53 protein-coding genes and 1 tRNA gene (2 of these 54 only partly in view) are annotated in these 57671 nt (G+C 52.5%); 9 read left to right on the top strand and 45 right to left on the bottom strand.

All coding sequences use genetic code 11. The features are described 5' to 3' along the window. From fliM to fliS, 17 genes are all read right to left on the bottom strand, one after another. A protein-coding gene (gene fliM, locus AACY82_RS03240) for a flagellar motor switch protein FliM (protein ID WP_339615322.1) crosses the window boundary here: on the bottom strand, positions 1-692 show its 5' portion. Its footprint begins 316 nt before the window's first position; 692 of the gene's 1008 nt are visible here — the first part of the coding sequence; its start codon is at positions 690-692; its stop codon lies off the left edge, out of view. Positions 693-704: 12 nt separating this feature from the next. Then, positions 705-1241, bottom strand: coding sequence for a flagellar basal body-associated FliL family protein (locus AACY82_RS03245; protein ID WP_339615323.1), 537 nt, complete (start codon positions 1239-1241; stop codon positions 705-707). A 222-nt stretch (positions 1242-1463) separates the two neighbouring features. Beyond that, positions 1464-2984 (bottom strand): flagellar hook-length control protein FliK, encoded by a 1521-nt coding sequence (locus AACY82_RS03250; protein ID WP_339615324.1) that lies wholly within the window; start codon positions 2982-2984, stop codon positions 1464-1466. 218 nt (positions 2985-3202) lie between these two features. Further along, positions 3203-3544 (bottom strand): Hpt domain-containing protein, encoded by a 342-nt coding sequence (locus AACY82_RS03255; protein ID WP_339615325.1) that lies wholly within the window; start codon positions 3542-3544, stop codon positions 3203-3205. Between the two features lie 88 nt (positions 3545-3632). Further along, complete coding sequence (locus tag AACY82_RS03260; RefSeq protein ID WP_339615326.1) at positions 3633-5342, bottom strand: fused response regulator/phosphatase; 1710 nt, start codon at positions 5340-5342, stop codon at positions 3633-3635. Positions 5343-5354: 12 nt separating this feature from the next. Continuing rightward, positions 5355-5660, bottom strand: a complete 306-nt coding sequence (locus tag AACY82_RS03265) for an STAS domain-containing protein (protein ID WP_339615327.1) — start codon at positions 5658-5660, stop codon at positions 5355-5357. A gap of 126 nt (positions 5661-5786) precedes the next feature. Then, positions 5787-6233 (bottom strand): flagellar export protein FliJ, encoded by a 447-nt coding sequence (gene fliJ, locus AACY82_RS03270; protein ID WP_339615328.1) that lies wholly within the window; start codon positions 6231-6233, stop codon positions 5787-5789. Further along, entirely contained in the window at positions 6226-7596 is a 1371-nt protein-coding gene (gene fliI, locus AACY82_RS03275) for a flagellar protein export ATPase FliI (protein WP_339615596.1), read from the bottom strand. Before fliI ends, fliJ begins: the two co-directional genes overlap by 8 nt. Positions 7597-7618: 22 nt before the next feature. Next, the gene (locus AACY82_RS03280; protein WP_339615330.1) at positions 7619-8563 is read right to left on the bottom strand and encodes a flagellar assembly protein FliH; all 945 of its coding nucleotides are present in this window, start codon (positions 8561-8563) and stop codon (positions 7619-7621) included. A 14-nt stretch (positions 8564-8577) separates the two neighbouring features. Then, entirely contained in the window at positions 8578-9597 is a 1020-nt protein-coding gene (gene fliG / locus AACY82_RS03285) for a flagellar motor switch protein FliG (protein WP_339615331.1), read from the bottom strand. A gap of 6 nt (positions 9598-9603) precedes the next feature. Further along, positions 9604-11295 (bottom strand): flagellar basal-body MS-ring/collar protein FliF, encoded by a 1692-nt coding sequence (fliF, locus tag AACY82_RS03290; RefSeq protein ID WP_339615332.1) that lies wholly within the window; start codon positions 11293-11295, stop codon positions 9604-9606. A gap of 24 nt (positions 11296-11319) precedes the next feature. Beyond that, a complete protein-coding gene (gene fliE / locus AACY82_RS03295; protein WP_339615333.1) occupies positions 11320-11685 on the bottom strand; it encodes a flagellar hook-basal body complex protein FliE in 366 nt (121 codons plus the stop codon). Between the two features lie 199 nt (positions 11686-11884). After that, entirely contained in the window at positions 11885-13351 is a 1467-nt protein-coding gene (locus tag AACY82_RS03300; RefSeq protein WP_339615334.1) for a sigma-54 dependent transcriptional regulator, read from the bottom strand. 19 nt (positions 13352-13370) lie between these two features. After that, entirely contained in the window at positions 13371-14597 is a 1227-nt protein-coding gene (locus tag AACY82_RS03305) for an ATP-binding protein (RefSeq protein WP_339615335.1), read from the bottom strand. Between the two features lie 265 nt (positions 14598-14862). Continuing rightward, on the bottom strand, positions 14863-16299 hold the full coding sequence (locus AACY82_RS03310) for a sigma-54 dependent transcriptional regulator (RefSeq protein ID WP_339615336.1): 1437 nt from the start codon (positions 16297-16299) through the stop codon (positions 14863-14865). 256 nt (positions 16300-16555) lie between these two features. Then, a complete protein-coding gene (locus AACY82_RS03315) occupies positions 16556-16828 on the bottom strand; it encodes a hypothetical protein (protein ID WP_339615337.1) in 273 nt (90 codons plus the stop codon). Beyond that, positions 16825-17238 carry a flagellar export chaperone FliS gene (gene fliS, locus AACY82_RS03320; RefSeq protein ID WP_339615338.1) on the bottom strand — a complete coding sequence of 138 codons (414 nt, stop codon included), beginning with the start codon at positions 17236-17238 and terminating at the stop codon, positions 16825-16827. The genes AACY82_RS03315 and fliS overlap by 4 nt, the downstream gene beginning before the upstream one ends. Before the next feature lie 214 nt (positions 17239-17452). Here fliS and AACY82_RS03325 point away from each other — a divergent pair, with 214 nt between their 5' ends. Beyond that, a complete protein-coding gene (locus tag AACY82_RS03325) occupies positions 17453-19522 on the top strand; it encodes a 6-hydroxymethylpterin diphosphokinase MptE-like protein (RefSeq protein WP_339615339.1) in 2070 nt (689 codons plus the stop codon). Between the two features lie 19 nt (positions 19523-19541). Here AACY82_RS03325 and AACY82_RS03330 read toward each other — a convergent pair whose 3' ends face one another. From AACY82_RS03330 to AACY82_RS03430, 21 genes are all read right to left on the bottom strand, one after another. Then, positions 19542-20690, bottom strand: a complete 1149-nt coding sequence (locus AACY82_RS03330; RefSeq protein ID WP_339615340.1) for a polysaccharide pyruvyl transferase family protein — start codon at positions 20688-20690, stop codon at positions 19542-19544. Continuing rightward, on the bottom strand, positions 20691-21821 hold the full coding sequence (gene neuC, locus AACY82_RS03335; RefSeq protein WP_339615341.1) for a UDP-N-acetylglucosamine 2-epimerase: 1131 nt from the start codon (positions 21819-21821) through the stop codon (positions 20691-20693). It lies immediately after the preceding gene. Then, a complete protein-coding gene (locus AACY82_RS03340; RefSeq protein ID WP_339615342.1) occupies positions 21818-22873 on the bottom strand; it encodes an N-acetylneuraminate synthase family protein in 1056 nt (351 codons plus the stop codon). Before AACY82_RS03340 ends, neuC begins: the two co-directional genes overlap by 4 nt. Next, positions 22873-23574 carry an acylneuraminate cytidylyltransferase family protein gene (locus AACY82_RS03345; RefSeq protein WP_339615343.1) on the bottom strand — a complete coding sequence of 234 codons (702 nt, stop codon included), beginning with the start codon at positions 23572-23574 and terminating at the stop codon, positions 22873-22875. The genes AACY82_RS03340 and AACY82_RS03345 overlap by 1 nt, the downstream gene beginning before the upstream one ends. Before the next feature lie 59 nt (positions 23575-23633). Beyond that, complete coding sequence (fliD, locus tag AACY82_RS03350; protein WP_339615344.1) at positions 23634-25664, bottom strand: flagellar filament capping protein FliD; 2031 nt, start codon at positions 25662-25664, stop codon at positions 23634-23636. Between the two features lie 134 nt (positions 25665-25798). Then, positions 25799-26206, bottom strand: a complete 408-nt coding sequence (locus AACY82_RS03355; protein ID WP_339615345.1) for a flagellar protein FlaG — start codon at positions 26204-26206, stop codon at positions 25799-25801. A gap of 57 nt (positions 26207-26263) precedes the next feature. Then, on the bottom strand, positions 26264-28009 hold the full coding sequence (locus tag AACY82_RS03360) for a flagellin (RefSeq protein ID WP_339615346.1): 1746 nt from the start codon (positions 28007-28009) through the stop codon (positions 26264-26266). 355 nt (positions 28010-28364) lie between these two features. Continuing rightward, the gene (fliT, locus tag AACY82_RS03365; protein ID WP_339615347.1) at positions 28365-28721 is read right to left on the bottom strand and encodes a flagellar protein FliT; all 357 of its coding nucleotides are present in this window, start codon (positions 28719-28721) and stop codon (positions 28365-28367) included. A gap of 51 nt (positions 28722-28772) precedes the next feature. Further along, positions 28773-29996 (bottom strand): flagellar hook-associated protein FlgL, encoded by a 1224-nt coding sequence (gene flgL, locus AACY82_RS03370; RefSeq protein WP_339615348.1) that lies wholly within the window; start codon positions 29994-29996, stop codon positions 28773-28775. Between the two features lie 35 nt (positions 29997-30031). After that, positions 30032-31987, bottom strand: coding sequence for a flagellar hook-associated protein FlgK (gene flgK, locus AACY82_RS03375; protein ID WP_339615349.1), 1956 nt, complete (start codon positions 31985-31987; stop codon positions 30032-30034). Continuing rightward, positions 31987-32985, bottom strand: a complete 999-nt coding sequence (flgJ, locus tag AACY82_RS03380; RefSeq protein ID WP_339615350.1) for a flagellar assembly peptidoglycan hydrolase FlgJ — start codon at positions 32983-32985, stop codon at positions 31987-31989. The genes flgK and flgJ overlap by 1 nt, the downstream gene beginning before the upstream one ends. After that, a complete protein-coding gene (locus AACY82_RS03385) occupies positions 32985-34097 on the bottom strand; it encodes a flagellar basal body P-ring protein FlgI (RefSeq protein WP_339615351.1) in 1113 nt (370 codons plus the stop codon). Before AACY82_RS03385 ends, flgJ begins: the two co-directional genes overlap by 1 nt. Before the next feature lie 9 nt (positions 34098-34106). Continuing rightward, positions 34107-34790: a flagellar basal body L-ring protein FlgH gene (flgH, locus tag AACY82_RS03390; RefSeq protein ID WP_339615352.1), complete on the bottom strand. Its 684-nt coding sequence runs from the start codon at positions 34788-34790 to the stop codon at positions 34107-34109. Positions 34791-34814: 24 nt separating this feature from the next. After that, positions 34815-35600, bottom strand: a complete 786-nt coding sequence (flgG, locus tag AACY82_RS03395) for a flagellar basal-body rod protein FlgG (protein ID WP_339615353.1) — start codon at positions 35598-35600, stop codon at positions 34815-34817. A gap of 30 nt (positions 35601-35630) precedes the next feature. Continuing rightward, a complete protein-coding gene (flgF, locus tag AACY82_RS03400) occupies positions 35631-36374 on the bottom strand; it encodes a flagellar basal-body rod protein FlgF (protein ID WP_339615354.1) in 744 nt (247 codons plus the stop codon). 202 nt (positions 36375-36576) lie between these two features. Next, entirely contained in the window at positions 36577-37827 is a 1251-nt protein-coding gene (gene flgE / locus AACY82_RS03405) for a flagellar hook protein FlgE (RefSeq protein WP_339615355.1), read from the bottom strand. 51 nt (positions 37828-37878) lie between these two features. Continuing rightward, on the bottom strand, positions 37879-38592 hold the full coding sequence (locus tag AACY82_RS03410; RefSeq protein ID WP_339615356.1) for a flagellar hook assembly protein FlgD: 714 nt from the start codon (positions 38590-38592) through the stop codon (positions 37879-37881). Positions 38593-38602: 10 nt separating this feature from the next. Then, positions 38603-39046, bottom strand: coding sequence for a flagellar basal body rod protein FlgC (gene flgC / locus AACY82_RS03415; protein ID WP_339615357.1), 444 nt, complete (start codon positions 39044-39046; stop codon positions 38603-38605). Positions 39047-39095: 49 nt separating this feature from the next. Next, a complete protein-coding gene (gene flgB / locus AACY82_RS03420; RefSeq protein ID WP_339615358.1) occupies positions 39096-39506 on the bottom strand; it encodes a flagellar basal body rod protein FlgB in 411 nt (136 codons plus the stop codon). 323 nt (positions 39507-39829) lie between these two features. After that, entirely contained in the window at positions 39830-40690 is an 861-nt protein-coding gene (locus AACY82_RS03425) for a protein-glutamate O-methyltransferase CheR (RefSeq protein WP_339615359.1), read from the bottom strand. 111 nt (positions 40691-40801) lie between these two features. Then, positions 40802-41755: a chemotaxis protein CheV gene (locus AACY82_RS03430; protein WP_339615360.1), complete on the bottom strand. Its 954-nt coding sequence runs from the start codon at positions 41753-41755 to the stop codon at positions 40802-40804. A 267-nt stretch (positions 41756-42022) separates the two neighbouring features. On the opposite strand from AACY82_RS03430, the gene flgA reads away from it, so the two are divergent. From flgA to AACY82_RS03455, 5 genes are all read left to right on the top strand, one after another. After that, complete coding sequence (gene flgA / locus AACY82_RS03435; RefSeq protein WP_339615361.1) at positions 42023-42745, top strand: flagellar basal body P-ring formation chaperone FlgA; 723 nt, start codon at positions 42023-42025, stop codon at positions 42743-42745. 178 nt (positions 42746-42923) lie between these two features. Continuing rightward, positions 42924-43238 carry a flagellar biosynthesis anti-sigma factor FlgM gene (gene flgM, locus AACY82_RS03440; RefSeq protein WP_339615362.1) on the top strand — a complete coding sequence of 105 codons (315 nt, stop codon included), beginning with the start codon at positions 42924-42926 and terminating at the stop codon, positions 43236-43238. Positions 43239-43367: 129 nt separating this feature from the next. Then, complete coding sequence (locus tag AACY82_RS03445; RefSeq protein WP_339615363.1) at positions 43368-43844, top strand: flagellar protein FlgN; 477 nt, start codon at positions 43368-43370, stop codon at positions 43842-43844. Positions 43845-43919: 75 nt separating this feature from the next. After that, positions 43920-43996: transfer RNA gene (locus tag AACY82_RS03450), tRNA-Arg, on the top strand. 17 nt (positions 43997-44013) lie between these two features. Next, positions 44014-44727, top strand: a complete 714-nt coding sequence (locus AACY82_RS03455; RefSeq protein ID WP_339615364.1) for a 16S rRNA (uracil(1498)-N(3))-methyltransferase — start codon at positions 44014-44016, stop codon at positions 44725-44727. Between the two features lie 13 nt (positions 44728-44740). On the opposite strand, the gene AACY82_RS03460 is transcribed toward AACY82_RS03455, so the two are convergent. The 3 genes from AACY82_RS03460 to ttcA all read right to left on the bottom strand — a co-directional run bounded on the left by AACY82_RS03460 (position 44741) and on the right by ttcA (position 49404). Next, complete coding sequence (locus tag AACY82_RS03460; RefSeq protein WP_339615365.1) at positions 44741-47086, bottom strand: EAL domain-containing protein; 2346 nt, start codon at positions 47084-47086, stop codon at positions 44741-44743. A 184-nt stretch (positions 47087-47270) separates the two neighbouring features. Then, positions 47271-48374 carry an alanine dehydrogenase gene (gene ald, locus AACY82_RS03465; protein ID WP_339615366.1) on the bottom strand — a complete coding sequence of 368 codons (1104 nt, stop codon included), beginning with the start codon at positions 48372-48374 and terminating at the stop codon, positions 47271-47273. 115 nt (positions 48375-48489) lie between these two features. Further along, complete coding sequence (gene ttcA, locus AACY82_RS03470) at positions 48490-49404, bottom strand: tRNA 2-thiocytidine(32) synthetase TtcA (RefSeq protein ID WP_339615367.1); 915 nt, start codon at positions 49402-49404, stop codon at positions 48490-48492. A 310-nt stretch (positions 49405-49714) separates the two neighbouring features. Here ttcA and AACY82_RS03475 point away from each other — a divergent pair, with 310 nt between their 5' ends. The 3 genes from AACY82_RS03475 (at position 49715) to bioA (ending at position 53482) form a co-directional block, all read left to right on the top strand. Beyond that, positions 49715-50506: a PilZ domain-containing protein gene (locus AACY82_RS03475; RefSeq protein ID WP_339615368.1), complete on the top strand. Its 792-nt coding sequence runs from the start codon at positions 49715-49717 to the stop codon at positions 50504-50506. 51 nt (positions 50507-50557) lie between these two features. After that, entirely contained in the window at positions 50558-52126 is a 1569-nt protein-coding gene (locus AACY82_RS03480; RefSeq protein WP_339615369.1) for a PAS domain-containing methyl-accepting chemotaxis protein, read from the top strand. 69 nt (positions 52127-52195) lie between these two features. Then, positions 52196-53482 carry an adenosylmethionine--8-amino-7-oxononanoate transaminase gene (gene bioA, locus AACY82_RS03485; RefSeq protein ID WP_339615370.1) on the top strand — a complete coding sequence of 429 codons (1287 nt, stop codon included), beginning with the start codon at positions 52196-52198 and terminating at the stop codon, positions 53480-53482. A 59-nt stretch (positions 53483-53541) separates the two neighbouring features. On the opposite strand, the gene AACY82_RS03490 is transcribed toward bioA, so the two are convergent. The 4 genes from AACY82_RS03490 to tsaB form a co-directional block, all read right to left on the bottom strand. Beyond that, complete coding sequence (locus AACY82_RS03490) at positions 53542-54549, bottom strand: tryptophan--tRNA ligase (protein WP_339615371.1); 1008 nt, start codon at positions 54547-54549, stop codon at positions 53542-53544. A 63-nt stretch (positions 54550-54612) separates the two neighbouring features. Then, positions 54613-55734 carry a DUF3524 domain-containing protein gene (locus AACY82_RS03495; protein WP_339615372.1) on the bottom strand — a complete coding sequence of 374 codons (1122 nt, stop codon included), beginning with the start codon at positions 55732-55734 and terminating at the stop codon, positions 54613-54615. After that, positions 55731-57053 (bottom strand): M18 family aminopeptidase, encoded by a 1323-nt coding sequence (locus AACY82_RS03500; protein ID WP_339615373.1) that lies wholly within the window; start codon positions 57051-57053, stop codon positions 55731-55733. The genes AACY82_RS03495 and AACY82_RS03500 overlap by 4 nt, the downstream gene beginning before the upstream one ends. 75 nt (positions 57054-57128) lie before the next feature. After that, positions 57129-57671: the 3' portion of a tRNA (adenosine(37)-N6)-threonylcarbamoyltransferase complex dimerization subunit type 1 TsaB gene (gene tsaB / locus AACY82_RS03505; protein ID WP_339615374.1), read on the bottom strand. Its footprint extends 156 nt past the window's final position; the window shows 543 of its 699 coding nt (coding positions 157-699); the start codon falls outside the window, past its right edge — the gene reads right to left on this strand; its stop codon occupies positions 57129-57131.

The raw sequence follows: 57671 nt of genomic DNA on the forward strand, positions 1-57671 counted from the left end.
AAGCCGGCATCGAGCACTTCGCGAATAGGCTCAATCATTGAGTAGGGAATCGTCAGATGTAAATCACCACCGCCGCCATCCAACTCGATATGAAATGTGCTAACGACGACAACCTCGCTCGGGCTCACGATATTTGCCAGCGATGGGTTAACCTCTGAATTAATATATTCAAACTCAATCGGCATTACCGCCTTCCAAGCCTCGCCTAGATCGACAAACACTTGGTTGAGTACCATTTGTACCACTCGCAGCTCGGTCGGAGTAAACTCTCGCCCTTCAATTTTGGCGTGACGGCCGTCGCCGCCAAAAAAATTATCGACCAGCTTAAACACCAACCGGGCATCCAATATGACCAAAGCGGTGCCCCGCAACGGTCGAAACTTGACCATATTGAGGCTGGTGGGAACGTACAGCGTGTGTACGTACTCGCCAAATTTTTGTATTTGGATGCCCCCGACCGAAACATCCGCGGTGCGCCGCAACATATTGAACATGCTGATACGGGTGTAACGGGCAAAGCGCTCGTTGATCATCTCAAGGGTTGGCATGCGCCCGCGAACTATACGATCCTGACTGGTTAAATCGTATGAGCGGACCGCACCGGGCTCTAAGTCCCCATCAGTCTCTATGTCGCCTTCATCGACGCCATGGAGTAAGGCATCAATTTCGTCTTGTGTCAGTAAGTCTTGCACTTGGGGTCGCCTCTATTGCAACACTAAATTGGTAAACAACACCTGTTCAATCACGGGTTTTCCGGTTTCTTCTTCCAGCACGTCACGCACAGTGTTTAATGCTTGCTGACGCAGTAATTCTTTGCCCTCTGGCGTCTGTAACTCGGGATATACCTGTCCGCGCAGTAAAATAACTAAAGCATTGCGAATCGCGGGCATATGTAACTCTATATCGCTGACCGCGCTGTTATCGCGAAACATTAAGTTCATTTCGACCTGCATATAACGCTGCCGGCCGCGCACCTCAAAGCTGGTAATAAATTCTGGTTTTAATGGAAAGTAAATCGCGGCCTCACGAGCGGGCTCTTCGGCGACCGGCTCAGCATCGGATTCACCTTCGGGCAGTTCGTCTGAATCTGATAGCACCCATAACGTGGCCGCCACTGAAATCGCCACTAACACCAGTAGCGCCAGTGCCAAAATAATCCACTTTTTCTTATTTTTTGCGGGGGGGCTTTGTTCACCCTGCTCCGCGTCTTCCCCCGAGTTTTCGGGCTCGTCTTCTGCCATGTCAAATATCCGTCATCCACATTGTTCTGTAAGGCTACGAGCAATAGCCGTGCCATGCAAGATAGCATAGCAAGCGCCACAAAGGATTGGCACAAGACAAAAACACTAGCGCGCAAAAGGAGATAAACGAAAGGAGTAGTTTATACAGAGGGATACTGGTGTGCAGTAATAAAAGCGGCACGGTGGGCAGCGAACCCGCCGCCCACCGCCGCTGATCGCTTATCAAGCGTAATGATCGATCAGCGATACCGTGCCAAGTTGGGTGAGATTAGCGGCCGCGCCTAGCTCATCTTCAGCGTCGCCTTCACTGCCACCTGCCGACCATCCGCTGGAGTGACGCGCTCCCTCGTCGCCACCGGCGCGAGGATCAGATTCGGCAAACGAGCGTTGATCCGATACATCAACATCCACACTGGTCATTCCCTGCTCGGTTAACATCTCGCGCAGACGCGCCGAATGTTGATCAAGCGCCTCCCGCACCACTGGCTGGGCGCTGGTAAAGCTCACATGAGCCTGATCATTTTGAATCGACACCCGCACGTGAATGGTGCCTAAATCGGGCGGGTCAAGGCGCATATCGGCACTGGTAATATTTTGCTTGGCCATCCAGAGCACTTTTTGCCCCACGGCATCGCCCCAACCACTTTGGTTAAAACCAGGCAGTACTTGCGCAGCCATTTTAGGAGCGGCTGGCGTGGCGACAGTGCGGTTGGCAAGACCCAAAGATTCCGTTAATGCGGTAATACTGCCTGCGGTGGGGCGATCAACAGACTCCCCGCGCCCCGCCAGCAAATTGTGCAGCTTAGCGGTCTCGAGCAAGGCCCCCTGCTCACGCTGACCATCCAAGCTTGTGAGCATCTCTTTGGCAAAAACAGGTTGCCCATTGGCCGCCTGCTGTGTCGTCGACTGCTCCATTAGTCCCAGCGCTGCGCTGCCCTCTTTAGCGATACTGGCGCCCGGTGCAGCCGGTGCGGTACTCACACTCGCCAACGCCTGCTTCAAACTCGTTTGCATGGCATCTAGACGAGCGGACACAGACTCAACCCCCTGACCGGCGGTTTTTGCTCCGGCTTTGAGCTGATCGCTGAGCCAGGCGGCAAGCTCAGGGGGAATCTGCCCCGCCTCGCTGGCCTGCTCAACTTGCGTCAACAGCGTCTCCGTCTGCGCGCCGGCGGCCGCTTGATCGGTTAACGATTGCATCAACGCCAGCAGCTGCTCGCGCAACTGCGGGTCAAGCCCGTTAAGAATAGCGCTCAAGGAGTCATCACTCAGCCCGTTTTCAGCGCTATCGGCCAACTCATCCAGCACCTGCGCCTGCTTTGCCGGCGGCAGTGCCTCGACCGCCTCGCGCTGCTCGGGCTCTAACCGATCCAGCGCTTCTCGCTGGCGTGCACTTAAGCGATCTTGCGATTCAGCGCTGGAACTGCGTGACTGTGCTAAATCAGCGGCGCGCTCCCGGGCTTGGGCTCGCTCATCAAGATGCGCGGTTTGCCGATCATTGTTACCGGCCAGCCGCTGACTGCGCTGGTCGTCTCGAAACTGCGAATCTGATTGTGCCGCTGACCGATTACTAGAGCGTTCGCTCACATCCGATCGGCTGGTGCGCTGGTCCCGGTAGGCGGTATCAAGCGACTCGCTAAACAGCTGCGCATCGCGGCTGGCATCAGCCCGAGATTGGCTGCTCTGCACCGCGCCCTGCGGCCGCAACAACATGCTAAGAAGAGTCGGTTCATTCGTTGCCATGAGTGCTCCTGTAGGCCATGGGCGGCAAGCATTTGCCGCTTGCAAACAATTTTTTGGGATACAGGATGGTAATAGCAAGCAAAGTGCCAAACCGAACAATAAGGTTAAATCAGAGGTTCAGGTAGGTAAGCTGGGAAGGAAACGTGGGCCTAGGTTCATGATGACTCAACACCTTGTGCCTCGCGTATATGCGAGCCAGACAAGGCGCCACCGAGCGTTTATTGATACACCACGAGCTGATGACGCACCTGGCTAAACTCGCCCTGTAGCGATACCAGCGCCGTTTCAAGGCCCGTTAACCGATTGTTGGCCGCAGCTGACTCAATATGCTGGCACTGCGCCACCAAAGTAGCCGCACCGATATTGCTGCAGCTACCTTTAAAACTGTGAGCGGCGCGGCGCAAGGCTTCGCCATCCCCACTGGCCAGTGCTTTTTGCATAGCACTCAGGCGATCTTCAGAGTCATTAAGGTAGGTCTCGATAAGTCGAGCAAAATCGTCTTCCATAACCTCCTGCAATGTCGATAAGGTATCGTGATCGATTAATTGCCTGTCGCTCATAGTCTCTCCCTAATCGGGCTTATTTTGAGTATCACTTGTAAACCTTTTACCTCGGGGCATCAAGTGATGCGGATCTCACTGCGAGGCGTTAATCGTCGGTATGCCAACAATAAGTCGCCGCGACGACGTTGCCCGCGCCGCGAACCTCTAATGCGTCGCATAGCGATTCGACCAGTTTTAGACCGCGCCCGCTGTATTCGTTCCCGGTTTGTTCGGTGCGCTCATTGGGCACAAACCCTCGTCCGCTATCGGCAACGGTAATGGCGAGCGAGCCGCCCTCGGTATGAGTTTTGTGCGCCAATGTAATTTTAACGTAGCCCTCTTTGATCGCCTGAGTGCGCTCGCGGCGCAACTGATAATAGCGCTCGAACCCCTCCGGATCGTCCTTGATGGACGAATCCAAGCCCAGCACGCCATGCTCTAATGCATTGGTGTATAACTCGGAGATAATCGTGTACAAAGTACCGCTGTGGTTGCGCAACCCGGGAACCTCAAGCAACACGCTAAGCAGCAACGGCAATGGGTCAAATATGGCAAAACTTGAAGGTTTTACCTCAAACACCAAACTCCACTCTGCCAACTGGGATTGAGACGTCGCCTGCTCGGCACCGGGGGTAACATAGGCCGAACTAAGCGGCGCCATTAACAGCTCGATTAACGATAAATCGTCGCTCTTTTGGCCGTGCCCGACAAACGTTTTTACATTTTGAAGCAGTTCATCAAACAAAGCCGGCGGCTTTTGGTTTTTCGCAAAGGCCGCCAGCAGACGCTCCTCGCCGAACATTTCGCCCTCTGCATCGCGCGCCTCGTGAATACCATCAGACCACAGATACAAGCGCTCACCGTGCGCCATGGTGATTAGTGCGGGGTCCGCCTTAAACTTTTTATTATTTAAAACGCCAAGGGGCAAGTGGGTCGATTTAATTTGCTCAACCCTACCATCTTTGCGATACACGTAGGCGGCGGGTAAACCGCCGTTCCATATGCGCACCGTGTTTTTACGAAAGTTCATTTCAACCATCGCCGCACAACAGAAAAGTCCGACGGGCAAGATGCTTTTTAATTTGCCGTTAATTTCCGCGAGAATATCGGACATGGCGAAGCCTTTGTCCACCATGCCGTAAAACGTTGTGGCAAGGGGCATAGCGCCAATAGCCGCGGGTAGCCCGTGGCCGGTAAAATCGCCCAGTAAAACCATTAAGTTGCCCGCCGGCGTAGTCGATGCCACCATGACATCGCCATTAAACACCGCCAGCGGTGACAGGTAGTAACGCAAATGTTCGGCGTCAACATGGCCACCGCTGGTAATATTATCAAACACCTGCTTGGCGACGGTTTGCTCTTGCAAAAAATGTTCGTTGTGTTGAGCAATTTGGTCGCGCTGCTCCAGCATCGTGCGCTGCATCGTGCGCATGCGAAAAAACGACCGTATTTTGGCCTGCAGAATAACCGGGTTATAAGGTTTGGATAAAAAATCATCGCCGCCCGCCTCAAGGCACTGGACCAGCGAGTCGGTATCGGTCAGGGAAGTGAGAAATAAAATCGGTACCAGCTCTTCACCGGCAATTGACTTGATTTGACGCGCCGCATCAAAGCCATCTAGCTTTGGCATTAAGGCGTCTAGCAGGACAATATCGGGCCGCTCCGTGCGAAAGCACTCTACCGCTTGCTCACCATCTTGGGCGCTTAACACACGGTGGCCTTGCTTGCGCAAAATCGCCTCGAGAATGACCCGGTCAGTTGCCGTATCGTCAGCAACTAAAACGGTAATCAGCCGTTCATCTTTGCTCGGATGCATACTTTAGCAACGCTATTCGATGCTAAACAGCTGTTCAAAATTAGATATTGTCAGTATTCGTTTAACATCGCTGCTGGCATTTTTTATAGTGATCTGAGCCGCATCACCACCGGCGTAATCGCGCAACAGCAGTAACATCCCCAGTGCCGAGCTGTCTAAGTAGGCGGTATCGGCCATATCGATAACAAAGCGGTCCGGCTTGGCAGAAAGCGTCTCGTAGCTGCCGCGAAAATCCTGATGGGCGCTAAAATCAAACCGGCCTTTAATCACAATGGTCAGTTCGCTGCCGTCACTGTTAACCGTCGACGTGACTGTCATAACTCGCCTCACTTATTTACCTGTTGTTCACGCCTCAATAACGCGCGGATATTCCCTGGTGGTTCGCCTATGGGCATAACCGCCCAATGCCCCAAGAATAGACTATTTTGCCCGCTAACAATAGATCTAATAAGGTGGGTTTTGACGGTTAAGGCTGGCGAGTTCATCCAGCTCTTTTTGCAGCTTGCGATCAAGCTCCGCACTCTCACTGGCCTTTAAACGCTCAATCAGCGACTCTAGCGACTTGCGTTTATGGCGTCGTACTTGCCAATATTGTTGGACTTTTTCACACTGTTCGCGGGCACTCTCTACCTTGCGAACCTGCTCGTCCATTGCCCCCACTAAACGCTGGATAAAATCACTGTAACGCGTCATATCGGCCGCCGTATGAACCGCTGTGATATCACCGTATTCCCGCAAATAACTGGTGCGGTACTCATCCAGCTGACTTAGCTGTAGCCGCTCAGCGCTTAGCTGCTGCTGATACTGAGCCAAGTACCCCGCAGCTTCACGTTCGTGGTGCTCCGCTACTTTAAGCACAACTTTAAGCCGCTCTGAGCGTTGCCTAGCCATTTACGGGTCCATTGGCCCGGCCATGTTCGGCCGCCAGCGGGCTTTTACGAGCGGGCTGCGCGTTGGGTTGCAGCAAATCGGCTAGGCCTTTGTGAGCCTCGGTTAAACTCACCGCCTCGGTGAGTGACTGCTGGATAAACTGGCGCAAGCGCGGAAACTTGTCGATGGCTTCGTCGGTTTGCGGATCGGAGCCCGCCGTGTAGGCACCGATTGCCACTAAGTCGCGGTTTTGCTCGTAGCGCGCCAGCAGTTGCTTAAACTTTTGCATACGCGTTAGGTGACTCGCCGAAACAATCTGGGGCATGGCGCGACTAATGGAGGCTTCAACATCGATGGCGGGATAAACGCCCTCTTCCGCCAGCTGGCGCGAGAGCACAATATGGCCATCCAAAATAGCGCGAGCAGCGTCGGCGATGGGATCTTGTAAATCGTCCCCCTCGGTTAACACGGTATAAAACGCGGTGATTGAACCCTCACCTTCAGCGGCGTTGCCCGCGCGCTCCACCAACTCGGGGATGCGAGCAAACACCGATGGCGGATAGCCTTTAGTAGCCGGAGGCTCACCGATAGCCAGCGATATTTCACGCTGGGCTTGCGCGAATCGGGTGAGTGAATCCATGAGCAGTAATACGTTTAAACCCTGATCCCGGTAGTATTCGGCAATACGGCTACACAGCTGCGCGGCGCGCAGCCGCATCAAGGGAGCGTCATCAGCCGGCGATGCGACGACCACGGCGCGGGCCATGCCATCGGGCCCCAGAATATGGTCGATAAACTCTTTTACCTCGCGACCGCGCTCGCCCACTAGGCCCACCACCACGACATCGGCCGTAGTGTATTTGGTCATCATCCCCATCAGCACGCTTTTGCCCACACCACTACCGGCAAACAAGCCCATTCGCTGGCCCCGCCCCACGGTAATCAAGCCGTTAATGGCCCGAATACCCACATCGAGTGGCTCGTGGATGGGATGACGTTTTAGTGGGTTGATGTCACTGGGGGAAAAGTCGAGAAAGTCGCCCCCTTGCAGAGCACCATTGCCGTCGAGCGGTTGGCCTAAACCATTGATGACACGCCCGAGGGTTTGTAGGCCAATCCGCATCGCCTGACTGTGGGCCAACGGAATCACGCGGGCACCGGGCTCTAGCCCCTCGACACGTTTTACCGGCATTAAAAAAACGCTCTGGCCAGAAAAACCCACCACTTCGGCTTCGACCCGGCGGCCGTCGCGCGATAACAAGACACACTGCCGTCCCACCGATAAGTTCAGCCCTACCGCCTCCAACGTCAGCCCCACAGAGCGCACCAAGCGCCCTTCGGCTTCAGGCACGACAGGGACAGGATCTGGCAGATAGGGACGCAGGCGATACCAGAGGTCGCGACGCTCAGACACTCTGATCATCCTCGGTATGGTCACTTTCCTCAAAATAACGCGCGTCGGGACTATCGTTTTGCTCGCGATCAGACATTAGCTCATCAGACTTTGATGCGCTCGGCGAAAAATCATTGGAGGGTTCGGGCGCGGACTGGGGCGCCGGATGCTCGCGCTCCAGCAACTGCTCATCGCTGGTGGTTTCGTCTAGATCTTGACGAAGCATAAAACGCTCAATCGTTTCATCTAAGCGCCGCTCTACCGTGTCATCGACCACGCTGTCTTTGGTACTAACGCGCACCCCGCCGGCGCTAATCTCGGGCGAAACTTGTAAATTCCAGTCGTGGCCGTGCTGCTCGGCGTAACGCTTAACGCACTCGTGGTCGGCAAGGTTAAAATGTAGGGTTACATTGTTGCCCGGGGTGGGCAGCGCCGCAATAGACTGACGAATGAGCGGTATTATATCGGCCGGCTGAGTGGCCAAGTCCCGTGCAACCACGGCGCGACTGATACGCTCAACGATGGTGAGCAACAAGGTCTCGAGTTTTTCATCTTGCTGATCGACGGGCTCTTTAAGTGCCTTTACTAGGCTGGCAAAAGTTTGTTGCTCGATACTAAGCAATTGCCGGACATCCTCGGCGCCGCGCTCTTGGCCCTGCCGGTAGCCCTCTTCATAGCCCTGCTGTTGCGCTTGATCAAACCCCTGAGCAAACCCTTCTTGCTCGGCGGCTTGCACTATCTCAGACATCTGCTCGGCGGTCAGGCCGGTACTCGACAAACCTTCGACTTCGACATCTTCGATGGTTTCACCCGCGTTAGCGCTGGCACTTGCGCCAGGCTTACTGGTGCCCTCGACAACGCTGCCACTATTGCCAACACTGGGGAGCGACCAAGATTGCCAGGCACCGCTTTGATCGGCGGGAATACGATTGGGGTTGGCTTTGGGTTTATCGGCCATGGATTAGCTCGGGGCTAGAGCAGTTGCTCGCCACCGCCTCCAAGAACAATCTCGCCCGCATCCGCCATACGCCGAGCAATGGTAAGGATTTCTTTCTGCGCCGACTCGACCTCCGAGATTCGCACCGGACCTTTTACCTCCAGGTCATCGCGCAATAGCTCGGCGGCACGTTTGGACATATTTTTGAATATTTTGTCTTGCAGCGTGGCATCGGCACCTTTCAACGCGACAATTAACACCTCAGAGGACACCTCACGCAAGAGCATCTGGATACCGCGATCATCCACATCTTTGAGGTTTTCAAACACAAACATCAGATCCTGGATCTGATTACCCATATCCTCATCGACTTCTTTAATCGAGTCCATCAACTCGGCTTCGACGGTGCCATCTAAGTGGTTCATGATCTCGGCCGCGACTTTATAACCACCCATCGCTTTCGTTTGTGAGCCTGTTTTGCCAGAGAACTGTTTTTCCAAAATATCGTTAAGCTCTTGCAGTGCGCTCGGCTGCACCATATCCAGTGACGCCACGCGCATCATAATGTCGATTCGGACCTTCTCGGTAAAATAACCTAAGATTTCAGCGGCCTGATCGGCATCGAGGTAGGCGATCACAATCGCCTGAATTTGCGGGTGCTCATTGCGGATAATATCCGCCACCGAACGCGGGTCCATCCACTTGAGCGTATCAAGACCTGTCGTGTTGCCACCCAACAATATCCGGTCAACCAACGAGCCGGCCTTGTCTTCACCCAGAGCGGTAACCAGCATATTGCGAATATAGCTGTCCGCGCCCATACCCAGCCCGGTTAGGGTGCGCGCTTCCTCCAGAAAATTCTGCATCACCGTTTGTACATCGCTTTGCTGTACATTGGTTAGGGTTGCCATGGCCGCCCCTATGCGCTGTACCTCTTTCGGCCCCATGTGCTTTAACACCTCGGCCGCGTCTTGCTCGCCCAGTGACATTAGCAACACCGCCGCCTGGTCGACCGGGCTCATTTGGGTAGTAGGTACAGTTTTTTGCTCGGCCACGTCAGATTACTCGTCTTTGTTGATCCAGGATTTAACCACTTGCGCTACCCGGCCTGGGTCTTCTGCCACCAGACCTTTAATCGCGCTCAGTTGTTGTTCGTACCCTTCCTCGGGCCCAGGTAAGGCCACCGCGCCGCCGGTAAGGGTTACCGAATCGGCCGAGTCGCCGCCTAGGCCTGCCGCCTCAAGCGCTGCCAGCTGGCGCGCCTCCTCTTCCTCGGCCGAGCGCGAGCCCGAACGAGCGATGGTTTTTAATACCGGGCGCAGCAAGCCAAAGATAAGGGCTAAGACCAGTAAAAAACCCACCAGCGGTTTAATATAGGGGGTTAACCAAGGTTGTTCCCACCAAGGCACATCCAGCGTATCAAATTCAGTGGGTTCGCGCTCGACAAACGCCGAGTTAATAACATTGACGCTGTCGCCTCGCGCCGCCGAAAAGCCCACCGCATCGCGGACCAGTGTGCTAAAGCGCTCAAGCTCGGCGTCACTCCACGCCTCGCTAACAGATTCGCCCTCGGCGTTAACCGTGCGTTTATTGTCCAGCACAACAGCCACGCTTAAACGCTCGATATTGCCCTGCTGCCGACGGGTGTAGCTAATCGTGCGGTCAACCTCGTAGTTGCGGGTAATATTCTCGCGGCTGTGCTGCGGCGTCGGCGTTTCGTCGCCGGCAAAATTGGGGTCGACTTGCTGGGGCACTTGACCGTCAACCGGTGGTTGGTTGCTAAGCGCTCCCGGAATGCCGCCGATTGCGACATCTCCTATTTGTTTTTCAGTTTGCGTCTGCTCACTGCGCAAAACCGGCTCGGTATCATCAAACGCCTCTTCTGCCTGCTCAATGGCGGTAAAGTCGACATCGGCGCTTACCTCGGCATGAAAGTTATCGGCGCCCACTACCGGAGCCAAAATACTGCTTACCCGGCTGGCGAGTTTCTCCTCAAGATTTAGGGTGTACTGGCGCTGCTTGTCGGCCAAGATTAACTCGGGCGACTCCTCACCCGTCGAGAGCAAGTTGCCGTATTGATCAATGACTGTAACGTCTTCGTTTTGCAACTCGCTAATACTGGAGGCCACCATATTAACAATGGCTTTAACTTGCTTAGGGTCCAAGTCGCGGCCGGCAAACAGCTCGACAAACACCGAGGCGGTAGGTTTTCTCGCGTCGCGTACAAACACCGAGCGCTTGGGCGTGGCTAAGTGAACCCGCGCCGAGCGCACGGCGTGAATACTGGTAATGGTACGCGCCAGCTCGCCTTCTAAGCTCCGCTGATACCGGGCGTTTTCAATAAACTGGCTGGTGCCTAGCGCTTGCTCTTTTTCGAGCAATTCAAAACCGACGGACTGGTTTTGCCCAATGCCTACCTCGGCCAACTTAAGGCGAGCGGTGTGAATATTTTCAGTGGTGACCAATAAAGCGCCGGTCGAGGGCTCAATTTTATAGGGGATTTGGTTTTGCTCTAAAATCGATACAACCTCGGCCGAGTCGAGCCGATCAAGGCTGCCGTAAAGCGGACGATACTCTTCACCCTGGCTCCACAGCACAATATAAAAACCAATGGCAACGGAGGCCGCCAACCCTAACATCAGGCCAATTTGGCGCAGTAGAGTTAAACCACCAAAGCCTTCAATCAGGTCGCTGCCCTTGGTGGATTTTCCCGAGGGTTCAGCATCCATTGTCGCGGTATCTGTCTGTGCCATAAGCTTGTTACCCAGTCCTTATTGTTAAATGGGCATGTTCATAACGTCGCGGTAGGCTTCTACCAATTTATTGCGCACCTGCACGGCTGCCTCAAACGAGACACTGGCTTTTTGCGAGGCGATCATCACATCGGTAATGTCCACGTTGGCGTCTCCGCGCTGGTAAGACTCCGCCATGGTGCCGGCCTCACTTTGCAGGTTGTTTACTTTGTTCACCGCGTCGCTCATTACCTCAGAAAAGCCCGGTACTTTTTGCGTCGACTGAACCTCACCCGGCTTGGCCGGACGATTGATATCGTTAAGCGCCTCTGGCTTCTGAAAGGCGTTGGTTTGCGCTTTAAGCGCTCGCATCTCGGTCAGCAGATTACTGATATCGACCCGGTTACTCATGGTCATACTCGCTATTTAAGTGGGCGAACAGGCGACAGGATTTTGGCGTTTTGCGTTTTTTTGCCGCGTTTATATCGATTAGTGCACAAAGTGGGCCAAAAAAACACCCGTCATAAACAAGCTGTAAACCTAAGTGCCCAAAATAAAAAATGGCCGCGCGGGTCACCCCGGCGGCCAACGGTCAAGGTAGCACTCGCCATTAAATATCGAGCGCAAAACCCTCATCTTTAAAGCGGGCAAGCTTATACCGCAGCGTGCGCGCGCTAATACCCAATCGTTCGGCGGTGTTTTTACGGCTGCCGCGCTCAGCTCGAAGCGCATCGGCGATAATCTCAAACTCATGGCGACGTAAATCACTGCCGAGCTCGGCCGGCGCTTGGCTCAAGCCTGCGGCATCATTTATCTTTTGCGGCTCGGCAAAATCCATTGCGCTAGGTGCCCGAGCCTCAGGTTGCGCTGTAGGCACGCTAGGGTTATCGAGCAAGCTAGGCTTGTCACTATAATGGGCGGTGGTGTGCAACCCTAAATCAGTGGCATTGATGCTAGTGCCGGCCTGTAAAATAAGGGCGCGCTGCATAATATTGTCCAGCTCACGCACGTTGCCCGGCCAGCGGTAAGCCAGCAAGGCTTGTTTTGCAGAAGCATCCAGCACCACCCGGCCACGCTTTTGTTTGCGCGCGTGGCGCTCTAACAGTTTAACCGCCAGCGGTACGATATCTTCCACCCGATCGCGCAGCGGCGCCCACTCTAAAGGCAAGACACTTAAACGAAAGTACAAATCCTCACGGAAGCGGCCCGCCACTACCTCGGCGCGCATATCGCGGTTTGAGGTGGCAATCACCCGCACATCCAGCGAAATGGTTTTGCGCCCGCCGACGCGCTCGACCTCGCGCTCTTGTAACACTCGCAGCAGTTTCGCCTGTAACCCAACATCCATTTCTGAGAGTTCATCCAACAGTAACGTCCCGCCGTTAGCTTGTTCAAACTTACCCGGTGCACTGGTATGCGCGCCGGTATAGGCGCCTTTTTCGTGGCCGAACAATGTGGCCTCTAGCATATTCTCTGGGATGGCTGCGCAATTGATGGCGACAAAAGGCTTATCGGCGCGGGGTGAATGGTCGTGTACATAGCGCGCCAACACCTCTTTACCAGTGCCAGACTCGCCAATAATTAATACGGTGGACTCTGACTGAGCAACGCGCTGTGCCAACTGCAATAGCTGCTTGCTGCCCGGCGCCTCAGCCACCGGCTGATCTTTAACACTGACCACACCGCCGACATGGCGGGCGACAGACTCCAGCAAAGCATCCGGCTCAAAGGGTTTAACCAAATAATCCACCGCCCCTTCTTTGATCGCCGAGACTGAATCGGCAATGCTGGCGTAGGCAGTGATTAATAATACCGGGATATGTGGATGGTCGGACTTCACTTGCTTTAACAGATCATAACCGCTCATTACCCCCATATTCACATCCGAGACAATCATGCCGACCTCGGCTCCGGCCTTTAAGTGGGCAATGGCGGACTCGGCACTATCGGCCTCGACAACCGGATAATCGGCCAACACCAATGTGTCGACGAGCGCTTCACGCAGGTTGGGGTCGTCCTCCACCACCATGACAGCGGGAGCGGTGGCCTGAGTGAGGTGCGTAGCTGTGTTTGACATAGTAAGTCTCCGGCAGACTTTAAACAGAAGTGGGGGAACCCGGCGCCATCGCCGGCAACAGTACCAGCGCCTGAGCGCCCTCGCCTTTATTGGAGCGCAAATTAAACCGGCCTCCGTGGGCCCGCGCGACCGCCTGCACCACCGCCAAACCGAGCCCAGTCCCCTGCGCCTTAGTGGTAACAAATAGCTCGCCCAAACTGGGCAGCAAATCTGCATCAATGCCGGGGCCATCGTCGCAAATCTCAATGGCCAGCCAATGCTCGCCCGCCAATTGTTGCGGGCTTATGGTGATACTGATACGAGCCTCGCGGCCGGCTGCTTGAATACCGTTATTGACCAAGTTAAGCAGCGCACTCACCAGCGCATCGCGATTGCACGACAGCGAATAATCGTCGCCTGTTACGCTCCAGTTAACGGTGCTATTTGAGGTTAATACCGGCACCTCCATCGCCTCGGCCAGATCGCTTTGCAAACTTGCCACGCTTAAGCAATCGCTGATGGGCAGCTCGCCCTTAACAAACAGCAGCATGTCTTGCACCTGCCGCTCCATATGATTGAGTCGATTGGAGACTTTCTCGGCAAATTGACGGCGCTGCTCAAGCGGCAACTGCTCTTTACGTAAGTGTCCGCAGTACAGCATAGCGGCCGACAGTGGCGTACGGATCTGATGCGCTAACGCAGAGACCATTTGCCCCAGTGCCGATAAGCGCTCGTGCTTGCTTAGCTCACTCTGCAAGCGACGGGTTTCAGTCTGATCGGTCAGTAAGATTATTTGCCCATCACTGCCCTGATTGCGCGTCGCGATACTGATACGCCGGCCGTCGCGCAATGAGATTTCGTGCCCGTCGTCTTGCCGTGGCGCAAACGAACGAGCAATGATATCGCGCCACAACTCGCCCTCAAGGGGTTCGCCCAACAGCTCGGTGGCGGCCGGATTACAATCGCGTACCCGGCCTTTACTATCCAGTACAACAACGCCGCCAGGCAGGACATTGAGTAAGCTTTCAAGCCGATTGGCAATACGCTCTTTTTCGGCCAGCTCATCAAGCCGCTGCTGGGTGACTTCGATTAGCTCATCGTTTAAGTCGGCCACGCGCTGCTCAAGCGCGCGATATGAGGTGGTGAGTTGATCGGACATCTGCGAGAACAGCTCAAACGCATCCGCCAGAGCCGCCGCTTTGTCCGGTGTGGTGGCGATATTTTTATCGATCCGTTCAATGTTCAAGACGTCAGCTTTGACCGTCATAGCAGTACCTTTTGGCTCGGCTCGCAATCATCGTGCAAGCAATCGGCGCAATGCAAACCCATCGCTATTGCTGTGTTACAGGGGGTAACTGCAAGCACAGTGCCAACAGAAATTGTCTATAAATATCAACAACTTAAAATATCACAAAAAAATGGGAGTCAATTCTTTGGCAGAGAAAGAGATAGTATGACGAGCGGACGTATTAGGTAGGAAGGTGACAACAAGACGCGTTGCAGTGGCCGGCATCCGCCGGCCACCACCGGGGCTAACGCTGTAAATCGTATTTGCGCATCTTTTCGACCAGCGTCGTGCGCCGAATAGACAGTTTATCAGCGGCGCGCGCGACAACGCCGCCGCAATCGTTCAGTGCCTGCTGAATCAGGTCACGCTCTAAGTTAGTCAAATACTCTCGCAAGTCAATGCCCTGCTCTGGCAGCAGGGCCGTGTCGTGTAAGCTCACAACGGCGGCACCGGGGGCAGATTCTTCCTCGAGGGTAAAGGATTCGTCCTCAACATCTACATGACGGTACTTGGGAGGTAGATCTTGAACCCCAACCACGCCATAAGGGTGCATAATCGCCATGCGCTCGACTAGGTTAGCGAGCTCGCGAATATTGCCCGACCAGGTGTGATTGCACAGCGATAAAATAGCCGCTGAGTTAAACCGTATCGAGCCGCGCTTTTCGCTCTCCATGCGCGAGACCAATTCGTTAATCAACAGAGGGATATCCTCGGAGCGATCTTTTAGCGATGGCAGCTCAATGGGAAAGACATTGAGCCGGTAATACAAGTCCTCGCGAAAGCTTCCCTCGTCAATCATGGACTCTAGGTTGCGGTGAGTCGCCGCAATAATACGAACATTGGTCGGCACAGTGCGGTTACTGCCCACGCGCTCATAGCACTTCTCTTGCAATACCCGCAGGATTTTTACCTGCATGTTAAGCGGCATATCACCGATTTCATCTAAAAACAGGGTGCCGCCTTCAGCCAACTCAAAGCGCCCAGCGCGGGCCGAGATTGCTCCGGTAAAGGCGCCTTTTTCATGGCCAAACAGCTCACTTTCTAGCAACTCGGCGGGAATCGCGCCGCAATTGACCGGTACGAAGGGCTTTTCTCGACGCGCCGAGTGGTAGTGCAGGTTGCGCGCGACCACCTCTTTACCCGTACCCGACTCACCGGTAATGAGTACCGACACTTCTTTATCGGCCACCTGAGTCATCATATCGCGAACGGATTGTACCTCGCGGCTGGTGCCTACTAAGGAGCGAAACAGATGCACCGGGCGGCGCTGGGCGCGCTGCTTATTAGAGTGTTGCGCGTCGCCAAACAAACGAGCGCGATGCAGAATATTGATTAGTGGCGTATAACTGACGGGGGTAGAAATCGCGCCTACGACTTTAATCCGAAGCTTGGCAGCATAGTTATCCAGCGCTTGTAACCGCGACTGCCCCACCAGGGCCACCGCTGTTTCGTCGTTCCACTGCTCTAGGCGATCCAGCAGCTGCTCCCCCCACAGGCGGCACTGCTCGCCAACCACGACCAACATAAAAGATTTGGCCTGATCCCCGTCCGCTAGGGTCGCCTCTAGCTCATCCGAGGTGGTAATACAGGTGTCTTCTTCGAGAAAACCAAAAATCGTCGCCAATTCTTGGCGACTTGAGTCGTTATCATCGACAATTAAAATTTTATTGTTTCGGCACATACTCGACCTTAAAACGGTCGTTCTGACGGTCACTCGGGAATAGGCCCAAGCCCTCAGAACGAAAAGCGGTATTTATATAGATAGCGGGTTTACTGGGATTAGTCAAACAATTGACGCGGCTATTTACAATAGCATATAAAACAAGACCTTACAGCTGCAATTTTGCGCTATAGAGATGGCAATCAAAAAAGCCTATAAGCCAACATTTGGTCGGCTTATAGGCTTTAAAATAATACTGCGTGTGGACGTTTCGCCGTCAACAAACCCGTGCTGGGCGCGTTTGACACTCGGTTAATAAATCGGCGTACATCTGTTTCAAATCGAGCATGGCCTGAAGCAGCGCACCGGGCTGCTGGCGGTTGATCTCAATAAGCCTATCGAGCACCAGGGTACAGGTATCATCCAGCTGCCGCACGCGGCGATAATCGCCGGCACCTAAAGCCGCACGCATATCCGCCTGTAGCTGCTGCAACTGAGCAACGCCGCCCTCTCCTGCCAGGCTTGGCGCGCTGGTGGCGACCAACCTCAAGAGTAGGCTCCGGCGGGCTGTGCACTTGAGTGATCAGAGATTTGGTCCCAGCTGGACTTAATATCACCCAACAACTGCGCGCATTCATCCAGCTTGCCGACATCGTTACCCCGGTTCGCTTGAATCAAGGTGCGAATCACATAATCGTACAGCTCATCAAGATTGGCGGTTAATTCACCACCTTCGGTATCGCTCAAGCTGCCCTGCAACCCCTGTACGATATTGACCGCTTTAGTGATCCGCTCAGACTTTTGCACAAAACTGCCACGCGCCAGCGCACCCTTGGCCTGGGCAATACGCTCCAGCGCGCCTTCAAATAACATTTGGATCAACCGGTGCGACGAGGCGTCCATCACACTCGATTGCACATTAACTTGCTGGTATTGCTTGGCGGCGCTGTAGGCATTCATAAAGTCACTCTCAATTAGCGGCGAAGTACAATTTTAAAGTTTACAGAGACATCTCACCCAATAACCGTAACGGCCGATATTCCAATAACTTTAAGCTTTTAACAGATTTTTTTGTGGCACACTTCGTGCTATTTTGAGGGCTAATAAAGCATAGTGTTCAATAGCGGCAGGCAATTGCCGCCCAAAATCTGGCAGCAACAAGGAACTTGGGTCCATGAGTGACATTTCTGAGACATTGCGGCAAGCGCAAGCACAACAAAACGCCTTAAAGGCCAACATCCAGTTCGAAAAAAACCTGGCGTTTTTCCAGCAAGTGCTGCCGGATATCTACGATCAATACCGTCACTACCAACCAGCAATCGTCAGGCCTATGGTTGATGATGACGGTCACTTCAATTTAGTTGACATCAAAACCAATCAAGCCCTATACCCTTACAACCCCGAACAATATTTGCGTGAAGCCGTCGATTACTACCTAAATGCTCCTAAGCATTATGTACTTGATTTTAGCGCCAAACACGGGGCCAACACCGATCAGGATATTCACTTCAAGAATCATAATGCCGCCATTGAAGAATTAAAAGAAGTGAGTCCGAAAGAACGAAAAGCCGGCACCGATGAGCCCATTCAATTTATGAAAATATTGGGGATCGGCAGTGGTTATCATATACCCGAGCTTATCGAACGCTTAAACATTCAAAACTTGTGCATCGTTGAACCTTCCACCGACTGCTTTTACTCATCGCTGTATTGTATCGACTGGCAAACGATTGCCGAGCAATTCGACCAAGACAACAAAACCATCAATCTAATTCTGGGGAAGTCGACTACCGAATACCTTACTTTGGTAAACCATTATATTCGCCAAATAGGCGACCACAATGCCATCAAAGGCTATGTCTTCGAACACTTAATCAGTAATGAAATGAAGGCTTCCCTGAAGACATTCAAACAGCAACTACCAGCCACTTTGAGCATGACAGGTTATTTTGATGACGAGCAAGTCAGTATAGCTCACACCATTGCTAACCTTAAAAAAAGGATGCCAATTTTAACCAAGAAAAACAAAGCGACAGAAATTACCGCCAAAACCCCCGTATTTATTATCGCAAACGGCCCATCACTGGATAAGGCCCAAGGCCTGTTAACCGCTCAACAGAACAACGCGTTGATCGTCTCCTGTGGTACCGCGCTTGGCTCTCTCCAAAAAATGGGCATCAAACCTGACATACACATTGAAATGGAACGTACACGGCCCGTTTACGAGTGGATAACCGCCTCCACGTCACAAGAGTTCCGCAATGACATCGCTTTAATCGCTCTAAACACGGTGCACCCCGATGTATTTGACCTTTTCCCCAAAAGGTCAATGGCGATGAAGTCAAACGATTTAGGGACGCACTACGTCAGCCGGTTCGCTGGCCAGAAGAAACCTTTTATCAGCCTACGCTCTTGCAACCCGACTGTTGCCAATGCGGCGATCGCGCTAATGGCTAACATGGGGTTCAAAAAACTTTACTTTTTTGGGCTAGACTTGGGCTTTTCGGCCTCGGGGCAACACCACTCCTCTCACAGTAAACACTATGACATCAAAAAAGAGCACGTTGCCAGCTTAAACCTATATCAGCGTGACGCTAAAAACACGACAACTTTACCAGGCAACCGCGGCGACGAAATTATCAGTAACAACATATACGCTGCAGCCAGAGAGATGGTGAGTGATGTTATCCGGCATACACCCGGGCTCGAGTGTCACAATGCCAGTGATGGCGTACTGATTGACGGGGCTAAGCCCATTGAAATCGATGATATTGCTATCGCATCTAGTCCAATCGCGAACAAAATGTCGATGGTGGACGCACTGATTCGGCCTCATTTTGACCCAAATGTTTTTAAAAGAGCGCCATCTCAACAAGCGGTAACGAGTGATTTTAAAGCGGCGACTGAGACCATCAGCCAGATAATAAAGCTTTTTTCAGAACAACCTGAGAGCATTGCGGACTGTCATCAACTTCTGACGAGACAACACACCATGCTTGGGGATCTTAAAGGAGCCGATAAAAATGCTCACACTTACTGGCTACTGCGTGGGAGCTCCGCACAGTTCTCCCACCTATTAGCCAAATCACTCTATTGCGGCGAAAACCCTGACGAGGCCGTCTCTAACTTCAAACAAACAAAGGCGCACTACCTAAATTACCTCAACGAAGCTCGTGAGCGTATAGGGTATCAACTATTGAGAAAAGACTCCCGCTCTCGTAACATCAGCGACAAGGTCAAATAGCGTGAGTGTTCTTAAGCGTCTATTCAGGTAAAGAGAACTGTTGCCGCAAAAAGCGCTCAAAAGGCTCAACCATAGAGCGCGCGGCCTTTAAAACTTGCGTGTAATCAGTCAAGACTTGCTCTGGTGAGTGTTTAATGAGATCAATCTCGCACTGAAGCTTTGTCATAAAGTCGCTCGCTTGCGCGGACACTGGTTGTCGCTTCAGGCCCATCTCACGATATAAAGCCGCTATTTTAGGGTAACTTGCCAACCCAATAGTCGGCACACCCATTACCATCGGCGTAATATTGGCGTGAAAGCGCATACTAATAGAGAGCTGACACTGTTTGTAAAGTCCAAACGTAACCTTACAACCATCCCAGCCCTGCCACATAGGCGCGACAATCACGCGAGATCTAACAAGAAAATCATCCATAACCTGCAAAAGACTATTAATAGCCTCTAAATCACTGGGTATATGCGGTATAAGCACGATCTTTACTTGTGGATTAGCACCTAAATTGGACTCAAGGACACACGCTAGATTCTGTAAAAATCTCAGCCACTCACCATTGGAATCCCCTGAAAAACGCAGTGGCTTCATGTCCCCTGCAATATTGACGGCCCAATAGATGCTCCCGTCAGGCAGCCAAGTACTCGCCTCACACTGGAAAAAAGATGCACCATCGGGAACGATATGCGGCTGAACCGAATGATTAGGAAATGCCGCGTGATAATTATCTTTTGAGCCATCATTGCGAAACGACAAAAACACATTGGGCATACCGCCACAAGCGTGTACAAAGCGATCAAAGCGTCCCAGCGTGTTATCGCTAAAACCTTTATGGGTATCAAACCCAACACCGTAAAAGGCAACCGGCACTGTAATTTTTGTTAATTGCTCGAGTGGTAGGTCGATTGTTGTCCCAGTAGCCGAGGCTTCTATCCAAGGTTCAAAAAAGTTACCACCACCAATTACAACCAAATCAGCTTCATTGGCACAACGAACAAACTCGTCATCAAAGCGCCACTGATCAGGCGCGTTATAGTTTTGATAGCAGCGACGAATCTCCCAGTTATGGTAGTTCACGCCAGAGTCAAGGGTGCGCTCTATGACCCGCCGAAGCCCCTGATGATTGGCGTTATCGCCAATATTACCAATAAAGCTACCCACATGAAGAACCTGCATTTACAAATCCATATCAATAAAGGTTTTTTGTTTTTCCGTACGCCAAAAATCAGCTTGCTGCAAGATACCTAAAAACTTTTTATCACTACCGCCTTCACCAAAATGCTGTTCGGGTTCAACCTTTAACTGCCGCACACGCTCCACACCGGTCAGAATATCTCGTTTATCGTTACCCACGTTAATCACACTGCGAAGCGATGCCCGACTGGCTTGTCGAGTCCCCACATTGACCGCCGGCACACCAAAATATGGCGCTTCCATCAAGGCCGAGCTAGAGTTTCCCAGCATGTAATCGGCGCCTCGGAGCAATGACAAAAAATAATCGAACCTCATCGAGGGGTAAACACGAAACCGCTCGGAGTGCGCTTCAAGCTCACGATAACGCTCGATAATTTTGCCACTTCCGGCATCGTTATTGGGGTAGATCACAACAAAGTTATCGCCGCACTTTTGGGCCGCCTGCAAGAGCTGATCGATCTGGCGTTCTACCTGATCCGCTTCGGTTGTCACTGGGTGATAAAGCAAAATAGCATAGCGTTTAAACGGAATATTATAGCGCTCAGCTACCGCTTCTTGTGTAGGTAATTTATCGCTAAAAATCGCATCTACATCCGGCGATCCAATAACATAGATACTGTTTTTATTTTCTCCAAGTTGCATCAAACGATTTTGAGCGCGCTCATTACATACAAAGTGAAGATGTGATAGCTTGCTTACGGAATGACGCAAAATCTCATCAACTGTGCCGGAAACCTCTCCGCCCTCGACATGGGCGACTAAGATGTTATTTAAACAACCAACCGAGGCCCCCGCTAGAGTCTCGACCCGATCTCCGTGCACCACCAGCATGTCCGGCTGAATTTCTTTAACATAGTCAGACAGGCCAATAATTGTTTTCCCCAACACCGCATCCATGGTGTCGGTGTAGTTTTGATTGATAAACTTATAAATATTTCGGTAGCCGCGATGCTCTATTTCCCGTGAAGTAAGCCCATACCGGCTGAGCATATGCATGCCTGTTACAAACAAGTGAACGTCAAACTGCCCGCTCTCACACAGTGCATCAACCAACGAGCGCATTTTGCCAAAATCAGCCCGAGTACCGGTTAAAAAGAGTATTTTACGTTTCACGCACTTTCCTCTAGAACATCGGAGAATTGTAAGAGTGCTCCGTCCGCAATATCCCGAGTAGCGCGCTTTCCTAACAAGCTATCATAATGCTCAGCAAGTATGCCGCCAACACCGGGGCGTTTAACCCAAAGGTTATCTTCGGTCAGAAGCTCTCCTTTTTTAACCGCTTTAATTGTCACCACAGAGGCATACGCAAAATCGATGGTTGCCTGCTCCTCTTGCAATGGCGTTTTGGTGCCGCCACGCATTTGTTTCATCAAAGCAGCGCCTTCTTTTAGCTCTTTGAGAGCCGGACCGTCCATCGAACATATAATGTCGGGACCGTCACGCCCCATAGAATCCGTAAAATGGCGTTCGAGCAGTTCAGCACCTAATGCGACAGCCCCTAGACACGCAAGGTTGGATGTAGTGTGGTCGGACAAGCCAACAATCGCTTCCGGAAACGCTTTCATCAGCTCGCTCATGGCGCCAAAACGCACGAGCTGCGCAGGAGTAGGATAAATATTAGTGCAGTGCATTAAAGCATAGGGAACATTATGTGCGCGCAGTATAGCGACAGCTTTTGTAATACCCTGAATATCATTCATGCCAGTGCTGAGAATGACAGGCTTGCCCTGCTGGGCAATATACTTAACTAAAGGGTAGTTATTGCATTCTCCCGAGCCAATTTTATAAGCGGGAACATTTAACATCTCAAGCCGATCAACCGCTGCACGGGAAAAAGGCGTACTGATAAAAACCGCACCTTTTTGCTCAGTATAATGTTTCAACTCTCGCTCGTCTTCAAACGACAGTGCGCACGAATCCATGATATCAAAAATATTGATATCGGCATTACCTGGTTTAATTAACTTTGCCGCGGGCGCCATTTCGTCTTCGACGACATGGGTTTGGTGTTTAACAACCTCAGCGCCATGAGCAACCGCACAATCTACCATGGCCTTAGCAATGTCTAGCGATCCGCTGTGATTAATGCCGATTTCCGCGATCACCAAAGGGGGTTCGTCTCCACCTACGCGCCGTCCCGCAACAATAAACTCTGGCTTGGTCATCACATCCTCGCTTTTATTAGCCGCTCCGCTTCTCGCAGATCTTCGATGGTATCAATATCAATACTATCGTGTTCAGCCATTATATAGGGTTTTAATCCACTTCTGGGGATACAGCCTTCTGCCCGATAGGCCGCCACCGAGAACAAATATAGGGCACCGTTGGGTAAATAAACATCAGGCAGGGCCTGCTCGCAACTATATGAGGCATCTTTATGGTAGATCGGTGTCAGCTCTTGGTCTAGCAGGCAATATGCTTTTAGGTATTTTTTACTGCCTTTAACTAGGCTAATCACACCATTATCTGATGAGGGGAGCGACTGATAATAATGGTAAGCTTGCACAATGTGGTGAGCTTGTCGCAGTGGTGAAGTCGGCTGCAACAAAACAATCAGTTGCTTATCAGAGAGATTCACGCGCGTAATAACATCGGCAATGACAGCGTCGGTGGTTGAGTCATCTTGCCCTAACGCACTGGGCCTTTCCAGTGGCTGACAATCCAGCTTTAGGGCTATGTCAGCCACCACCGGGTCATCTGTCGACACTAAAATTTGCGCAAAAAGATCGCTCTCTTTTGCGGCTTCTAGGGTATATTGGATCAGCGGTTTACCCAGCAACGGGTGGTAATTTTTACCCGGTAACCGTTTAGAGCCCGCTCTGGCCGGTACGATCGCGACGGGCTTATTAAGCGGCTCACATGTCATATATCAACTCTAACGCTAGAGGTAACCATTCGCTTTGTATCAGTAGCGATGTCGGCTATCTACCTATTTGGCGAGGTAAAGGGCAGCCGATCATTGAGCCCCTCAAGAAAGCTGCCGGTGCTGTTAAGGTCATTAACGATTAACTCCATCGCCAAAAACTGACTGCTTAGCCGGCTGCGGTAGGCCTCTGTGCGGCGCTCTAGATCCGAGCGGTCATCTTCTATGTCAACCAAGCTTTCATTGATATTATCTTCACGCCGGTCAATCAATCCATTATTGACCATAAAGCCATTAATGAGACTGCTTAAGCCCCCCGAAAACCCCCGTGAAAAGCCTACCGTAGCACTGGTAGCGCCCGGTTTTATCAGTAGCGATAAGCCGTCAGCACTACTGCCAATTTTAGGCAGCAAGACGTTACCATAGCCAAACGCTGGCTCGCCATCAACGGTGCCGGCAACATTCTGCCCCGCCGTACCAGCGGCCACGGCTAAACCAAGCTCGGCAGTATCGCCGCCTATCGCGGTGATCTCTAGGGTACTGCTGCTGCCGTAATTATCGGAGATAAAGTTAAACGCACCACTGCCGCTATCGTAGCTAACACTGACAGAGCTGCGATTACCAGAAACGGCCTCACTGACGTTAATTAACGATTCGATCTCAGTCGCCAGCTCTTCCGGGGTGTTATAAATAACGCCGTCAGGCAAGCTCACCGATGCCTGATTACCGTCTACCGCAATATCAAAGCTGTAATCTTTACCCGTGGTGTCCAACGGAAACCCCGCAACCACACTGCCCGCCTGTAAGCTGCCTTTGGTCGCCTGCTGGGTAATCTGTACATCGTAGCTGCCCGGGTTGGTTTGCTTGCTAAAGCCTGTCACCTCAATGCTGCCACTGTCTGAGCGTGTTTGCGGTGTAAACAATGACTTAACCAAGCCGTAATTATTTTCCATCACGGCATTGAAGTTGGTGTTAATACGGTCTGGGTCTTCGTTGATTTGCAAGGTGCCGTCGCTAATTTTGGTTTGGATGCCCAAATTAGCCAAACTGCCAAAGCCCCCCTCTAATCCGGGAACAGCCGCACCTATAAAGCCTTTTACTCGGTCCACCAAGTTATCGGCTAACGAATCGCTGGCTAAGCTGCCATTTTTACCCGTCTCTTGGTTAACACCCGTTAGCTGTTTTGCCTGCTCCATAAAAACGTTGTAGGCGTCGACAAAGTCACGAATTGCCGTCTCGGCGGTGTTGCGATCTTCGTTGATCGTAATATTGACGGTTTCATCCACGGAGGCGTTGTATAAATCAATAGTGAGCCCGTCAATCACGTCATCGAAAGAGTTAGACGCGCGCGACACTTGCAAGCCATTCACGCGTACCAGCGCATCTTGACCCTCTTGATTTTGCGTGAGGGCCTGATTAGTGGCGTTAAAGTTAAAGTTGGCCAGTCCCGGCGCACCGGCATCCTCGCTGGCGGTAATTTCGACCTCATTAGTGGCGCCCGACGGACCCGTGATCAACAGCCGGTAGGAGTTACCATCAGCCACAATACTGGCCTGCGCACCGATGTCGGCCTTGTTAATGGCATCGCGCAACCCCTCGAGACTATTATTAGATTCATCAATCTCGATTGTGGCGCCGACCGCCTCGCTGTTGACAGTAAAATCATCGAGTGCACTATTCCAATCACCCAGACGCAGCGTCAGTGTGCCGGTGCCGACTTCGGCGCTTTTTGAGGCATAGGTTTGACTGCTAAGTGATTGTGCACGGGCGATCTGGTCGACCTGAACTTGATAACTGCCCGCTTGGGCGCTGGAGTCGAGCTCACTTAGGGCGAATAGAGAGGTATCGGGCACCGAGACGGATTTAGCATCAAAGATATCCGGGCTTGCCAAGTTGGCCACCACCGACTCTAAGTCAGCCAAGGCACTGCGTAAAATTCCATAATCGGATAATTGTGTTTGCAGCTTCTCTTCACGGGAGTCTAAGCGATTAGCTTGCGGAGCATGACTGATCTCGACCAGATCCGTTACCAGCTTTTGGGTATCGATCCCGGAACCGCCCCCCAGCTGACTGATAATGTTGTTGTCGACCATAACCTTACTCCACGCGTGTGTGCCTAATATCTGTATCGGCTGTTACTGAGTAAACTTTAGCCTGCTTTAGCACCCAAAACAAAAAAAGGGCACCCTAAGGCGCCCCAATCGTTAATCTGCTTACTTGTCGACGATTAAGCCTGCGCTTGTAGCAATGGCACTGGCTCATCAGCATTCAATTTTTGCGCCAAGCTGACAAAAACCTCGTCGGGTATCTGCCTAATCACTTCCTGTGTCTTGCTATCAAGCACTTTAACAATGGTCTCGCCCAGCTCTTCATTGTAGCTAAACTGCAGATCGCGCTGCGTGGACTGAACATACTCGTTCATCTTAGCAACGGCCTGGCGAACATTGTCGCGAAACTCAGGTTTAGTGGCAGTGCGTTCAGCGGTGTTTTCTACCGAAACACTATTGGGTTGTTCATCCGCTAGCGGTGGCAACTTATTGCCGCTCACCTGCCCCCCCTGACGGTTTACCGATGAAGCAGCCCCAGACTTGGCAGACGTATAGACCTCTGATCCTGTAGCGTTTACTTCATTCATGGTACTGTCCTCACTCAAAAACCCCGCCGATTAACTCGGCGGGGTAAGCCCTGACGATTACTGCAGCAGTGACAGAACTTGCTGAGGACGGGCATTTGCCTGTGCCAGCATGGCCTGAGCCGCCTGTTGCAATACCTGAGATTGGCTCAGCTTGGCAGTTTCAGCCGCAAAGTCTGCATCTTCAATCCGCGAACGTGCCGCCGAGGTTTTCTCGCTGACGTTGCTCAGGTTGGCAACGGTAAAGTCCAAACGGTTGTTGATCGCACCCAGGTCCGCTCGGGTGGCACTCATTTGGCCAATCGCCTCATCCAGGATACCGATGGCTTTTTGCGCGCCGGCGGCGGTCGAAATGTCGATGCTCGCTACCGAACCGGCACCTTCCGACGCGTTACGCTCTTGCAAGCCAGTCACAGCTAGTACATCGGCTGCGGTGGATGAGTCGCCATACTCAACGGAGACCTCATCGCCACTGGCAGACGCTAGCGCGATCTCATCGCCGCCCGAGCCAATAAAGGCTACCACACCGGTTTCGGCCGACTTCTCGTTAATCACACTAATGGCTTCAGCCAAGGTTGCGGCCGCATCTGAGCCACCGGCGATCACGCCGATCTCAACGCCGTTAATGATTAAATCACCCTCAGAAAGATCAGTACCCGTAGTCGCAGTAACAGAAGCACCTTCGATATTGCCATTGTCGTCCTGCAAGTCGATACCCAGATTGGCACTGTTCGCTGCAGCTAACGAGGCCGCGCCTTCAGCTTGGATCTTTACGCCAGCGTTATCAGAGCTAGTATCATTAAATACCAGTGAGAAGTTAGCTGTGTTAGTGGTCGAGAAGCCAGAAGCCACATCGTTAGTGGTGCTATCGGTTACCGTAATGTCCTCAGCGCCCTGAGCATTAAGTACCAGCTTACCTTTATCATCAAGGCTCGCTTCGACACTAGTCTCGTCGTTGATCTTGGCAACCAACTCATCCATGTTTTTGGTGTCACTAATCACGTAAGATTGAGAGTTACCATCGCCGTCAGTAACGGCAATCGTCAAGGTGTCAGTGCCCGCCCGCAGCACACCAGAACCGGTGTTGTCGGCCTTGATCTCAGTCTGCGCGGAAACTTGTGCGCCCTTACCTTCAAGGTCAGCGTTCATGATCTTAAGCGCTTCATTCAGGGTAGAAGCAGCAGTAAGTGAGCTGATCACAGTATCGTTAATTTTGAAGGTATCGGTGCCATCAAGCAACTGTAGATCAGCCAGGCCATTGGCCGCCGCCTCACTAACGATATCACCTGAAGAGCCACCCAATGAGCTTGTGCTGAAAGAGCCCACAGTGATTTCAATGGTTTGGTTCTGCTCAGAGCCCACTTGCAATTTAGCGCCTTTAAGGCTGCCATCAAGCAGTTTTTGGCCGTTAAAGGTAGTTTCTTCGGCGATGCGGCCCAGCTCTTCTTTAAGCTGTTGCGCCTCTGCATCTAGTCGACCGCGGTCAGCATCAGAGTAGATGCCGTTAGCAGACTGTACCGACAGTTCGCGCATACGCTGGAGGATGTTAGTACCCTCTTGCAGCGCGCCTTCAGCGGTTTGAATCATAGACACGCCGTCGTTGGCGTTACGTACAGCTTGGTCCAAGCCGCGAATTTGTGAGGTCATGCGGTTAGCAATCGCCAAGCCCGCTGCGTCGTCTTTAGCGGAGTTAATGCGTTGACCGGAAGACAGGCGCTCGGTGGCCTGATCGAGTGATTGCCCAGATTGCATCAGCTGGCGCTGAGTGTTCAGGGAGGCAACGTTGGTATTAATTACTAGAGCCATGAGTAATCTCCTAAGTTTTTTACCTGTTCACAGTCTTGCCAGCTGTGATCAGCCGATGATGAAGTCGCGTATTTGCAGCACTTCTGTGTAGGTTATCGTCAGGAGGTTTGATTGCTTTAGGTTTTTTTTACAAAAAGATCAAGAGAGCAATTAATTATTATATTTTTCAATAACTTGCAGAACATTCATGTCAAGTTTTAATACCGTACAAGTGCTATATCAGATGTGTATCAGGCGCTAAAACCAGGCGGATTTTGCGTGTATTCAGCGCTAGAGGCTGCATACGAAGAGATTAGCAGGAGAACGACCTCGACACCGGAATGACATAACAGACAATAGGAGCATCCAAGAGTCGCTAGGATTTTTTATAGGCGTTAAGCGCTTGCCGTGCCTTGCGATCTTTTGCCAGCTCTTGCGCTATCGCCTTTTTACTAACCTCTGCCGTCTGCAGTAGTTTGTCATTTAGCGCGCGTAGCTCGTTTAGCCTGGCGGCGATGAGCTCACCCTGTTCTTCAGATAGCGGCAGCTGTCGCGTGACTTCAGCGTCGATACGCTGCAGAACCGTGTCTCGTTGACGAAACTGCCGCTCAAAATCTTGCCAGCTCTCGGCTTGCGCCAAGACCAACAACTCTTCAGACGCTTTTATTGCCAAAGATAACTGCCGCTCAAGCGCTGTACTGGAGAGTTCTGGGGGGGCTGGAGTGTCGCTCATATTTGGGGCTCTGGCTATTGGGGCTTTTTACGTCAACCTTTTAGCCTGTGATTACAAGTAGTTAAATAAAGTTAACTGACTAACCTTAGAAAAGCTTTGCTGCGCTGCGCTTAACACCAATTCTTGCATTTTTAAGCGAGTGGTCGCCTCGGCATAATCTAAGTCACGTAAGGACCTTAACACTTCTTCAGTATCAAGGGCCGTATCGGCGTTTAGGTTGCGAGTCGAATCGAGAGTGTTTAGGCGGGCGCCAACATCGCTTTGGACCTCGCCAATACGGGTTACCGCATTGTCTAATGTACCGAGTGTTTTAGCAATCACATCGCCCAGCTCGGCCTTACTCTCACTGTTGCTCTTAACCGCAAGCATAGCATCGCGAAAGTCAGTGAGTGTTTGCATGATACTGGATTTTTCGTTTTTGACTGTCAGCGTAAGCTCATCGCCATCATCAACACCAAAGCGCATTCCCGCCGCCTCTATCACATAGGTAGACGCAGCCAAAGGCGACGGTGGCGGCGGTGGTGGGCCTTGCGTAAAGGGCACCGGGTTGCCATCACTGTCTTCTATCGTTACTACCCCAGCACCCGACACCGTCACCGCTAAGGGGCCATGATCGAGCTGATCTAACGCGTCTTGATCCACAATTGCGGGAGCCGGTCGCGAACCAAGGTTACCCGCCTCTGTGCTGTAGGCGCTAACGGTATTGCGCGAGGTGTTGATCCCTTCAAAAACCCTGCGTCCAGGGTCTGTTGCTTGCACGGTGACACTTTCAGACACCTGCAGTGAAATAGAACCATCATCACCTTGATAGACGACACTACCGCCCTGCTCTGTGTAGGCAGCATCGCCACTTTGATAACCGGCAAAAATATACTGTCCCGACGAGTCCTTAGTGTTTTGCAGGTTGAGCAACTCTTTCATGCGACTGTCCACTTCAGAGGCCATAATTTTAAACTCTGAAGGCGTTAGGGTCGCCGTGTTTGCCGCGCTAACCGCCAGCTCTTGCATACTTTGCACCAGCGACGTGACGCTATTAAGCGCCACCTCTTCAAGCGATAACTTGCTCTCGGCCACGTCGATATTTTTGTTGTACTGCGTAAGCTTACTCAGCTGCTCACCCAACTGCAGAATTTGCGTGGCGGCTACTGGGTCATCCGCTGGCGTCAACACCCGCTGACCGGCAGCCATCTGAGCACTGGTTTTGTTAATCGCCGCCTGCGCATCACGCATACCAATATTGGCGATACTGTAAATCTGTGATGTCGATACTCGCATAGCCTGTATACCTCGTTATCGCCTACAAACGCCGACTAAAAGGCATTTAAAAGCGTGTCAAACACTTGCCGGGCAATAGAGATCACCTGTGAGTTGGCGTTGTATGCCTGCTCAAACTTAATCAAATTGGCCGCTTCTTCATCAAGATTGACCCCTGATATACTGTCCCGCAATGATTGCGTCTGCTCCAGTACACTGCGCGCCGCATCGGTGTTCATCCGTGCCAAATTGGACTTGGCCCCTACCTGCTCAACAAGCTTATTGTAGGCGCCATTGATGCTTAACCCACCCTCTACTGTCTCGGCAGCCACCAACGCCGCCATTTTTAAGCCGGTACGATTGTCGCTTGTCGCATCAGTATTAAAACTAACAGTAAAGGTATCGCCCGTCGCAGGATTTCCTTGAATATTGATTTCGTAGGTTCGGTCACCGGGCAATGCGGCGTACTCGGGGTAGATCGGATCGCCTGGACTATAGGGATAAGTGACACCAGGGTCTAGCTCCGCGCCGAGCTCATCCAAGAAGCGGTATTCAGAAGGCGAGATAAACTCTACCACCACAGGTGTAGTGGGCCCCGGCCCAACCGCAGTACTCGTAACATCCGGGTCGCGCAAAACATTACCCGCGCTAATAACACCGGAGCCCGCATTGTTGGGGTTAGCCTCAGTGCGCACCGGTGCGGCGAGCGCTAAACCGCGCGGGTCATCCATAATAGCCTGTATATCACGTGCAGCCGTCGTGGTGGGATTAATGCGATACGACTCACCGTTGCTGATGGCACTGGTTACCTCGAGCGAAATACCATCAAAATCGATTGTTGCAGGCGAGGCCGGGACCGCAACCCCAGACGCCACCAACTCACCATCAGATTCGCGTACCACCGCGTAGTCACCACCGGGATCGGCGACACGCAGTGTATAATCGCTGGCAGTTAACAAACTGGTATCGGTAATTTCCGCAGTGAAGTTACCACCACTAGCCCCAAGCGGAGTCACTCGCCCCGCCATAGCGCTAGCGCTATTGATCGGATTAAACAGCGGCTCACCATAGTCACCGTCAAGGTTTAGCCCCTCGCCTTGCAGGCGATTCATTTCCCCCGCTAACACAAGTGCCACACGGCCCAGCTCATTCTTAGCCGGCGCCAACACGTCGTCACTAAAGCTAAGCAAACCACCCAGCTTGCCACCACTGATTTGTTCGGTAATATCTGTTTCGCCCCCGGTGCTGGAAAACAAAATCCTGCCGTTTCCATCTGAGCTCAGCTGGGTTGCATCTTGCCCCACCACCAAAGGCTGACCATTGCCAATGTAAACATTAAGTTGACCACTGTCTTGCTTAACCACGTTTACGGCCACTAATTGTGACAACTGATTAAGCGCCGAGTCTCGTTTGTCCAATAAATCATTAGGCTCGCCACCACTAGCCCCTTGTTTCTCGATAATTGCTTTATTTAGCTCGGCAATCGAATTGGCGAGCGAGCTCACTTGGCCGGTGAGTGTCGAGATTTCACCATCAATGGCGCTTTCGATGGACGCAAAACGGTCATACAAACTATTAAAGCGAACCGCCAAGCCCTCGGCTTGATCAACTACTAACTGCCGCGACGGAGTTGCTGCGGGGTCATCGGCCGCACTTTGCAAGGCTGAGAAAAACAACTCCATTCCGCCAGACAAACCTGTACTGCTATTAGCCAACAAGCTGTCTATTTTACTCAAGTTTTGGTTGTAGGAATCTAGTTGATTAAAATTCGCAATGTCTAACCTCAGTTGCGTCGACACAAAATCATCGACAACCCGGGCAATCGACTCGGTAGTAACGCCGTTACCTAAATAACCTGCACTACCGGCGCTTTGCGCCGGTCGCGTGCCAAACGATACGTTTTGCCGGCTGTAACCATCGGTATTGGCGTTGGCGATATTATTACCAGCCGTACGCAAAGCATTTTGGCTTGCCTGCAAACCCGATATCGCATTAGAAAGTAGACCGGACATTACAAATTACCCACATGTTGTTGATAGGCGGCAAGTGCCGGGCTGCCAGAAAAGTTCTCGCGCTGCATAATCTGTTTTAATTTATTGGCATAATTGGGGTCGGTCGCGTACCCGGCATTTTGCAACTGCTCTACATAGGCGTTTGCGTCAGTCCCCTCGGCCAACGCTTTTTGATAGCGAGGCTTTTGCATCAAGGCGATGTAATCGGCAAAGCTCTCTTGCAATGAACCGTAACGACGAAATGCCGCATCGACGGTCTGCGCTTCGCCCTCTAGGTACTCTGTAGTGCTGACAGTCACCGCCTCACCATCCCAGCTTTTGCCGGCTTTAATATTGAACAAATTAAAACTGCTGCCAGCTTCATCACGCACTAAATGTTTGCCCCACCCGGTTTCGAGGGCTGCTTGCGCCATCAGTGCCTCGGGCGCGACACCTAAGGTTTGCGCGGCCCATGTGGCGTAAGGTTTTATGGCATCGATAAAGCCCGCCGCATCTGTGGCCGCGACATTCACAGACGTCGCTGCTGGCTCAGAAAACGGCTGAACGTCTACACTCTCACCCACTCGCTCACTGACCCGGCGCTGATCAAAATTGAGGGCCGTACCTTGTAGCGCGCCATCTAATCTTGCTTTGTCACCGGCGCTTTTATCATTGGGTAAATACTGGCCGTAGCTTTTTAATAACTGCTGATACAAAGTATCGGCCAAGCCCATTCCCTTACCTTTGGTCAACTCCAACGACCACTGTTGATCGAGCATATCGCTATAAAACTGGGTATCGGAGCTGTTCATATAACTGTCTTCCGAAAACGATTCGGACGCCGCCCGCATACTTTTAAGCATTTGTTGCACAAACAAGGATTCAAACTGGCGTGCCATTTGGCGCAGGGCCTCAGGGTCTTTATCACGCCCCATTTTCTTCACAGCCTCAAGCCCTTGACTGTTTAAATAGCTGTCTTGGGCAATGTTGGCGCTCGCTTTTGTATCAAATCCGTTCATTAGATCACCAATAGCTCAGCGTTAAGGGCGCCAGATTGCTTAAGCGCCTCTAAGATTGCCATCAAGTCGGCGGGCGATGCACCGACGTTATTTACCGAGCGAACGATGTCCTCCAAGGTCGAACCTGGGGCAAATTTAAACATCGGATTGGTTTCTTCTTCGACATCAATAGCGCTATTGGGAGTAATGGCAGTTTGCCCCTGTGCAAAAGCGCCGGGTTGGCTGACGTCGTAATCTTCAGATATAGAAACGGTCAAGCTGCCGTGGGTAATGGCAACCGGAGAGACCCGAACATGCTGGCCCACAACGATGGTACCTGTGCGCGAGTTAATCACCACACGGGCGGCCTCTTCACCTGGCTTGACCTCAATATTTTCTAACAGCGCCATAAAATCAACACGGTGCGCAGGATCTTGCGGCGCTTTCACCGCGACTGAAACAGCATCGATAGCGGCAGCCACGTCAGGGCCTAACATTTCATTGATCGCCGTCGCCAGACGATTTGCGGTGGTAAAATCGGCACGGTTTAAGTTAAAAACAATCGGCTGATTACCGGTAAAGTTATTAGGCACACTGCGCTCTACGGTGGCGCCATTGGGAATCCGACCTACGCTCGGCACATTAACGGTAATATTGGAGCCATCGCCCGCCTCAACGCCAAACCCACCCACTACTAAGCTGCCTTGGGCCACTGCGTACGTATTACCATCAATACCTTTAAGCTTTGACATCAACAAAGTGCCACCGCGCAAACTTTTGGCATTACTCACCGACGAGACCGTGATGTCGATGGCTTGACCGGGCTTGGCAAAGGCGGGAAGGTCGGCGTGAATCATAACCGCGGCGACGTTTTTCATTTGCATCCGCGTACCCTCAGGTACGTTGATACCAAACTGTTTTAGCATGTTGCCAAAAGACTGCGTGGTAAAGGGGCTTTGGGTGGTTTGGTCGCCCGTGCCATCCAGCCCCACCACCAAACCGTAGCCAATAAGCTGGTTAGACCGAACACCGGCCACTGAGGCTATGTCTTTGACTCGCTCGGCACTTGCGCCAGCACTTAATAAAAGTGCCGTAAAAAAACTGCTTAACAGTAAGCCTAATAACGTTTTCATACCGCCCCCTTAGAACGGCCAATAGGCGCTGTTAAAAAAGCGCGACATCCAACCCATCGACTGCGAGTTGGCAAGTTCACCGGTACCACTGTAAGAGATTTGCGCATTGGCAAGTTTGGTAGACGACACGGTGTTCTGACGTGAAATATCATCGGGCCGTAAAATTCCGCTAATACGAATAAACTCATCGCCGCGATTCAGTGTCATCCATTTTTCACCGCGCACAATCAAGTTGCCGTTAGGCAATACATCGGCAACTGTCACCGCAATAGAACCGCTTAGACTGTTGCTTTGGTCGGCACCGGCATCGCCATTAAAATCGCGTTCTTGACTGATACTGGTGTCAAATGGAACCCCGTTTAAGGTCGGCGTCATTCCCAAAATAGTACCCGCCGGCAAGCTGGTCGAGCTGTCTTTGCTGACGTTAACGCCCGAGCTTTTGCTCGATACCGTACGCTCGGTAAGCATGATGGTAATAATATCGCCGACGTTGCGCGCCTTGGAGTCGGTAAACAAGCTCATGCTGCGCTCGTGATACAAAGAGCCATTGGTTTGTACCGGCTCTTGGTAGGCGGCCGACACCACTGGCGCATAATGCGGATCACCCGGTTGTGGCGGCGCGTAAGAGGCACAGCCCGTTAACCACAGCAGCACCAGCCCCCCTATGCTCACGTATTTTATATTACCCATCATGACCTTCACCTGTTGCAGCACCCGTTATAAGGTTTGCGTTATGTATTGCAGCATTTGATCAGCGGTGGAAACAACTTTGGAGTTAAGCTCGTAGGCCCGTTGCGTACTGATCATATCGACCATCTCTTGCACGATTTCGACGTTTGAACTCTCCAACATGCCTTGCTCTAGGCTGCCCATGCCGTTTTCAGACGGCGCACCAATCAGTGGATTACCACTGGCCACCGACTCTAAAAACAAATTGCCGCCCACCGCCTGAAGGCCCGCCGGATTCACAAAATCGGCTAGGAGAATATCGCCCAGCTGTTGCGGGTCGACTTCGCCATCCACATAGGCGTTAACGACACCGTCTTTACTAATAGTGATATTGCTGGCGTTCTCGGGGACATTGATGGCAGGCTCTAGCAGGTGGCCGTCGGCATTAACTAACTGCCCCTCACCGTTGATTTGTAACTGACCGTTGCGGGTATAAGCAACCGAGCCATCGGGGCGTAAAATCTGTAAAAACCCTCGGCCGTTAATGGCAACATCGAGCGCCTGGTCGGTGACTTCAAGGTTACCCTCGGTAAACTGTTTTTGCGTGCCCACAACCCGCACACCGGTACCAAGCTGCAAGCCTGATGGCAGCTCGGTGTCTTGCGTCGATTGCGCACCCGGTTGGCGCTGAGTTTGATAGAGCAAATCTTCAAAAGTTACCCGGTCGCGCTTAAAACCCACGGTGCCGACGTTAGCAAGGTTATTAGAAATTGTGGTCAGTTGTTTGTCCTGCGCCGTTAGGCCGGTCTTGCTGACGTAAAGTGCCGAGTGCATGGCGTTACCCTCTAGTCGTTAACGAACAGGTCAGGACATCTGTAACAGACGCGCTGAGCTTTCGGAGTTTTGTTCAAAGGTTTTCATTAGCTTGACTTGCATTTCATACTGACGCGACAAGCTTAGAATGTCGGTAAAAGCATCAACGGCGTTAACATTACTGCCCTCAAGCGCACCGGATGTCACACGCACATCAGCGTCTGCGACCAAGTCAACGCCATCGAGCTGACGAAACAAACCATCAGCGGATTTTTCCAGCGAACCATAATCAGGCTTAACCAGCTTTAAGCGATCAATTTCAACCAATGTTTCTGGCCCTTCGCCCTGCCCTTGAACCGAGATAGTACCGTCTTCACCAATGCTAATCTGAGTGGCTGGCGGCAAGGCGATGGGCCCATTATTACCCATCACCGGCAAGCCCTCGGCGGTACGCAATATACCGTTAGCATCTAAGTTTAAATTGCCAGCGCGTGTGTAGGCCTCGGCACCGGTAGGCGACTGAACCGCCAAAAATCCATCACCATTAATGGCCACATCCAGTTCGCGCCCGGTTTGCTGAACCGGCCCCGGGGTAAAATCTGACGCGGGAGACTCTGTCATGGCGTAAGCACGCGTTGGCTGACCGTCACCGTAGTACACACCCATACTGCGGGCTACAGCGTAATCCGCACGAAAGCCAGTGGTATTAATGTTGGCCATATTGTTCGCGTGACTGGTCTGCGCGATCATGTTGTGCTTGGCACCGGTCATTGCGATATAGAGAGCTTTATCCACAACAGACTCCGTTGGTTTATTGGCAGTTGAACTTACTTACTACAAGTGTTGCAACCGCTGTGCCAACACCAACACCCGCGTCATACGGGGGCTAGAGCGCGACTGCCCGAGAAACTAAAACTCAGACACAAAAAAGCGGCAAACCGCTTCCGCCGTTTGCCGCCGTTCCACCCTCCGGTTTTGCGCCAGTTGGCGCTAACCGTTAACGCAGATTAATAATGGTTTGCGTGGTCTGGTTAGCCGTCTCAATCGTCTTAGAATTCGCCTGGAAGTTTCGCTGGGCAATAATCAAGTTAACTAACTGCTCAGACAAATCAACGTTAGACTCCTCCAAAGCGCCGGCCTGAATATCGCCAAAAGATGCCGACCCCGGCGCCCCGACAATCAACTCACCACTGTCAGCGGTTTGCGCCCACAAGGTGGAGCCAACAGGCTTTAGAGCCTCCAGGTTATTAAAGCTGGCCAAGGCTACCTGACCGATGGTCTGCGCCTCACCGTTGGTAAAGCGGGCGAAGATTAAGCCCTGCTCATCGATGTCGATACCGGCTAAGCGGCCGGTGGTGTAACCATCCTGGGTGAGAGCTTCGACTGAAAAACCGCTACCGTATTGAGTGGAGTTAGCGTAGTCCACAGCTAAAACAAAATTCGTGCCGTCATCTTCACCAAGGTTTGCTGCGCCGCCAGTAGGGGTGAAATCCGTTATGTTAATACCAGTATCGCCAGCTGGGCTTAAGCTGCCATCGGCCAAAAAAACCATCTGGGCCGCCGGACCACCGCCAGCCTCGACATTTACACCATCAATCTCAGCGTAAATATCCCAGGTATTGTCACCAGTTTTAACAAAGTACTGTGCCATAGTATGGCTGTTGCCTAAGCTATCATAAACCGTGGCTGATGTAGCGTTATTGTAGCTGGCGGGCTCTGGATCTAAAGGGTCAAAAGGTACTGACGGTATCTCTTCCCGTGCATCTAAATTAAAAGAAATATCCAGCTCAGTAGTCGCCTTCGGCGCTTGGTTTTCAACGTCTACCCTAAGGTCCTCCAAAATCCCGCCCACGTTACCTTCATCGTCGGCGATAAAGCCCTGCAAGTTTGAACCGGTGTTATTGACAATATAACCGTCTTTATCCAAGCCAAAGGTTCCGTCGCGACCATAAAGCTTATCGCCGGCGTTATCGAGAATAAACATTCCCGCGCCATTGATCGCCAAATCGAGCTGGTTCTCCGTAAAGTTTAGGTTGCCTTGACTAAACTGTTGACGAATTTTTTGTAGATTGACACCCGAGCCCGGCGTATTAGAGCCACTACCGAGCAGTGAGCTGGCATAGACATCACCGAACTCGGCGCGAGAGTTTTTAAAGCCGGTAGTGCTGGCATTGGCAATGTTGTTGCCGGTTACCTTTAAGTCAGTATTGGCGGCCCGAATGCCGCTCAGAGCAGTATTAAAAGGCATCGTTCGCTTCTCCTATTGATGCAAACCGGCAACCGGTGTGCAAATTCTTAATTAGTTAAACTGCTTAATGTCCGAGATATTAACCGCACCGACACCGGCTAGGTTTAAAATGATGCCGCCGTCTTCAGCGAGCGTCACACTGTTTACATTGGCGCTAAGCGAGGTGGCTATGGATTCAGTCTTGCCATCAACCGTGGCATTGACCTCAAACGTATAATCACCGGGAGCGAACGGCTCTTCACCCGCCGACCAGTTGGTCAGCTCGCCGTCAACCTCCATATACTGGCCGTCAAAACGGAATACAGTCTCGCCAGCTTCGCGAGCCCCAAGCGGTATTTGCCCAACCAACGCACCGCTGGCGTCATAAATACTGACCTGGGTATTGGGGCTGGTTTGTGGCAAATTGACTGAACCGGAAATTATTCCGCCCTCGGCCAAGTAGGTGGTATCCGTGGGCACCGTCACCGAGCGCCCCACCAACGATGACGCTTGCAGCGCTTGGTTAGACATAAAGTTGCCGCTAAAGTCTTCAAAGCTGGTGTTTAACCGCTCCAAACCTTCAACGGAGCTGAACTGCGCCAGCTGGGCAATAAACTCGGTATTGTCTTGCGGACTCAACGGGTCCTGATTGTTCATTTGGGTGATCATCAACTCCAAAAACGCCGATTGGCCCAACTCGTTGCTTTTGGTTTCGGGCTCTTTTTTATTGATACTTAAATTGCTAAGTATATTGCCCACTGAGCTGGTCTCATTTACCGTAGTCATGGCGTTATCCTTACTGTCCCAGAGTCAACACGCGTTGCGCCATCTGTTTGGCCGCGTTCATTACTTCAACGTTCACCTGAAACGAACGCGAGGCGGAAATCATATTGGTCATCTCCTCCACCACATTCACATTCGGGTAGTAGACATAACCTTCTTCATCGGCAAGAGGATGCGTGGGCTCAAAGCGCTGCTCGTAAGGCGCATCGCTCTCAACCACCCCAAGCACTTGCACGCCAGCGCTTGCCGCCTGGTCGTTGCCATCTATCGGGGTAGCACCAAACGCCATTGCATCGCGCGCCATGGCAGCAAATACGGGTTGGCGCGAGCGGTACACATCGCCAGCACTAGAGGCTGCCGATTGCGCATTCGCCAAGTTACTGGCCGTGGTGTTTAAGCGTAAGCTCTGGGCGTTCATGCCCGAGCCTGCTACGTCAAATATATTGCCAATCGCCATGAGATATCTCCGCTGCCTACTTATTTTTACTGGCTGCTCGTTAGCAGCACTACTGACCCGCAATCGCGCTGGACAAACCTTTAAACTTTTTATTGAGCATCATAAAACTGGCCTGAAAATCCAGGGCGTTTTTCATAAACGCCGCGTGCTCAACTTGATCTTCAACGGTATTACCGTCTACCGAGCTCTGATGCGGGATACGAAAACCAAGTTTGGTATCACCACCGGCGAGCCCGCTACCGTCCAGATGACCCGACTGAGTCTTACTCAAACTCACGTTCAAATCATGGCCTGCGGGGCGGGTCTGACGATTCAGCTCGGCCTTAAAATCCATATCGCGAGCTTTAAACCCGGGGGTATCGGTGTTGGCCAAATTATTGGCTAGCACTTCTGCGCGACGCGCCCGAAGCTTTAATGCCGGCTCGTGGATTCCAAGTGCTTCTGAAAAAGAAATCGCCATTTTCATTTGCTCGCTGTGTTAATTAAATTGCGTTGCAAGCAATAAAGCACAGCCCGTGCCAAAAGCTAAAAATAACAATAAGTTATTGTTTTTTATGAGGTTTACAAGAGAGAGGAAAACCGAGGAGATACGCCAATGGCGACATAAAAAACAATGCGGCAATGGATTTCCGCCCTCTTTTGCCGCCTTTGATTGACATGCAGGTAAACAAGTTTCCTAAGGAGCTCGACTTTAACACCGCCGCAGCGCAGATTGAGTTTCAACAAGCAGCGAGAGGAATAGGTAGAGTTAACGGGAATGTGAGCTAACGTAAGCCCTTTAGATTACAAGGCACGATACAAAATACCCGGTTCACAGCGGACCATTTCAAACAGGTGCGCAGCACCGGCGACCCCCTCTGATGAACCCAGAAACACCACACCGCCAGGCTTGAGGCTCGCGTGAATCTTCTCAAGAATGCGCTTTTTCAGCGCCGCATCAAAGTAAATCAAAACGTTGCGGCAAAACACCACATCAAAACGCCCCAGCGCCGCGTAAGAGTCGAGCAAGTTAATCGCCCTAAACTCTATACACTCACGCAACTTAGGCTTAACTTGCCAGCGGTTGCCATCGAGCGAATCAAAGTACATATCGCGCCGCTCTTGCGACAGGCCGCGCATCACCGAGAGTTTATCGTAAATACCTTGGCGAGCTTGCTCTAACACAATTGAGGATAAATCGGTTGCCACTACTTGCACTGGCCGCGATAGTGCCCCCATAGCGCGGCGGCGATACTCCTCAATCATCATGCTCAGCGAGTATGGCTCCTGCCCCGACGAGCACGCCGCCGACCAAATCCGCACGGGGCCAAACATTCGCTTAGCCGGCAGCATTAAATCGGGCAAAATCGTATTTTTTAAGTATTCAAACGGGTAACCATCCCGAAACCAGAAAGTTTCATTGGTGGTCATGACATCAATGACTTGATCGCGCAGGCGACGGTTTGCGTTACTTTTAAGCACTCCGACCAACTCCGTAAACGAATGCAAGCCGTGCTCTTCAAGTAGGCGCCGCACTCGATTGGTCACCAAATACTGCTTATTCTCGCCGAGAGAAATACCACAGGCATCCTGCAGAAACTGACGAAAGTGATCAAACTCTGCCTGCGCCAGCGTTCCGCCTTGTGCGGTACGTTCGTTTGTCATACCCGTCCTTATTTTGTGCTTTTTAGTAGCAACTGTTAGCAACAAAAATCTGCGAGCGGTAAAAGCCTGACGGTAGATAAAACATCAAACAATTGCGCTACCTTATTGATTTTACTCAGCATCACCAAGTAAATCTTCACCCGAAATCGATAGCACCCGGTCGTTAACCCGTTTTGCTAACTCATCGGGGTGAAACTTCGCCAAGAAGTCATCTGCCCCGACTTTTTTCACCATTGCGGCATTAAAAACACCGCTGAGCGAGGTATGTAAGACCACGTACATCTGGCTTAGCGAGCTGTTGGCACGCAGCTCGGCGGTAAAGGTGTAACCATCCATCTCGGGCATTTCGATGTCTGAGATGATCATAATCAGCTCTTCAAGGGGGTTTAAGCCCTGCTCCTGCATACTTTGCAGGTACTCCATCGCCTCGCGGCCATCTTTTTTAAGGGTAGTACGGATCCCCATAGATTCGACTACACGTTGAATTTGTTTACGGGCGATATTCGAGTCGTCCACAATCAACACATGCTTTTGTACCACCCGCTCGCTAATGCCGTCGGCCACAACACCGGCACTAATTTGCTCATTAACGGGGGCAACCTCAGCCAGAATTTTTTCTACGTCCACGATCTCGACTAATTTTTGCTCAACTTCAGTTACCGCCGTCAAATAGTGCGCCTTACCAGCCCCTGATGGTGGCGGATGAATATCACTCCAGTTCATATTGACAATACGCTCGACCCCGCTGACCAAAAAGCCCTGCTGGGTGCGGTTGTACTCGGTGATAATAACGAAACACTCGGCGAGATTATCCAAGGGTTTGCGGCCAATGGCTTGATTCATATCGAGGATCGGGATGGTGCCACCGCGAATATGAGCCACACCGCGCACCGTTGAGCTACGGCCCGGTATTTCGTTTAAGGGTGGGCACTGCAGCACCTCTTTGACCTTAAAAACGTTAATACCATAGAGTTGCTGGCCACGCAGCCGAAACAGCAATAGCTCCAGCCGGTTTTGCCCGACCAATTGTGTTCTCTGATTGACACTGTCTAACACGCCGGCCATAGATGTTTCTCCAATCAAGCGCAAAACGAATCTAACGCAATATTATCAATAAGTTATGCCGAAAACTTACATTTTTATTTAACAGCGGTTACCGACAGGCCGGCATCAATCGCCGGCACGGTCCTTGCTCTATCTGCCTTATATCTATGTTAACGGCTGATTTTTGACGCACTTTAGCGCTCAGTCCAAATATAGCTTATTACAACACCTATATTGAGTGTATTTTTGGGACTTACTTTATACCGCCCTATGAACTGGATGCTTGCCATGATTCGACAGCGCTTAACCTCAAGGCTCCCCTGCGCAGTAGCGGTGATAGCCGCACTGGCAGCTGGCAGCCTAGAGGCGGCGCAACAGGACTTAGGCCAACTAAAAGCGGCGGCAAAACACTTTTTAGAGCAGCGCTACACGCAACAGCACACTGCGACCACTGACAGCGAGGTCAGCGTTGCCGATTTAGACCCTCGGCTGCGCCTCAGAAACTGCTCTGCGCCGTTAACATTTAGCGTGCGAGACATCGGTGATAACGGAGGTGCCATTAGCGTTAAGGCGCAGTGCGAGGGAGAGCAACCTTGGTCGCTCTACCTAAGCGCCCAGGTCGACGTCTACCGCGAAATACTCGTAGCCGCCGTCCCACTGGGGCGCGGCACATTGATCGACAGCTCGGTGATTACCCACCAGAGGCTCAACACCAGCACGTTGCGTCAAGGCTACCTAACCTCGGCCAATCAAGTATTGGGGCAACAACTGCGACGCTCCATTGACGCCGGCGAGCCACTGCGCGAAGGCGTACTGGAGCAGCCGCTGGCGGTCGAGCGCGGTGACATTGTCACCTTAGAGTCAACCAGCGGCACCATTCAGGTGGCCACGCAAGCCGAGGCACTCAGTAGCGGCCGTGTTGGCGAGCAAATCCGGGTGCGTAACACCAGCTCAGAACGCGTTGTTCGGGCTAATATCTTAGGTGAAGGACGTGTCGGTGCCAATTTTTAGACGCTTTGTGGCTCAACGTGAGCCAATTCACAAAAAAGTGACAGAAAACACTAAAGTTGTACGCTTGCCTGCCGAAAGCGGATATAGACGAGTTGCATGTGTCGCCTTGGCGAGCATGCACTCTGGTATTGGCAAACACCGGTAGCACACCGGAATCAGGCAACGTTGGGAACTCACTATGGTTATTGATACATCAAACACAGTAAAAACAAACGCCCCGAACAGCGGCCGCACCACCGGCGCTGCCGGTAACGCCCGCGCGGATAAAACCCCGGGGAATGTCGACAGCTCGGCTAACAACAGTGACGACAGTGTCGCACTGAGCCCCGAAGCGCAAAACATCGGTCGCTTACGCGAGGCAATCGACAACGCCTCAGGCGTTGACAGCGAGCGTGTCAGCGCTATTAAGCAGGCGATTTCTGAGGGGCGATTTGAAATTAACCCCGAGCGCTTGGCCGAGGCGATGCTCGCACAGGATGAGCTACTGGGCTAACGCACGGAATAACTAGCGAGGGACGAGTCCATTTGCCTGAGCTCGTCCCCGCTACCATCTCACCTTATTTAGTGAGATGTCGGGCTCGCACCCGATTTTTGCCAATACACACTCATACAGAGGTTTATCATGTCGGCCAATCCCCAACTGGTACGTGAGATGCTCAACCGCGACTTGCACGCCGCCCAACGCCTGCAAGCGCTACTCTCCGAAGAACGCGAACTGCTTCAAACGCGCAACCACGAAGCACTCGCCGCCCTTATTAGCGAAAAAAACGAGCACCTTGCACTGCTTGAAGGTCACGCCAAAGAACGTGCCGCGCTCTTACAAGCCCTGCAGGTAGATGACAACGCCGCCAGCTGGCAAGAGTTTTTAGCGTCCGACGACGCCCTTCGCGAACTGATCCCTCTTTGGCAGCAACTGCAAAGTGAAGTCAGCCAGTGCAACGAGCTAAACAACCTTAACGGCAAGCTGGTTGCCCGATCTCAGCAAACCCTCAAACGACTTCTCGATCTGATGCGCGGCAAAACGCAAAGTGCCGGCCTGTACGACTCCAGCGGCAGCGCCACCAACAGCGCCTCAAGCAACACCCTCACTCGGGCTTAACAAAAAAACCATCTTTCCTTGGATTATCGCGGCAAAGTTTTTACAATGTCGCCTCGCTCGATTGGGGCGATCAAAGCCCTGGTAGCTCAGTTGGATAGAGCAGCCGCCTCCTAAGCGGCAGGTCGGACGTTCGAATCGTCTCCGGGGCACCATTTATTGCAGCGTAGCCATGAACTTAATTCTGTTATTTGCCGACGATTTCGACGCCCACGGCCACGCTATCCTGCGCGATTCACGCCGGTTAGACCATATCTGCAAAGTCCATCGCGCCAAGCTAGGTGACACTTTACGTGTCGGGCTGGTCGATGGCCTAATGGGCAGCGGCGAGGTAATCGCCATGGACGGACAGCAAATTACATTACAGGTCAGCTTGACTGAGCCCGTGCCACCGCCATCGAATATTCATTTGATTCTCGGTCTACCCCGCCCCCCGATGCTGAAGCGGACACTACAAACCATTGCCGCGCTCGGGGTAAAGCAGCTAACGCTTCTGCAGAGTGCACGGGTTGAAAAAAGCTATTGGCAATCGCCGCAATTGCAGCCACAAAAAATCCGCGAGGAGCTACTGCTCGGACTAGAGCAAGGCTGCGACACTCAATTTCCGACCATTCATACGGCCAAACGCTTTCGCCCTTTTGTGGAGGATCAACTGCCCGAGCTGATACAGGATCACGATGCGTTGCTGGCACATCCTTATGTGACAACCCCCTGCCCTACATCAACCAATAAACCGACATTACTGGCCATTGGCCCCGAGGGTGGGTTTATCGATAACGAAATTGCCATGCTAAGCGAGGCGGGCTTTACCGGTGTTACGCTAGGGCGCCGCATTATGCGGGTAGAAACCGTTGTACCCTATTTACTGGGGCGCCTCGGTGGGTAGCGCGATCAGGCCATTAACGTTTTAAAAGTGCCTCAAACTGTATCTCGGGTACTGCCGGACTAAAATAAAACCCTTGGTAACTATGACAGTGGTAGGTATGCAAGATCTCCAGTTGCTCGGCGGTTTCTACGCCCTCAGCCACCACGTTTAAATCGAGCAAACGCGCCATGGTAATAATGGTTTCAACCAACACCCGGTCACTGCGGTCATGGCTTAAGTCGCGAATAAAGCTTTTATCGATTTTCAACGTCGACACCGGCAAGCGTTTAAGGTAACTGATTGAGGAGTAGCCAGTACCAAAATCGTCCAAGGAGAAACTCACCTGATGCGCGGCCAACGTCGACATAGTTTCAATCGCCTCGTCGACACGCTGAATGATAATGCCCTCGGTTACTTCAATATCCAGTGCCCCCGGCGGCACATCGTAACGCTGTAAAGCATCAATAACATCTTGTACAAAACTCGCCCCACGAAACTGACGAGGGCTAATATTAACGCTCATGGTCATACCCGGACGCCACAATCCTTGGCTCGACCAAATCGCCAAACTTTGACAGGCTTGCTCGATAACCCACTGCCCTACATCAAGAATTAAGCCGGATGTTTCCAACACCGGAATAAAGTCCATGGGCGAGATCTGACCTTTCTCGGGGTGCTGCCAGCGCAATAAGGCCTCGGCACCGACAACCTCGCCGGTTTCAATATCGAGTTTAGGTTGATAGTGCAACACAAACTGCTGCTGCTCTAGGGCGCGGTGTAGATCACCCTCCATCACCAGCTGCGCGCTGACCTTATCCGCCATATCTTCATTAAAAAACTCGATAGCGTCGCGGCCTTTTTCTTTGACGTGGTACATTGCGGTATCGGCGTAACGCAGCAGCTCATGCACCACGTTATTTTTATCCGGATACACCACAACCCCGACACTGCAAGTAATGCGCAGCTCCATTTGCTCGTGCATTATAGGTTGCGACACCACCGCACGTATTTTTTCGCTGATCTCGCCCGCTTTAAGTCCTGCAATGTCCAGCTCTTGGTCTAGCACAGTTAACACCACAATAAACTCATCACCGCTTAAACGCGCCACTAAATCTTCCTCGCGCACGGCGGCTTTTAAGCGTTTAGCAACCTCTTGCAGTACAGAGTCACCCACCGGGTGGCCGAGGGAGTCGTTAATATTTTTAAACTTATCAAGGTCAATAAACAGCACAGCACCAAAGTAACCATGACGTACCGCCCGCCGCACTTCGTGCTCCAATCGCTCGACCAACTGCAGGCGATTGGGCAGGCTGGTTAAGGCATCGTGATGCGCCATGTACTGCATTTTCTCTTGGGCGTTTTTGCGCTCAGTGACGTCCACCGACAGCACCAGAGAAACAACCTCGTCGTAATAATCCAGCGGAATCATATGGGTTTGCAAAAACAGCTGGCTGCCATCAGCGCCGACAAAACTTTCTTCCACAACATCAAGCTCTTCACGCCGGTCGATGACCCGCGCATCGTTATTAAGCACTTGCTCGATATTATCCACCGAGTGCTTTAATAGATTTCGCACGTGAATGGTACACATTTGTTCGGGGGTATAGCCCAACGCATTGGCCAGCGCTTGGTTGGCAAAACGGTAGTAACCTTGTTTGTTACGGGCACCAATTAAGACCGGCAAACTGTCGACGATTTGGCGCAAGTGCTCTTCACTTTTACGCAGCGCAAGCTCCACCGCGCGGCGCTTAGCCAGCGACAACTCGACCACATCTAACAACTGATTAGTATTGCTAATAACGCTGGCCAGCTCGTCTTGACGCTTATCGGGCAGCGGCGTCAAGCGTCTTACCCCCGGCTGATCGGGGTCAATTTCATTGATCTCGTGGGATAGGCGCGCCAGCGGTTTGGTTAACTTTACATAGAATGCGATAAACAGCAAAACCACCAAGACAAGGTTACGCAGTACACCGGCCACAAGATTCAGCTCCGAGCGGCTGTAAAAGCTCGCCAGCGCCTGGCGTTTATCTACCCGAAAAGAGATTTTGCCGGTGGATTGCTGCGCGTAACCAGGAACTGCCAGCTGTGCGGTATAAGTAAGAACGTCATCATCGACGATTTTAACCAGCCAGCCGGCACTGTGAACAATAGGCGGCCGGCTCGCCTCGGCCAGCGCATTGCCCCGCTCATCGAGAATGGCCACTTCATGGATAAAATCGTAACTCAGCAGACCGTTAACCACCTCAGTGGCTAAGTCGTCATCAAGGGTGTGTACGGCCCGGGCGGCGGGGGGTGTGGCGACCTGAATAACCCGATCAACAAGCCTCTCAAACTCTCGCGACTGAGCGCGATAATCTACATAAACCTGTACCAAGTTCATAGAAAAACTCAGTACAAAAACGAGAATAATCCCAATTTTAGCAAGCTGAAATGAGATTCCTTCGTAGAAGGTTGGTCCTTTATTATGCATTCGTCGCTGATTCCCCAATGGGGCTATCGCCATCCAGTTAACGTCAATACAGCCTACTTTGTGTGACCGCTTACTGCCTCAGTCACAACAAGCCTTACCATTGCATCTCTTTACAGGGCTTTTGCAGCGCCGCCGCTACGGCATTATGGGTAATGCTGCCCTTGTGCACATTAACGCCGCGAGCCAAATAGGGGTTATTTTTTAGCGCTCCCAGCCCATCAGACGCCAACGCCTGCACAAAGGGCAGTGTCGCATGAGACAGTGATAATGTCGATGTTCGCGCCACTGCGCTGGGAATATTGGCGACACAGTAATGCAGAGTATCACCTACGCGATAGGTTGGGTGCTCGTGCGTGGTCGGACGCGAGGTGGCAAAGCACCCGCCCTGATCAATCGCAACATCCACCACCACACTGCCCGAGCGCATGGTTAAGATATCCTCACGCTGCAACAAGCGCGGCGCGCTAGCCCCCGGGATCAGTACCGCGCCTACCAACAGGTCTGCTTCGCGCACCAGCTCGATAAGCGCCGCATGGGTGGCAAACACGCAATTAACAGCACCGCGGAACAAATCATCAAGCTGCCGCAGCCGCGCCAACGAAGCATCCAAAATCGTAACGCGGGCGCCCAGCCCCACTGCCATACGCGCTGCGTTATAGCCAACCACGCCACCGCCGACGATCACCACAGTCGCGGGGGCCACGCCAGGTACACCACCGAGCAACACGCCGCGTCCGCCGCGGATAGATTCCAGGTGAAAACTGCCCGCCTGTATTGCCAGCCGCCCCGCCACCTCGGACATAGGCGCCAACAAAGGTAAGTCACCTTTAGCCGAGCTGACAGTTTCATAGCCAATCGCGGTCACGCCGGAGGCCAGCAGGTGGTCGGCCAGATCGGGTACGGCGGCTAAATGCAAAAACGTAAACAGGATCTGCCCCGGGCGCAGTAGCTCGCACTCTGAGACTTGGGGCTCTTTGACTTTAACCAGCAACTCGGCTGATGCAAAAACCGCCTCGGCAGAATCACTCAGCTGCGCCCCCGAGTGCTCGTAGTCGGCGTCGCTAAACCCGCTCCCGACACCGCACCCGGCTTGTACCGTTACCTCGTGCCCCGCGCGGGTTAACTCCAGCACAGCACTGGGGGTTAGCGCGACACGCAATTCATTGTGTTTGATTTCGGTGGGCACGCCGATTCTCATACCTGCTCTCCTTGGTTACCTCGGATATAAAATAGGACGACAATATCAGTATAGAGCAGTGCGCCTATCCGTCAGTCAAACGAGGCCACAAATAAAACAACGGGCGAGACTTAGCTCAAACCTCAATGGCTTGAATTGTATTGGTCGACTTGTCTGCTGCCGCGCCAGGTGTCAACGCCATAAAATCAAACAGGTTGCGGTCAGCTAGCTGTGAGGGAGCCACATTGCAAATAGCCGAAAATATCGTTTCCAACCGCCCTGGATGAGACTGCTCCCAGGTGTTGAGCATCTCTTTTATCACTTGGCGCTGCAGGTTTTCTTGCGAGCCACATAAGTTGCAGGGAATAATCGGAAAGCCCCGCTGCTCGGCAAACGCAGCCAGATCTTTTTCTTTGCAGTAAGCCATAGGACGAATCAGCACATTACGGCCATTATCAGCCAGCAACTTGGGAGGCATCGCCTTCAGCTTGCCGCCGTAAAACATATTGAGAAACAAGGTTTCGATAATATCGTCGCGATGATGGCCCAGGGCAATTTTGGTCGCGCCTATCTCATCGGCAAAGCTGTACAAGGTGCCGCGCCGCAAGCGAGAACATAGCCCACAGGTGGTTTTTCCCTCGGGCACTAACTCTTTCACAATACTGTAGGTGTCTTTCTCGACCACGTGATATTCGACCCCCAGCGCCTCTAAGTACTCTGGCAGCACATGCTCGGGGAAACCTGGCTGTTTTTGATCCATATTGACCGCCACGATCTCAAACCTGATCGGTGCGGTTTTTTGTAGCCCCAGCAAGACATCGAGCATACCGTAGGAGTCTTTACCGCCCGACAAGCACACCATCACTTTATCGCCTTCGGTAATCATTTCGAAATCGGCAATCGCGGTACCCACTTGTCGGCGCAAGCGTTTTTGCAGTTTATTAAACTCCAATTTCTGTTTGCGCGCCGCCGTTAGCGTTTGCTCATCTGCCGCCTTAGCAGCGGAATCCGTTGTGGGCGTGTTGGGGTAAATGGATACCGAATCACTCATGCTGAAACCTGCCAGTTATTACTACGATGAATCAACCTTAGAGCTCACTCTGGCCCTGAGGCAGCCGCATTAGTCACACGCTTGCGGGGGCGCTATTGTACGGATATTAAGCACAAGTGCGAAGTCTTTTGCCGCAAGGCGGCAGTGCTTTGCCGATTTTGCGCTAGACGGCTCCTTATAAAGGCCAATACTTAGCGTAAGGTCGCGGCTTTAAAGGCGCCACAGGTGCCCCAGCGCAATGGCACAGGGATTGCTATCAGCTAGTCATAAGCAAGCAACTTTTTGCAGTCTTTAGCACTAGGACGATACCGTGAAGAACACTTTATGGCGCCAGTTTATCAGCCCACTCAAAGCACTTGTGCGCCAATCAGCGCACAGGTTTGAATTAACTCCAGAGGCCGCGGTGCCATCGCCCTGCCACGCCAGCGAAATTTGCCTTGAGACCCTCAATAACTGGCTGCAAACCCGCCGCGTATTAAGTGTTGAAAACGGCTTTTGGCAGGGCCAAAGTCTGATGCTCGCCATAGACGCAAAGCGCGATCTAATATGGATTGACGAGATCTTCCCCGCACAAAATACCCTGAACGAAGGGCAACCTCTGCAAGTCAGCTTGCGCCAAGGCTTTGAGCGTTGTTACTTTACCTCGACCGTTATCGCCATTGTGGACAAACCTCAAGGGCGCATGATCGCCCTGCAACTCCCGTCAGAAATACACCGGGCCCCGCGTCGCACACATAGGCGCTTTACCTTACCCGGCCCACGCTTTACTGCCAAGGTTCGCGCCCCCGGCTTGCATGCCGAAAGCTGTCAGGTCATCAACATCAGTGCCGGGGGAATGCGTATCTCCCTTAATGGCAACCTACTTAAACACTACCGCCCCGGCGTCTCGCTCCCCTTTTGCCGCTTTGTGTTAGGGCCTGATATTTTTATTACCTGTCGCGCGACCATCAAAGCCGCCATGTTGGACAAAACAGCGGGACGTAAAACTCAAGTTAGTCTCGCCTTTGCCGATATTCCTCTGACACAACGTCAACAAATCGATGCGTACCTACACCGGCTCGAAGCGCTTCGCGGTGAGCGGCAGGTTGCCGTAAGCGCTTAGCGCTAATGGCAGGTAGACGCATTTCAATGGATCGCGTTTCGGAGCTTATGAATGCGCAACAATGGTCACATCACGGGTAAAGAAGTTCCCGTTCAGCCGGGTGAAGAAATCGTCTCCTCTACCGACACCCAAGGCAAAATTGAATACTGCAACGACACTTTTAGCCGTATTGCCGGTTACGAGCAAGACGAACTGATCGGTCAACACCACAACATTTTGCGCCACCCGGATATGCCCGCTGAAACCTTTGCCCTGCTTTGGCAAGCGCTTAAGGGGCGCAAACCCTGGATGGGTATCATCAAAAACCGCTGTAAAAACGGTGATCACTATTGGGTGAGCGCGTATGTTACCCCGGTTGGTAAACGTGGCAACGTGAGCGGTTATGAGTCTGTGCGGGTCCAAGCTGACCGCAAAACCATTGGCCGTGCCGAACGTGCGTACAAGCGTTTAAGCGCCGGAAAACCTGCCTGCCCCCTGTTAAAAGCACTTATGCAACGCAATCAAACCGGGCTGCTGGTTACCTTTGCGCTATTGCTATTAACCACGATTTATCACTTGGCGACAGGGCAAAATCTAACCGGTTATACCGCAGGGGGAGTTGTGTCGGTCATTGCCGGGGCAGTCGCCCAGTGGGGCCATACAATGACACTAAGCGCGGCACTTGCGCGGGCCCGCGCCACCCATTGCGACCCGATAGCCGCGTATATTTACACCGGCCGGGCTGATAGCGCGGGCGAGATAGAGCTGGCTCAACTGGCGATTGCAGCGCGCTTGCGTACCGCTCTCGGGCGTTTTCAGGAATCCGCTTCCGAGCTAAAAAACCAAGCGTTAACTGCCCAACAACAGACGCAAGTGACCTTTGCACGCATGGCCGAACAACAAGCGCAAACCGCCAATGTTGCCCATGCCATGAGCCAGATGTCGCAGGCGGTGCAAGAGGTGGCCCAAGGCGCCAGTGAAACCTCCAACACCACCGGCGACGCCATCAAGGAAGTAGCGCGCGGCAACGAGGTTATCACCCACGCCAATACCGCGATCAACGAGCTATCCAGCACGGTCACCGCCCTTAACAAGGTATTAGAGCGATTAACCGAAGGCAGTGGCAAAATCGCCAGCGTTGCCGATGTTATCCGGGCCGTGGCCGAGCAGACCAACCTACTGGCATTAAATGCGGCGATCGAGGCCGCTCGGGCAGGCGAGCAAGGCCGAGGCTTTGCGGTAGTCGCCGACGAGGTTAGAACCCTCGCTCAGCGCACCCAGCGCTCGACCGAGGATATTCAGGCCATTATTGGTGAACTCTCAGAGAGCACCCAGTTAGCCGGCGACAACATGGAGCAATGCCAACACTTGGTTGATCGCAGTGTCAGTGAAATGGTTAATGTCAGCGATGCGCTAACGGCTATCACTAACGCGGTCAGCGCCATTGACCTGTTATCCCATCAGATTGCCGCCGCAGCCGAAGAACAATCTGCCACTGCAACGGATATTGACAACAATACCCGCGCTATTACCCAAATTGCCGACGACACCAAGAGCGATATCGATGCGGCGAGTCGGGCAAACAACGATATGGCCGAACGCGCCTCCGACCAGTTTGATCTCGTGCATCGCTTTGGCTAGCACTTGCCAAAAGCGGCCAAAACCCGTAGTTTTGGCCGCTTTTAAGACGCTGACCAAGGGGCACACACAATGGCGCTTAGCAACGATGACATTCTGGCCGGTGACCTTGCGCACGTCTGGCACCCCTACTCTTCTTTCTTAACCCCCTCCCCAACTTATGCGGTGCGAAGTGCCAAAGGTGTCACTATCACCCTCGCCGATGGCCGCGAGCTGATCGATGGCATGTCGTCTTGGTGGAGCGTACTCCACGGCTACAACCACCCACGCATGAACGCCGCGCTCACCGCTCAAGCCGAGCAAGTCAGCCATGTTATGTTTGGCGGTTTAACCCACGAGCCAGCGGTCACTCTGTGCCAAAAGTTAGTTGAGCTAACACCCGCCGGCCTTAACAAAGTCTTCTTATCTGATTCGGGCTCTGTGAGTGTAGAAGTTGCGATGAAAATGGCGCTGCAATACTGGCACTCGCAAGGGCGCCCAGAGAAACATCAGTTTTTAGCGTTAAAAAAGGGCTATCACGGTGACACTTTTGGGGCGATGAGTGTATGTGACCCCGTCACCGGCATGCACCATTTGTTTCGCGATAACTTAATGCAGCAGCGTTTTGCCGAGCCGCCCAACAGCAACTTTTACGATGAGTTTGACGAGGCTGACCTCGAAAGCCTAAAGGAGCAATTGCACCACCATAAGCAACTGGCGGCGGTTATCTTAGAGCCAATCGTACAGGGCACTGGCGGCATGCGCTTTTACTCACCGGTCTATTTACAAAAAGTGCGCGAGCTGTGCGACCAGTACAATGTACTGCTGATTGCCGATGAAATAGCCACCGGTTTTGGCCGCACCGGCAAACTGTTTGCGTGCGAACACGCCGGTATTAGCCCGGATATTTTATGCCTAGGTAAAACCCTGACTGGCGGATACATGACGTTAGCCGCGACGCTGTGCAACGACAAAATCAGTGATGGAATATGTCGCGGCGAGGCCGGCGTGTTTATGCACGGTCCCACTTTTATGGGCAACCCGCTCGCCTGCGCCATGGCTAATACCAGTATCGATTTACTGCTCGAAAACAATTGGCAAGCACAAGTCGGCGCTTTGGCAGCCGGCTTAAGTGAAGGGCTGGAACCTTGCCGTGAACTCGCGGCGGTCGCGGATGTACGAGTGCTGGGCGGCATTGGTGTGGTTGAGTTACACGAGGCGCAAACGCTGGATGAGTTACAGCCAGCGTTTGTCGCCGAGGGTATTTGGGTGCGCCCGTTTGGCAAGCTTGTGTATGTGATGCCACCCTATGTAATGTCGGCCAACGAATTGGCGACCCTGACACAGGGGATTTATAACGTGGTCTCGCGTTTATCTTAATTAGCCTGTGAGGCACAAAACAACCGATGCCGTTACCCGGCATCGGTTGTCAGCAGGGGCTAAATCATCGCTTTTAAACCCACCGCCGAACGCAGCTTGGCAATCAAAGGCTGGCTGTACTCGCGCGCCCGTGTTGCGCCTTGCTGTAAAATGTCTTCGATATCGGCCGGCCGCGCCATTAAATCTTCATAGGCCTCACGCGCATCGCCTAGCTGATTATTTACCAGCTCAAACAATTCCCGTTTTGCTTCGCCCCAGGCAATGCCCTCGGCAAACTTAGCGCGCATCGCTTGAGTTTGCTCGTCAGTGGCAAACGCCTCCCAGATTTGAAATACCGTAGAGGTATCCGGGTCTTTCGGCTCACCGGGTTCCAGCAAGTTCGTTTTAATTTTATTGATATGCTTTTTAAGCTTTTTCTCGGGCAAAAACAACGGAATGGTATTGTTGTAGCTTTTGCTCATTTTGCGACCGTCTAGCCCCTGCAGCACAGCCACTTTGTCGTCCACCTGCGCTTGCGGCAATACAAAGTGCTCGCCATAGTGGTGGTTAAAACGCCCGGCAATATCGCGCGCCATCTCGACGTGCTGAATTTGGTCTTTGCCGACCGGTACTGTATTGGCGTTAAACATTAAAATATCCGCCGCCATCAAAACCGGATAACCGTACAGCCCCATGGTTACGCCGTAGTCAGGATCTTCGCCAGCGTCCTCGTTGGCGGCTACTGCCGCTTTGTAGGCATGGGCGCGATTCATTAAACCTTTGGCGGCCATGCAGCTAAGCAACCAGCACAGCTCCGGAATCTCGGGGATGTCAGATTGACGATAAAACACCGCTTTTTCGGTATCCAGCCCCAAAGCCAGCCAAGTGGCCGCAATCTCACGGCGCGACTGTTCAATACGCGCCGCGTCATCACACTTAATCAGTGCGTGGTAATCGGCCAAAAAATAAAACGATTGCAACTCAGGGTTTTGGCTCGCGGCAATGGCCGGGCGAATGGCGCCGACATAGTTACCCAAATGGGGCGTTCCGGTGGTGGTAATGCCGGTTAATACACGTTGTTTGCTCATGGAGTACTCTTTAAAGGTCAAATCACTTAGCGGCGCTTAAGGGCGCCTATGATACAGGTTCGCTCAAAGCCTGTGTAGCGCGCTAAGCTGCTGCAACAATTGTTGGTAAGCCAGGCCACCACGGGACCACTGTAACGCTGATAAATCCGGCCTCGGAGTCGGGTTTGCGGGGGCCAGCCGCGCTGCGATCGCCGCCGCAAACGCCTGAGCATCAGCCTCCAGCGCACCAGTTACCGGGTAGCAAGCACTCGCGCCAAACCACTCTGGGTAAGCCTGGCGGCCGGGCACTACTGGCGTCGCGCCCGCAGCGACGGCCTCAAGCACTGACAACCCTTGAAAATCGTGATCGGCGCTGGATAAAACTATGTCACTCGTCTGCAGTAGCGGACGGTATTCTGAGCTGGGCAAATAGCCCCACTGCCCCAACCCACCGGCGTCCGACAATCGCTGTTTTATCGCGCTAAATTCGGCGGGCACTTGACGAAAGGATTGCCCCACAACGTGCAAGGTGAAGGGCAAGGCCCCGTTATACTTGATGCACAGAAGCTCTAACGCGCGCAACAAGAGCGCCGGGTTTTTATCGTACTCCCAACGGTGGTTCCAAATAAGCTGCGGACGTCTGTTTGGGGCACGACTCGTTCCGCTAGGCGGAAAGCACGCATCATCCAGTAAAACAGGAATAACACTCGCACGAGCTTGCAGTTGCGAGACAATACCGGGCGGCACCAAATCCGGCAGTTTACGTAACAATTGTTCGGCACCGGCAAAAAACGAGTCGCGATTAAACCCCGTATTAAACACCAAACGGTCAGCACATAGCGCGCTGTAGAGTGTAACGATTTGCGGTTCAACCGATGCGTAAGCGGCGGCGCTTTTGGGGTAGGCAAATTGGTTTTCATGGAAGTACAAAGCGGTGGGCAAACGCGCTAGCGCAGGCACCATCCCTCGCAGCGCCGCCAAATCGACCATACTTGTGGCGAGCAATGCTTGGTAGTCTGCCTCAAGTGTCTCGCGGTGCAATCCGGCAAAGCTCATGCTATTGCCGCGAATACGCCAACTAAAATGCCTCGGTGGCAAGGCTAGCTGGGTAAACTCAAATTCAGGCAAGTGATCGGCTAAACCTTTGCGCCAGCGCTGATGGCTGGCGGCATCGTACCCAGATAACAGTAAAACACGGTGGCTCAAACGCTATGGCCCAAGCGCAGCGGCCTTTTAAAAAAGAGCTCCAGCACTTTTTTTAACGCCAAGGCGTCGTCGCTACCGGCCAATTCGCGCACAGAGTGCATAGCAAAGGTCGGCACACCAACGTCGATAGTGCGAACCCCCACCTCGGCTGAGGTAATGGGACCTATGGTGCTGCCGCATTCCATATCCGTGCGCGAAACAAAACTTTGCACCGCAATGCCCGCCTCTTGGCACAGTAGGCGAAACATTCCGCTGGTTTCACTGTTGGTGGCGTAACGCTGGTTGGCGTTAACTTTAATAACCGGGCCGCCATTTAATAATGGACCATGCTGCGCGTCGTGTTTAGCGGTAAAGTTTGGGTGAATACCATGGGCGTTATCGGCCGACACCATAATCGAACGATCCAACATCCGCATTCGCTCGCTGACATCGGGGCTCAAGCGCTGTAAAAATTGATCAAGCATAGGGCCTTTTGCGCCACAAGCAGAGGCACTACCCACTTCTTCGTGGTCGTTACAAACCAGTAAACGGTGTTGCTCACCGTCGGCACTAAGCAGTGCCTGCAAGCCAACATAACAGCTCAACAGGTTATCCAACCTCGCACTGGCGATAAACTCGCGCTTCAAACCAACCAAAGCTGGCGTTTGCGTATCGTATAGACACAATTCAAAATCCAAGATGTCAGCCGCACCGATGTTTACGCCCTGCTGCTTCAGCTGCTCACTCACCACTTGCTTAAAAGGCGTTGGTTGGTCGCCGTTAGGGGCCAACATTAACAGCGGACGAATATCCTCTTGCGCATTAATAGAGCGATTGCGGTTAGCCTCCCGATCTAAATGAATCGCTAAACTGGGCACGACGGCAACGGGCGCGCAAAAATCAATTAGACTGCTGCACGGCTCGGAATCAGAATCTTTGTAAGTAACCCGGCCGGCAATCGATAAGTCGCGATCAAACCAAGTGTTTAGCAATGCGCCGCCGTACACCTCTACCCCCACCTGACTGTAGCCAGCGCTTTGTATATCGGCGTGAGGTTTGATTTTTAGGCAGGGGCTATCGGTATGCGCCCCAACCATACGAATGCCAGCGTCTACCAATGGCTCTGCGGCGTGAACAAACGCCAAAATAGAGGAGTCATTGCGAGTCACAAAATAGCGGCCGCCCGTTTGCAACTGCCAGTGATCGGCCTCTTGCAGACGCTCAAACCCGGCCTCGGTTAACCGCCGCGCCATCTCGGCGGTGGCATGAAAAGGCGTTGGGCTCGCCGCGATAAAGCGCAACAAGTCGTCGTTAAAGTCACTGTGTACTGCATCGTTCATCGTGATTGTCTCGCATTTGGGTTTGTGGCGTGTGTGCTCTGCGGGCAATGGGTTCCCCTATCGCTTAATACTGGTTTACGCGGGAGTGCGAATACGCTGGCGCTTTTTCCAAGAAACTTCATTGCGCAAATAGACAGGTTGCACTTGCTCAACCGCTTGGGCCTCACCGGCGTTATACAGCATTGCCGCTAATTGCACGATATCGCGCGCGCTGGGATAGACCTCTATTTCGTGCCGATCGGTCAAGCTCGCTAAGGGCCCATAGCGCCAACCGCTGCCGACGCCAATAAAGGCCGGCTCTGGCGCTACTAGCGTAGCTACCGATTCGGGGGCATTCACGCTATCGGCGTGAATCGCTCTGGGTAAACAGACGGGGCTTGAGCACTCATACAACCCCCAATAAACCTCGCCCATCCGGGCATCCAAAGCACTTAATATTCGCCCTCCGGCAGCGTCACCAAAAGCGCGACCATACGCCATCGCCATCAATGTCGATACCGGCAACACAGGCACATCGGCGCCAAACGCAAGCCCCTGAACCACGCCCATACCAATACGCAAGCCGGTAAAAGAGCCCGGCCCCGCGCCAAAGGCAATCGCATCCAGTTGTTTAACGCT

The sequence above is a fragment of the uncultured Gilvimarinus sp. genome (assembly GCF_963972205.1).
Taxonomy (GTDB): Bacteria; Pseudomonadota; Gammaproteobacteria; order Pseudomonadales; family Cellvibrionaceae; genus Gilvimarinus; species Gilvimarinus japonicus.

What these genes read in the sequence shown, in the direction of transcription:
- AACY82_RS03245 (WP_339615323.1), bottom strand. Translation starts at nt 1,241, where the DNA reads ATGGCAGAAGACGAGCCCGAAAACTCGGGGGAAGACGCGGAGCAGGGT.
- AACY82_RS03250 (WP_339615324.1), bottom strand. Translation starts at nt 2,984, where the DNA reads ATGGCAACGAATGAACCGACTCTTCTTAGCATGTTGTTGCGGCCGCAG.
- AACY82_RS03255 (WP_339615325.1), bottom strand. Translation starts at nt 3,544, where the DNA reads ATGAGCGACAGGCAATTAATCGATCACGATACCTTATCGACATTGCAG.
- AACY82_RS03260 (WP_339615326.1), bottom strand. Translation starts at nt 5,342, where the DNA reads ATGCATCCGAGCAAAGATGAACGGCTGATTACCGTTTTAGTTGCTGAC.
- AACY82_RS03265 (WP_339615327.1), bottom strand. Translation starts at nt 5,660, where the DNA reads ATGACAGTCACGTCGACGGTTAACAGTGACGGCAGCGAACTGACCATT.
- fliJ (WP_339615328.1), bottom strand. Translation starts at nt 6,233, where the DNA reads ATGGCTAGGCAACGCTCAGAGCGGCTTAAAGTTGTGCTTAAAGTAGCG.
- AACY82_RS03280 (WP_339615330.1), bottom strand. Translation starts at nt 8,563, where the DNA reads ATGGCCGATAAACCCAAAGCCAACCCCAATCGTATTCCCGCCGATCAA.
- fliF (WP_339615332.1), bottom strand. Translation starts at nt 11,295, where the DNA reads ATGGCACAGACAGATACCGCGACAATGGATGCTGAACCCTCGGGAAAA.
- fliE (WP_339615333.1), bottom strand. Translation starts at nt 11,685, where the DNA reads ATGAGTAACCGGGTCGATATCAGTAATCTGCTGACCGAGATGCGAGCG.
- AACY82_RS03300 (WP_339615334.1), bottom strand. Translation starts at nt 13,351, where the DNA reads ATGTCAAACACAGCTACGCACCTCACTCAGGCCACCGCTCCCGCTGTC.
- AACY82_RS03305 (WP_339615335.1), bottom strand. Translation starts at nt 14,597, where the DNA reads ATGACGGTCAAAGCTGACGTCTTGAACATTGAACGGATCGATAAAAAT.
- AACY82_RS03310 (WP_339615336.1), bottom strand. Translation starts at nt 16,299, where the DNA reads ATGTGCCGAAACAATAAAATTTTAATTGTCGATGATAACGACTCAAGT.
- fliS (WP_339615338.1), bottom strand. Translation starts at nt 17,238, where the DNA reads ATGAATGCCTACAGCGCCGCCAAGCAATACCAGCAAGTTAATGTGCAA.
- AACY82_RS03325 (WP_339615339.1), top strand. Translation starts at nt 17,453, where the DNA reads ATGAGTGACATTTCTGAGACATTGCGGCAAGCGCAAGCACAACAAAAC.
- AACY82_RS03330 (WP_339615340.1), bottom strand. Translation starts at nt 20,690, where the DNA reads ATGCAGGTTCTTCATGTGGGTAGCTTTATTGGTAATATTGGCGATAAC.
- AACY82_RS03340 (WP_339615342.1), bottom strand. Translation starts at nt 22,873, where the DNA reads ATGACCAAGCCAGAGTTTATTGTTGCGGGACGGCGCGTAGGTGGAGAC.
- AACY82_RS03345 (WP_339615343.1), bottom strand. Translation starts at nt 23,574, where the DNA reads ATGACATGTGAGCCGCTTAATAAGCCCGTCGCGATCGTACCGGCCAGA.
- fliD (WP_339615344.1), bottom strand. Translation starts at nt 25,664, where the DNA reads ATGGTCGACAACAACATTATCAGTCAGCTGGGGGGCGGTTCCGGGATC.
- AACY82_RS03355 (WP_339615345.1), bottom strand. Translation starts at nt 26,206, where the DNA reads ATGAATGAAGTAAACGCTACAGGATCAGAGGTCTATACGTCTGCCAAG.
- AACY82_RS03360 (WP_339615346.1), bottom strand. Translation starts at nt 28,009, where the DNA reads ATGGCTCTAGTAATTAATACCAACGTTGCCTCCCTGAACACTCAGCGC.
- fliT (WP_339615347.1), bottom strand. Translation starts at nt 28,721, where the DNA reads ATGAGCGACACTCCAGCCCCCCCAGAACTCTCCAGTACAGCGCTTGAG.
- flgL (WP_339615348.1), bottom strand. Translation starts at nt 29,996, where the DNA reads ATGCGAGTATCGACATCACAGATTTACAGTATCGCCAATATTGGTATG.
- flgK (WP_339615349.1), bottom strand. Translation starts at nt 31,987, where the DNA reads ATGTCCGGTCTACTTTCTAATGCGATATCGGGTTTGCAGGCAAGCCAA.
- flgJ (WP_339615350.1), bottom strand. Translation starts at nt 32,985, where the DNA reads ATGAACGGATTTGATACAAAAGCGAGCGCCAACATTGCCCAAGACAGC.
- AACY82_RS03385 (WP_339615351.1), bottom strand. Translation starts at nt 34,097, where the DNA reads ATGAAAACGTTATTAGGCTTACTGTTAAGCAGTTTTTTTACGGCACTT.
- flgH (WP_339615352.1), bottom strand. Translation starts at nt 34,790, where the DNA reads ATGATGGGTAATATAAAATACGTGAGCATAGGGGGGCTGGTGCTGCTG.
- flgG (WP_339615353.1), bottom strand. Translation starts at nt 35,600, where the DNA reads ATGCACTCGGCACTTTACGTCAGCAAGACCGGCCTAACGGCGCAGGAC.
- flgE (WP_339615355.1), bottom strand. Translation starts at nt 37,827, where the DNA reads ATGCCTTTTAATACTGCTCTGAGCGGCATTCGGGCCGCCAATACTGAC.
- AACY82_RS03410 (WP_339615356.1), bottom strand. Translation starts at nt 38,592, where the DNA reads ATGACTACGGTAAATGAGACCAGCTCAGTGGGCAATATACTTAGCAAT.
- flgC (WP_339615357.1), bottom strand. Translation starts at nt 39,046, where the DNA reads ATGGCGATTGGCAATATATTTGACGTAGCAGGCTCGGGCATGAACGCC.
- flgB (WP_339615358.1), bottom strand. Translation starts at nt 39,506, where the DNA reads ATGGCGATTTCTTTTTCAGAAGCACTTGGAATCCACGAGCCGGCATTA.
- AACY82_RS03425 (WP_339615359.1), bottom strand. Translation starts at nt 40,690, where the DNA reads ATGACAAACGAACGTACCGCACAAGGCGGAACGCTGGCGCAGGCAGAG.
- AACY82_RS03430 (WP_339615360.1), bottom strand. Translation starts at nt 41,755, where the DNA reads ATGGCCGGCGTGTTAGACAGTGTCAATCAGAGAACACAATTGGTCGGG.
- flgA (WP_339615361.1), top strand. Translation starts at nt 42,023, where the DNA reads ATGATTCGACAGCGCTTAACCTCAAGGCTCCCCTGCGCAGTAGCGGTG.
- flgM (WP_339615362.1), top strand. Translation starts at nt 42,924, where the DNA reads ATGGTTATTGATACATCAAACACAGTAAAAACAAACGCCCCGAACAGC.
- AACY82_RS03445 (WP_339615363.1), top strand. Translation starts at nt 43,368, where the DNA reads ATGTCGGCCAATCCCCAACTGGTACGTGAGATGCTCAACCGCGACTTG.
- AACY82_RS03455 (WP_339615364.1), top strand. Translation starts at nt 44,014, where the DNA reads ATGAACTTAATTCTGTTATTTGCCGACGATTTCGACGCCCACGGCCAC.
- AACY82_RS03460 (WP_339615365.1), bottom strand. Translation starts at nt 47,086, where the DNA reads ATGAACTTGGTACAGGTTTATGTAGATTATCGCGCTCAGTCGCGAGAG.
- ald (WP_339615366.1), bottom strand. Translation starts at nt 48,374, where the DNA reads ATGAGAATCGGCGTGCCCACCGAAATCAAACACAATGAATTGCGTGTC.
- ttcA (WP_339615367.1), bottom strand. Translation starts at nt 49,404, where the DNA reads ATGAGTGATTCGGTATCCATTTACCCCAACACGCCCACAACGGATTCC.
- AACY82_RS03480 (WP_339615369.1), top strand. Translation starts at nt 50,558, where the DNA reads ATGCGCAACAATGGTCACATCACGGGTAAAGAAGTTCCCGTTCAGCCG.
- bioA (WP_339615370.1), top strand. Translation starts at nt 52,196, where the DNA reads ATGGCGCTTAGCAACGATGACATTCTGGCCGGTGACCTTGCGCACGTC.
- AACY82_RS03490 (WP_339615371.1), bottom strand. Translation starts at nt 54,549, where the DNA reads ATGAGCAAACAACGTGTATTAACCGGCATTACCACCACCGGAACGCCC.
- AACY82_RS03500 (WP_339615373.1), bottom strand. Translation starts at nt 57,053, where the DNA reads ATGAACGATGCAGTACACAGTGACTTTAACGACGACTTGTTGCGCTTT.